Genomic DNA, 57,133 nt, shown 5'->3' with positions numbered 1-57,133 from the left:
AATTCTCCCTTTCAATGGCATTGTTGTCGAAGTTCCTCGTAATCAAAACTGGAAACAAATAGCATCTAAGTATAAAGTCCGTCCAGATACAGTATTTGAAATCAATGGTTGTCAGAAAACCCCTAAATTTGTCTTTTTACCGATACTTCCAGGGGTAATTACTGCTCCTGCTGCTACTTCTGGGACAATTGCTACCGCACCTAGTACCCCGGCTGGAAACATTACTGGTTATCCCTTGCCAAGTAGTACAGATGTTGCATTAGCTTATGGTTGGCAAATTCACCCGATTACAGGAGATGTTTTCTTTCATAGTGGCGTAGATTTGTTAGCACCAGTAAATACTCCTGTGACAGCGATCGCTCCTGGAATCATCGTCTTTGCCAAGGAACAAGGTAGTTATGGCAAGTTAGTCATTATTAACCACGCAGGTGGCTTACAAAGCCGTTACGCCCAACTTGACAGCATCAAAGTTACTCTCGGTCAAACAGTCAACAAAGGCGATATTTTGGGAGCAGTGGGAACTACCGGACAACCAACCTCCACTCAACCGCATCTTCATTTTGAAATGCGTTCTAACGGTTCCCTCGGTTGGGAAGCAAAAAATCCCAAAGAGTTTTTAAAGTGAGGAGTATGGCTAACGCCACGCTTCGCTATCAGGAGTATGGCTAACGCCACGCTTCGCTATCAGGAGTTCAGGAGGAAGAAAGAAGGAGTTCAGGAGTCAGAAGGAAGAATAAAATTACCCAATAACAACGGACAACGGACAACGGACAACGGACCAATCCGATTAAAACTTCGGGACGCAAAATAGAATGATTTTCTGTTAAGGGTGTGATGTTAGTTGCGGCTGGTATTGGGTGTTCTCCTTGGGAATTGACCCTTGTCTAATTTGTGATCATCTGGGAAATTGAGAACAGGTAAGCGATCGCCTCGTAATAATTCTTCACCTGCTTCACCTAGTCCGATTAATGCCTCGCCCGTAGCTTTTTGAGCCATGAGTAGCATCAGTATAGATACTGTACCAACTTGTAAAAGACAAGCAGGGGAAATAGTGAATGCAATGCAATTTAATCCAGATTGAGAAAATGACTGTTGGTTTACGGATGACATTGTAATTTTCAGTAATTAGTAGACGTTTATTTAGTCATCTGAAGATGACTTTTGCTATGAGACTGGGAATTTATTCCCAGGCGGGCTACGGTATATTACATCAATGTTAACAGTAGAAAAATATAGCAGGAAACGGAGAAAAAGGTTAAAACTATTTTGGTGTCTGATAGCACCGCATAATGTTGGTAATGTTTTATTTATCCCTTGCAGAAGGTATTGACTCCTTGGGCGCAGCGCCCCTACCTCCTGATTTCTAAATTCTTCTATAAGACTATCTTTGTCATTTGTCAATTTTGCAAGCTGCGAAGGTAACAAAATTGTTCAAAAAAACGGCAAAATGTGATAATTCTATGGTTCTATTTGACAAATACAACCGAAATTCCCCAATACAACCTTGCTGTTAAATTCCACCGCCCATGAAAACAGTATTACTTGATAATCGTCAAAATTCCTTAGTGCAATGGGTAAGCCAAGCAACAGGTATAAATACTTTCGGGGTAAAAGTCCGATTGCTAGGTAATGACCTACATATTCTCTGTGAAAGCGTTGAATGTCCACAACGTTGGCAAACCCTATCGGAGTTACTGCAAGCGCTACAGCAAACCGATGTAGATACCCTTACCAATGACGAACAACCGTCAATATACCAGATATTAATTTATGGTCGAAAAAAAGGGGAACACCGTCCCGAATGGTGCCATCGGGTGTACTTGAATCAACTAGAGCAACATTTAGAACAGGTAGAACAGTCACTATTATCACAAACAGAAACGCCTATAAGCCCCGGTGGCTCGTTAATTATCTCTAATGAGAGTCTGGCACGCCAAGGAGATGCCGATGCCATTGCTCGCTATTTGAGCGAACATCTCAGCCATTTAGGGATAGCAGTACAGGTAAAAATTCAACCCTCTCCGGCGAAAAATAACTCTCAGATAGTCGTTAATCGTCTGTGGGTATTTTGTCAGTCTAGCTATAGCCCCGATCCATCATTACTGGCAGAAACGGTAGCCCAAAAGCTCAGATATTTGCAGCTTGTTGGTTATCAGGATGGGATCATTGTAGCCCAAGTTCGCGGGGAAACCGAGCCAGATTGGCGGGTAAGAGTAGATTTAACACCTCCAGAGGTGATGTTAAAAGAATGGGCGCGGTGGGGAGATGTGCAAGCGATCGCTAAAATATTAACAGAGGAATTATTAGGCTTCAAAATAGCACTAGAAACTTCTCTCAGAGAATCTACCTTACACATATTTTGTACTCCAGCTTTTGACCCCTTAGAAACCGCCCCTGCACCAGATAAAGAAACCGCGCTACAGTCCATTGTCCCCCTGCTAGAAAATATTGCTCCTCAAGCTATTATCTCAGCCGCCATATACGGACAAAAAACAGCGGATAAAAAACCAATTTGGATAGACTGGGTATATTTACCAGCATCCCAGCATCCCACCCTAGTGGCATCTGCCTGGGAACTTGCCCGTACAGGTGATCAACCAGCAATTATTTTTTTACTAGAGCGGTTGCTTAATCCTGACCTAGATTGGCGATTGAAAACAGGTGGTATTCGGGTATTACTAGTTTGCAAAGAATATTTATTACACATCATGTGTGATGCTCCCGTTTGTCCCACACGCCATCAAGTTTCTCGGAAAGTAACTCAATTTATCCGCCAACTGAAAATTCATGGTATTACAGGTGTCCGTGTTTATGGTCGTCGTGCTGGTGATAAAGAACCCGTATGGCATCATGGAGTTGATCTAGAAGAACGTTCTCGATTAGTCCCCGAAGCAACACCAGAATTTGCTGCTACATCAGAATATGTAAATTCCCTGATGATCGGTGAAAACGGTGAAGAAATTTTGCGTCCCGACTTAACAAATACAGAAGTACAAAGTTTTATCAAAGAGAAAACAAAAAATTGGTTAACAAATACCAATAAAATCATCAGAAATTTACTTTTAAACAGTCAACTATTTACATCATCTAATCAAGAAATAGATGAAAATCCCGACAATCAAGGAATTAGCAGTGGAATGATTTGGCTGGCATTAGGATTACTTCTCGCATTACAAAGTGATTTCATGTTAGGCTATTTTGTCGCCCATACCATTAAGAATTCACCAAAAGCTACTAATAATACTATTTCGCCCTTATCCTCACAAGCCCAAGCATCTTTACCATTACCAAATAATCAGAAAACATCATTTTTAAATCAATCAAGAACAACCGAATTACCTAATAATAATCAAGCTGGTTTTAATGCTTCTGAATTTATCAATGAAAATGGTTCTCAATCAGGAAATTTACCAGCCGCACCATTAAAAGAAAAAGCTACAGCTACAGCGATTTTATTAGCAGCTAGATCACAAATGCCAAGTTTTAATGCTAGGCAATTAGATGAACAATTAGCCCTCTATAAACATCGTTTAAACACCAAAAAACGCCCACCAGATGTTTTGATTATTGGTTCTTCTCGCGCCCTGAGAGGAGTTGATCCTGTTGCCCTTTCTAAAGCTTTAGTCACCAAAAATTATAGCAATATTGATATATTTAACTTTGGTATTAATGGAGCAACAGCCCAAGTTGTTGATGTTCTTATCCGTCAGGTTTTAAAACCTAAAGAATTGCCAAAAGTGATTTTATGGGCAGATGGTTCTCGCGCCTTTAATAATGGCAGAGAAGATATTACTTTCAAGGCAATTGAAACCTCACCAGGATACAAGGAAATATTACAAAAAGCCAAAACAACAGTCAAAAATAATGAAGTTCCTCATAACCCAGAAGATGGAAAAGAAAAAATTAGTAGTAAACCTAAGATAGAAGATATTAGTATCTATCAAGTCGCTAACGATTCGTTAAATCAGTCTGTAGCTAATTTATCTGCTAGTTATAAAAACCGTGATCAAATTAAAATTCTTCTCCAAAAACAACTTCAATATCTACCTTTTAGCCATCAAAATCCCCCGATTAAATCAAAAATTAATCTCACCCATGATTCTGAAATAGACAATAATTTTTCTCTCCCCGGAGTTGATTTTGATGGATTCTTACCTTTATCTATTCGCTTTAATCCCAGCACATATTATCAAGAACACCCCAAAGTTTCTGGAGATTACGACAACGATTATAGATCTTTCCAATTAGCAGGTAAACAAGATCAGGCATTCCATTCTATGTTAGAGTTTACCAAAAATAATAAGATATCCCTTATCTTTGTCAATCTGCCCCTTACTTCAGATTATTTAGATCCTGTACGCACAAAATATGAACAACAGTTTCAAGAGTATTTATTAAGCTTTACCAATCATCCTCAATTTATATATCGTGATTTAAGTCAGCTATGGCCAAAAGCAAATGATTACTTTTCAGATCCTAGTCACCTCAATCGCTATGGTGCTTATGAAGTATCAAAAAAACTGGCTATAGATCCAATGATTAGCTGGCCAACAAAGTGATTAAATAGGGAAGAGAAAAAAATACTTATCTTCTTTCTTCCCAATCACAAATTCAAAATCATAAATTAATCAAAAATGAAATTTATATCAATTTTTTACGGGCTGTTTTTGTTGAGTGTTTTAGGAATCTACTGGACTGTTAATTTAGCAAATATAAGATTATGGATACTGCTAATAGCCAGCCTTGTTTTCTACGCATCTTTGCACATTCAATATTTACCATTACTTTTAGCACTAACTTTTATTAACTTCCGTCTAGGTTTAGAAATTGGCAGCAATACTTCACCAGGAAAGCATTCTCAAAACTGGAATTTATCTAACGAAGAACGGCAATTTACTCAAGCTGACTGGAATCAACGTCGTCTCAAAGTATTGTCGATTGGTATAGGTTTTAATGTTTTTATTCTTTTAGGTTCTAAATACATAAATTATTTCCTAAATTTAGTTTTTAATCAGCCGACAAATTCACCAGAATCATTAATTAAGTTAGTTGCACCTTTAGGAATTTCTTTCTTTACATTTGAATGTATTGCTTATTTAATAGATGTTTATCGTGGCGCTACTGCTACTACTAAATTTATCCAATTTGCCGCATATAAATTATTTTTTGCCAAACTAATTTCTGGGCCAATTACTCGTTACCATAATTTAGCAATTCAATTTGATACCCTAAGATTTCCCAGCATTGATAGAGTTGCTGAAGGACTGTGGTTAATTGCTAGAGGTGCGGTTAAAAAAGGTATTTTCGCTGATAATTTGGGTATATTTGTGGATTTATGCTTTGGTAACTTACAAAGAGCAGGTAGTACAGATTTGTGGTTAGCTACCTTTGCTTATGGCTTGCAACTATATTTAGATTTTAATGGTTATGTTGATATTGCTCGTGGTAGTGCTTTACTATTTGGTTTAGTTTTACCGGAAAATTTTGATTTTCCCTACTTCAGTACCAGTATTGCCGATTTTTGGCGACGCTGGCACATCACATTGGGTGATTGGTTGCGTAATTATCTTTATTTTCCTTTAGGTGGTTCTCGACGCGGATTAATGCGTACCTGCGGAAATTTATTAATAGTAATGCTAATAGCTGGTATCTGGCACGGTTCAGCTTGGGGTTTTATTATTTGGGGTGTATTGCATGGTGTCGCTTTATCTGGGCATCGTCTCATTAGTGTATTAAGCGATCGCTTTACAATTCTTAAATCTTTTTGGCAAAACCCGCTAGGAATAATTTTTGCTTGGTTTTTGACGCAAATCATGGTTTTTACATCTTGGATTTGGTTTCGTCTCCCCAACCTCCAAGACTCTGCTTTAGTTATTCAACATCTTTGGGGTCATGGGGGTGATCAACAATTTGCCGCAAAGGTCTATATAGAAGCTCTAAATATGAGTCAATATCAAATTTCTTATTTGCTGCTCGGCATAGCTTTGCTGATGAGTATTTCTTATGCTTTTAAACGAGAAATGAAATTAGAGTTTAGCTGGCCAATTAAAATTGTTTTTGTCCCCTTATGCTTTTATGCGGTTTGGCTACTAGCGCCTGAAGGCAGTTTACCTTATATATACTTTGATTTTTAGGAGTGAATTTGCGGCTGCAATTTCTGTAAACCTCATTACATTAGGAAAACATATAACTGATATAACTAATACTAATTCTAATTATCTTTACAAATTTAAACTTATCCTCTAATGTTGTATACAGGTAGGCAAAACCACCTACCAACATCATAAGAAAATAAAGCAATTATAAAATGACCACAACCTTACAACAGCGCTCAACCGCTAACGTATGGGATCGCTTCTGCGAGTGGATCACCAGCACAGACAACCGTTTATATGTCGGTTGGTTCGGTGTATTAATGATCCCTACCCTGTTAGCCGCTACTACCTGCTTCATCATCGCTTTCATCGCTGCGCCTCCCGTTGACATTGACGGTATCCGTGAGCCAGTTGCAGGTTCTTTGATCTACGGAAACAACATCATCTCTGGTGCAGTTGTTCCTTCCTCTAACGCTATCGGGTTGCACTTCTACCCAATCTGGGAAGCAGCTTCCTTAGATGAGTGGTTGTACAACGGTGGTCCTTACCAACTGGTAGTATTCCACTTCTTAATCGGTGCAGCTTGCTACTTAGGCCGTGAGTGGGAACTTTCTTACCGTTTGGGTATGCGTCCTTGGATCTGTGTAGCTTTCTCTGCACCTTTAGCAGCAGCTACCGCAGTATTCTTGATCTACCCAATTGGTCAAGGTTCATTCTCCGATGGTATGCCCTTGGGTATCTCTGGAACATTCAACTTCATGATCGTGTTCCAAGCTGAACACAACATCTTGATGCACCCCTTCCATATGTTGGGTGTAGCTGGTGTATTCGGTGGTTCTTTGTTCTCTGCAATGCACGGTTCTTTGGTAACTTCTTCCTTGGTTAAGGAAACAACTGAAACCGAATCTCAAAACTACGGTTACAAGTTCGGTCAAGAAGAAGAAACCTACAACATCGTTGCAGCCCACGGCTACTTCGGTCGTTTGATTTTCCAATACGCTTCTTTCAACAACAGCCGTCAATTACACTTCTTACTAGCTGCATGGCCAGTATTTGGTATTTGGTTCACCGCTTTGGGCGTCAGCACAATGGCGTTCAACTTGAACGGTTTCAACTTCAACCAATCCGTTATTGATTCTCAAGGTCGCGTTATCGCTACTTGGGCTGACGTAATCAACCGCGCTAACTTAGGTATGGAAGTAATGCACGAGCGTAACGCTCACAACTTCCCCCTAGACTTAGCTGCTATGGAAGTTGCTCCTGTTGCTTTAACCGCTCCTGCTATCAACGGTTAATAATTTAAGCTTTGTTAATAGCTTAATTACAGAATCACCCTCCAGAAATGGGGGGTGTTTTTGTTTTGGATATAAAGTCAGCAGCTACCAATCCTTAAATCAAGGGTTTGGTGTAACTAAGTAGAAATTATCAATAAATTTATCATCTGGCAGGTATTTTGGACAATTCTCTGCTGCTTTTGCATGAAATCGTTGTTTGAAAATATGACAATATATAGGTATATCTTTCCCTTTATCAACAAGTAGTCTATGATGGCAACAGAAAAAACAATTTTTATATAAGGATAGTAATAGAGAAGCATTATTCTCAATATTTTCATGAGAGTTTATTGTGTTTTTAAAACCATTAATACATATACCATGACAGAAATCTTTTTTTTGTTCCCTGTTAAAATTCCAGAAATCTATTTTCTCATTTTCTGACAAAAGCTTATTATTAATCGGCTTAATATCAAGTTCACTGTTGATGTTCAATTCAATAATACGCTGTTCTGATTGCCTTTTTTCTAGGGTAGACTTATGGGTTACTGCTATCTCTACAAAAATCTTTTGTCCGTTTTCATGACTAAGTAGCAAGTCAGGAATAAACGAACCATCTTTGGTTTCTAACTTAATGAGGTTAAAGTATTGAGTTAAATCAAATTTATGTTTACCCTTACTGAAAATGCAGGGAATTAGCAATTTTTCCTCGTGAAAGCTACAGTATTTAGTAAAGTTGATTTCTATCCAAAAAGGTTGATTTTCTTGCAAACAAGTATTATAAATTTCGTAAAATCTGAACTTTGCCAATTTGTGCAAGTAAGTTTCATGAGAACATTCAATATCTACTTTATGCCGAAAATGCTTTCTCCTTGTTTGTCCCAAGACAGGAAGTAGGAGATTATCGCATGATATACACTTGAATTGTTCACGTCTGACTTCTGAACCAGCAATTAAATTATCAATATTTATAGTTTTACCACTCGAATTGATAGCGTATTGGTATTGTACAGTTTCCATATCAACTAATAAGATTTATACCATTAATTCTAGTATACTAAAATTATGGTAATACATAGATCGAAGGTTTCTTAATGGATACTCGCAGTATCGAGAATCTGAGGCGTTGTATCAACGGTAGAATGGGGGGAATGTTCATAATTAAAACCTTATGCCTAGTACAGCTAATTTTCTGCAATACACTCAATGGTCTGGTATTGCAACAATAGTATTTGCAGTCCTGACAATCTTGGCTTTTATTGTCAAATGGGGCTTTCGTTTTCGGTTAGTAGGTACAACGGGCTTTATGCTGGTACTGACAGGGGGGTTATTTTCACTTTCCCTCGTACCTCTGAGTCGCACAATTATTCCCGGTGCTGCGAAGTACACTCTGGTTTATGACAACGGTTCTAACCAAACAGTAATTGCAATTACACCACAAATCACTCCTACAGAATTAGAAGCAACTTTACGTCAAGCAGCTAGTAACCTTTATTCCTATGGTCGCTTAGGTACTGGTGGTAGTAAGGAAATGATAGTCCGCGCTCGCACTATTATCCACCCAGAAATAGGGTTATCTGTACCGCTGTACTTGGGTCAAGTAAATCGCACTTTGGTCAGTCGTGAAGACCCAGAAATGGCGGTAGAAGTTTATTTAGATAAATTTGCTTCATTACCAAAACCCACTGCTTCATAGGTGACGGGGAATGGGTAATTGGTAATGGGTAATTGGGAAGAAAAATATTCTCCTCTTCCCCCCGCCCCCTGCTTCTTTCTTGTTTGCACATTTTTTGGTCATCTATCATACAATAAGGATTATTTTAAAATTTGATTAAGAAATATCAATAGTTCTGGCAAAATAACGATCATGCCTAATCAACATTCTACTGAAACTTTGTCCACTCAAACCTCTAGTTCATTTTTCAGCCTTTCTGTTTCCCCTGGGAAAGTAATTCGCGGTGCGGGTGTGTTGTCAACCGTTGCGAGTGAAGTCGCTAATTTGGGAACTCGTCCCTTAATTATTGCTGGAAATCAGACTCTCAATCTGAGTCAAGAGAGTTTACAATCTCTTTTCCAATCTCCAGAATTACATCCTTTGTCAGTTTCCTATGGTGCTGATTGTTGTGAAGCTAGTTTGGAAGCCTTACGCAAAGCCGCTAAAGAACATAAAGCTGATCTGATTATCGGTATTGGTGGTGGTAAAGCCCTGGATACGGCTAAATTAGTCGCCCACCAATTGACATTACCAATTGTGACAATTCCCACTTCTGGGGCTACCTGTGCGGCTTGGACTGCTCTTTCTAATGTCTATTCAGAAACTGGGGCGTTTTTATATGATGTGGCTTTATCTCGCTGTCCTGATTTGCTGATTTTGGATTATAATTTAGTTCAGACTGCACCTCCAAGCACATTAATAGCAGGAATTGGGGATGCGATCGCTAAATGGTATGAAGCATCAGTGAGTAGTGGGCATTTGCAACAAACTTTAATTATTGCTGCGGTTCAACAAGCGCGAGTTTTACGCGATATTTTATTGCAAAAGTCTGCTGCTGCGTTACAGTTTCCGGGTGGGGAAGTTTGGCAAGAAGTTGTGGACGCAACTGTACTCCTAGCTGGAGTAATTGGGGGACTTGGTGGGGCGCAATGTCGCACAGTCGCTGCCCATGCAGTTCATAATGGCTTAACTCATATTTCTGGACATGGGAGCATTCATGGGGAAAAGGTCGCTTATGGTATCCTGGTACAACTGCGGTTAGAAGAAATGATCCAAGGAAATCAATTAGCAGCGTCAGCAAGACAACAATTGTTGAAGTTCTATGCAGAGATTGGACTACCCCAAAAATTAGCAGATTTGGGATTAGGTAATATTACTCTGGGTGAGTTACAAACAGCAGCGGAAATTAGTTTAGAACCTAATTCTGATATCCACCGTCTACCGTTTAATGTAGCGTTGGAACAATTGATGGCCGCAATGGTTTCTACCACTGCACCAATAGATATTAATCGTGTTTCCACCAGGGGAATAAGTGACGAGGTGAAGGAATGAGTTTGAGTTGGATTTCTCCCGCAGAACGGATACAAAAATTGCCGCCTTATGTGTTTGCCCGTTTGGACGAATTAAAGGCTAAGGCTAGAGAACAAGGGTTAGATTTGATTGATTTGGGTATGGGTAATCCTGATGGACCTACTCCCCAACCTGTGATAGAAGCGGCTATGGCAGCTTTGCAAAATCCCGCTAATCACGGTTATCCTCCATTTGAAGGAACGGCTAGTTTCCGTAAGGCGATTACTCAATGGTATCATCGCCGTTATGGTGTTACCCTTGATCCTGATAGTGAGGCTTTACCTTTACTTGGTTCTAAGGAAGGTTTGGGGCATTTAGCGATCGCCTATATTAATCCTGGTGATACTGTATTAGTACCTTCACCATCTTACCCTGTGCATTTTCGTGGACCGATTATTGCTGGGGGAGTTATTCACAATTTAATTCTCAAGGAAGAAAATAATTGGTTAATTGATTTAGCAGCTATTCCTGACGAGGTAGCTAGAAAGGCTAAAATTCTCTATTTTAATTATCCCAGTAATCCTACCGCTGCTACCGCCCCCCGCGAGTTCTTTGAGGAAATTGTGGCGTTTGCGCGGAAGTATGAAATCCTTTTGGTCCATGATTTATGTTATGCAGAATTAGCTTTTGATGGTTATCAACCCACTAGCTTGTTAGAAATTCCTGGTGCTAAGGAGATTGGTGTCGAGTTTCACACACTCTCTAAAACCTATAATATGGCAGGTTGGCGCGTTGGTTTTGTGGTGGGAAATCGTCACGTTATCCAAGGTTTACGGACACTGAAAACCAATTTAGATTATGGCATTTTTTCAGCTTTGCAAACAGCAGCAGAAACTGCGCTGAGTCTCCCTGATTCTTATTTACATGAAGTTCAGCAACGTTACCGCACTCGTCGAGATTTTTTAATTGATGGTTTGGGTAAATTGGGGTGGAATATTCCCAAAACTGAAGCGACTATGTATTTGTGGATAAAATGTCCGGTGGGAATGAATTCTACAGATTTTGCTTTGAACGTTTTACAGCAAACTGGGGTGGTTTTGACTCCTGGTAATGCCTTTGGTGTGGGTGGTGAAGGCTATGTGAGAATTAGTTTAATTGCAGATTGCGATCGCTTGGGTGAAGCTTTACAAAGATTCAAGGAAGCGGGAATTTGCTATCAATCGGAAGTTTCTGTTTCTGCGTGATCATGCCTTAATTAGTCCATTATTCCCTACAAGAGGTCAAAATTGAGTTGGAACTAAAATTTGAATGGGATGAAGATAAAGGTAAATTAAATCAGAAAAAACATGGTGTTTCTTTTGAGGAAGCAGCTTCAATATTTAATGATACTTTATCTATCGATTTTGACGATCCTGAACATTCATTAGGAGAGAATCGCTATATTATAATAGGATTATCCAATCAAGGTAGATATTTGTTTGTTTCTCATACAGATCGTGATGATAAAATCCGTTTAATTAGTGCAAGATTAGTTACACCTAAAGAAAGGAGATATTATGAACGAGAAAATACAGTATGAATTAGAAGATGACTTAAAAGAAGAATATGATTTAAGTCAACTAAAAAACCCTATTCGGGGTAAATATTCTCAACGATATCAAGAAGGATATAGTGTTACTATTCATCATGAAGATGGGACAACAACAGTAGAACATTTCCCTAAACAAAATGATATAATTATTCTTGATCCTGATGTGAAACAATATGAGTAAACTAATCTTAGAAATTCCTGATCAAGTAACTGAGGGATTACGTCTACCTCCTGATGAACGTCTGCATCGCATCCGCACTGAATTAGCAATTAGACTTTATCAAAAAGGGATTCTTTCTTTTGGGAAAGCCCGTGAATTGTCGCAATTAAGCAAATGGGAATTTCATGAGTTATTGGGACAAGAAAATATTGATCGTAGTTATGATTTAGAAGAGTTAGAAACAGATTTAGAGACATTAGAAATATTATCATGAAAGCAGTTAGTAATTCATCGGTTTTAATTGCTTTAAGTAGTATTGGACAATTAGAGTTAATTAATCAACGGTTTCCCGATTCGGATGAACCAATTTCAGGTAAATCTGATAAAGTCAGTTTGTGTTCTTCCATTAAATACGCTAATACATCATTTCCGTGACAATTAGGAATAGGGTAATGTTCTATTTCATAAGCCTCAATTATTGTTCCTAATGTATCTAATAAATGATAAAGAGGATGTTGTTCATTAGTACCAATTTCATCAAGTAAATCATTTAATCTTGCAATTGCTTGTTCATATTCTTCTTCATGCAGAATATCTTTAAACACTATTTGCGTTTTGTTATCCATATAACCAACCAAACCAAAAGAGTCCATCCCAAGGTAGCAATTATGCTTAAAATTAATGAAGCTGAAAAGTAATTTTTTGGTAATAAAGGTGAGTTGATCTTATCTATGTGCGTAGTGATAATACCGGAAAATATAGCACCACCACCAAAACCGATTCCTAATATTTGTACTGTTGTTTCTAAAGAGCGATCGCTCTCAGATTGCTGTGTCTCTACTATACCACGAATTGTATCAACAAATTGCCCAAATAATTCTTGTCCTGGTGTGAGATAATTAATATAAGTTTGGATTTGTTCTTGCCATTTTTGACAATCTTTATCTAGGAAGTCTTGCCAGAATTGGGGACCTGTTTGATTATTTATGGCTGTAATTTTATTTAAGCAAATTCGGTAATTTTTAATATTTGTCTGAATTGATGTATTATGAATTTGTAAATCTTGTAAACATCGGGTATAGTCAAAGCTTTTTTGGGGAATTTCTGATAAGAGTTTCTTTAAATCAGATATCTGTGTTTTTGGATTAGATATCAAAGTTTGAAATTCTTGAATTTTCTTCTCTAAATAACTATAAATTGTTCTCGCGTTTTGGTGACTTTGACTTACTTCGTAATTAACAAAGAGAATTTTCTGATAACAGCATAATAAATTTAATAACCACTGATAAGCATCTCCAATAAATTGGACTGTGTTAGCTTTTTGATTATTTAAAAGGATCAAAATCTGACATTGTTTAACAGGATTATTCGGTTCATTGGGATCATTTGCTTGGTAGATAAAGAGTAAACTATTGAATAATTCTCCTGAGTGAGTAGAAACAGGATTTAAGTTTGTACCAGCAACTAAAGCATTAGCGATTTTTTTAGATAATAAATTACAGTCTTCATTTGCGTCAACTTCTCCATAAATCCATAAAGTTTGTCCTAAAGATGCTTGAATTTGGGAAGGTAAAAAACAACTAGGTTTAAAATGTTGGATTTGCAGTACATTAATATCAATATTTGCTGACTCTGGAAGCAAAGTTAAATCAACTGCATAAGTATCATTAAGTAACAATGGTTGTAAATTGATATTAATTTTAAATCCGTCTGTAGTTGAGAAACTTCCTAAATCTAATAAATCTCTGGAATTAGTTAACCATTCGTTTCTTATTCCTACTTCTTGTTGAGGTTCATATTTACCATTTTTATAACAAATTAATTGAGATTTTAAATCTTTTAAACTGGTAGCAGGAAATGAAGATACACCTAACTTAGAAAGATTATCCCACAAAAGATGGGCATTTTCTAAAACTTGATCAGGTGTATGTGCAAGAGTATGTCGCAAATGGAAAGCATGGAGGGTAATACTAAAATTTTTCACGGTTTTGGTTGGGATTTTTTATCATCAGATAAAGGTGAATTTAATTTTATAGCGTTTTGAATCAATTCTTTAGAAGATTCGCTAGGTTGGTTTGCTGGTGTTGGCCATTTAGCACCACCTAAACCTAATTTAGTCTCGGAGTTGGTTAAATCAGAAGGAATTTCTTGCCTTTTTTTGTCAAATGCTTGTTTAATTTGAGAACGTGATTCTAATTTTAACCAATTTCTAATTTCGCTAGATATTTCTTCTGAATCTTCTGGTAAATTACTAGCTAATTTATCTAAATTATCCCAGTCTTCTCTAGAAAATAAACTAGATTCAGATTCGATTAATTTAACAAAAGCTTGGATTGTTCTTTGATAAGCAGACATTATTTAAACTCCTTTACCAATTGCACAAAAAGCTGACCAATAAAAAGGTGATGCGAATATTTTGATGTTACTTCCTTGTTCTTGTTCCTCCTTTGAAAAGTAATCATTTAATTCATTTTGCCAATCTTCATCCAGATTTGATTGTCGTAGCCATTTCTTTAAACCTGAAATACTTGTATCTCTTAACCATCTTTGGGCGGTTTGTAAGGCTAAAACCACATTATTTTGACTTTGTAATTCCTCATAAAATTTGACCATTAATAAAGCTGTAGCCACTGCACTAACAGTCCATAAACTACCAACTACATTAGTGCTACCAGCTAACAGAAAACCACTAGGTAAACCAATATATTCATCACTATTATTTGTAAAATCTGTCATGCCAGTTTCACAAGCAGCAAGGGTAACTAAACGACAGTTTTCCAGTTTAATATGAGTAATGATATTTGCTAAAGTTAAAACTTTATCAGCTAGTTGTAAGCCGGAATCTAGAGGAGAATTAGAATTGAAATAACCATGACAGAAGAAAAAGAGATTATTGGCTTGAATCAGGTTTTGATTATTGGGAATAATTGCTGATTCTTTAGCTTTGTATTCTTTCAAAATGTCACTTTTACTAAACTGCTCTTTAATCGCTGCAACTGCACCTAAGTCTTTTCCATATAAATCTTCTGTGGGTGTTTGCATAGCAAATAAAGATGGCTCTACCGCTCCCTTTATGATATTTTCGGTAAAATGCTTATTAATTTAGATTAAACCCATGTACACCAATGGTTTTGGATATATTAAAAGGATGTTTGATCATAAGGGGAACGGTAGAACCATAAAGATTGAAAATCATCACGTTTACGACGTTGTGTTTGTTGTAATAATTGACAACTGGGAGCATAACCCACACCTTGAGGAAATAAATCCATTAAATAAGAATTTCTTACTGGTAAAGCATGGAGAGGTAATAAGTGTAAATAACGATGGGGAATCAAAATTAACTTTTGACACTGTGGTGGTATTTTTTGTAAAATTTCTTCAATGTGCAGGATTACTGCTAACTTCTTCAGACTTTGTTCTAACTGATTTTGCCATTGGTATTTTTGATTATAATAGTTAGCTAGATATTCACTAATCCAATCTATTAAAGCTTCTATATCTGCTGATGAAGATTGCCAAATTGTGATTTCTTTACCTCCTGGTTGAATCACAAAAGCGATAATTTTATCAAATGTAATATACCATTCAATAATTGCTGTATTATCATCAACTATTTTTTCTAATGACGCGAAATTAAAACTAGAACCAATAGGTAAATATGTATCTTGTAATTGTTGCCGTTGTTGTCGTAATTGCTGGAGATGTTGCCATAAAAATGTAGGATTTTCAGCTTTGCCTGTTTGCAGTAAATTCTGTCCACTAGCTATTTCATCTTGCAGTTCTTCTAGTTGGGTGACAACCTCACCAGGAAAAATAGTTTTTAAGTCACGGTTGAGAATTTGTTCTACTAAATTGCGGGTTTTACTGCGTTCAATATAACTGATAGCTTCCCTTTCTTTACCCAATGCTAAACAAACTTCCACCATGCGTACAAAAAGTTGATTCCATTCTTCTGCTTGTTTGCGTTTACTTTCTTCCCCAGAAATAATTTCCCCCCGCAAACCTTCAACTGTGGCAATGGCAGATTTAAAGGTATCGTAAGCTAAATCAAACTGTTGTGAATCTTGGTAATCAATACCCAAATTTAATAAAGTTTTAGCATTTTCTACAGGAAAATCGGTGCGGGTATAAACTTCTAAAGCTTGCTGATAAGCTGCGATGGCATTTTCCAGATTATCCGCTTTATCTCCCCTGATTCTATTACTGTAGGCAGTCCCCAGATTATTTTGCGTCATTGCCCATTGTACAGGAAAATCGGTGCGGGTACTCACTTTTAAAGCCGCATTATAAGCTGCGATCGCCTTTTCCAGATTATCCGCTTTATCTCCCCTGATTCTATTTTTGTAGGCAACCGCCAGATTATTTTGCGTCGTTGCCCATTGTACAGGAAAATCGGTGCGGGTATAAACTTCTAAAGCCGCATTATAAGCTGCGATGGACTTTTCCAGATTCTCCGCTTTATCTCCCCTGATGCTATCACTGTAGGCAGCCGCCAGATTATTTTGCGTCCTTGCCCAATCTTCAGGAAAATCGGTGCGGGTATAAACTTCTAAAGCTTGCTGATAAGCTGCGATGGCATTTTCCAGATTCTCCGCTTTATCTCCCCTGATTCTATTATTGTAGGCAGCCCCCAGATTATTTTTCGTCATTGCCCATTGTTCAGGAAAATCGGCGGGGGTATAAACTTCTAAAGCCTTATTATAAGCTGCAATGGCAATTTCCAGATTCTCCGCTTTATCTCCCCTGATTCTATTATTGTAGGCATTCCCCAGAGTATTTTTCGTCATTGCCCATTGTTCAGGAAAATCGGCGGGGGTATAAACTTCTAAAGCCTTATTATAAGCAGCGATGGACTTTTCCAGATTATCCGCTTTATCTCCCCTGATTCTATCACGGTAGGTAGCCCCCAGATTATTTTGCGTCGCTGCCCAATCTACAGGAAAATCGGTGCGGGTTCTCACTTCTAAAGCCGCATTATAAGCTGCGATCGCCTTTTCCAGATTCTCCGCTTTATCTCCCCTGATTCTATCACTGTAGGCATTCCCCAGATTATTTTGCGTCATTGCCCAATCTACAGGAAAATCGGTGCGGGTTCTCACTTTTAAAGCTTCATTATAAGCTGCGATGGCCTTTTCCAGATTATCCGCTTTATCTCCCCTGATGCTATCTTTGTAGGCATTCCCCAGATTATTTTGCGTCGTTGCCCAATCTACAGGAAAATCGGTGCGGGTACTCACTTCTAAAGCCTTATTATAAGCAGCGATCGCATTTTCCAGATTCTCCGCTTTATCTCCCCTGATTCTATTTGTGTAGGCATTCCCCAGATTATTTTGTACAGCCGCCCATAGTTCTGGAGAAGTATCACGGGTGAAAACTGTAAAAGCGATTTCATAACCAGTAATAGCAATTTCCATATTATCGGCTTTGTTACCTAAAGGAAATTGCTGTATCAAATCGCTAAAATTACCTATCACTACAGCGATGGATTTTGCTGTGTCTGGTTCTGCTTTTTCTAGTGTTTTTGTTGCCCAAACCTGTAATAATTCAACAAAAGTCAGATTAAGTTTATCCGTATTTGCAGCCAGTAAAGGGTAAACTACCTGGGGATTAACTTTACTTTCTGCGGTTGCTTGTAATACTTCTAATAAAAATTGTAAATAGGTATCAAAATTTGCTTGATTAAGCGGCGTTTCTGGTTCTGGGGTTAGGGGTATATCTAACTGTTCACTCAGTTGAGAAGCTAAAGCCAGCAACCGGTTAGCACGATTTTCTTGTCCTTCCTGGGTAGACATTTGTTCTACCCCTACCTTCAGCAATTCTAAAAAATCAACATCGAGTAATTCCCTGTTAGCTTGTAATATAGCCGCTTCTTCACCATTGGGACAACTAAGCAGTTGTTGAATTAGCTGATAATATGCCTGTAGACGCTGTTCATCCATAAGTTAGGGCTGGATAGAGTAGAACCTAGATCATGCTTCAATAATATCTTGACACATTGCGGACAATATTACCCTGCAAATCCCGAAAATCCTGATTCTGACAATTAATTATCCTGAAAATCCTCAAATCCTGGAAATCCTGATTCAGACAATTAATTATCCTGAAAATCCTTAAATCCTGAACATCCTGATTCAGACAATTAATTATCCTGAAAATCCTCAAATCCTGGAAATCCTGATTCAGACAAAAAATCATCAGCCGGTGCGTCAGATGCGATTATTTAGTGATCATGAACAGATTTTCAATATCTGACGCACCCTACAAAATCCCTATCCTGAAAATCCTCAAATCCTGGACATCCTGATTCAGACAATTAATTATCCAAGGTAAAATGATCCAAGGTGCGCGAATAGTAAGCACAAACTATGATTATTCAGGTAGATATTAATCCCAAAAACGAACCTTAAAGGAGAATTGCATCTTGGAAGTCAAAGCCGCAGTAGCATACACCGCAGGAAAACCTCTCACAATTGAAACTGTACAATTAGCACCACCACAAGCCGGAGAAGTCTTAATTGAGATTAAAGCCAGTGGGGTTTGTCATACTGATGCTTTTACCCTGTGTGGTGATGATCCTGAAGGTTTATTTCCGGCAATTTTAGGACATGAAGGCGCTGGTATAGTTGTCGAAGTAGGGGCTGATGTCAAAAGTCTAAAAAGAGGAGATCATGTAATTCCTTTATACACTCCCGAATGTCGGCAATGTGATTATTGTTTAAGCTTCAAAACCAATCTCTGTCAAGCAATTCGCGGCACACAAGGACGGGGATTAATGCCCGATGGTACGAGCCGTTTTAGTATCGGTGGCGACATGATTCACCATTATATGGGTACATCCACCTTCGCTAATTATACGGTATTGCCAGAAATCGCCGTTGCTAAAATTCGGGAAGATGCCCCTTTTGATAAAGTTTGTTATATCGGTTGTGGTGTGACAACAGGAATTGGTGCAGTTGTGAATACAGCTAAAGTAGAACCAGGCGCAAACGTGGTAGTTTTCGGTTTGGGCGGCATTGGCTTAAATGTGATCCAAGGGGCGCGAATGGTGGGCGCGAATAAGATTATTGGTGTAGATATTAATCCTAAAAAACGCGAATTAGCTGAAAAATTTGGCATGACACATTTTGTCAATCCCCAAGAAGTTGCAGGTGATTTAGTTCCTTATTTGGTAGATTTAACAAACGGTGGTGCTGACTATTCCTTTGAATGTATTGGTAATGTCAATATCATGCGTCAAGCTTTAGAATGTTGTCATAAAGGTTGGGGTGTAAGTGTGATTATTGGTGTAGCTGGTGCAGGTAAAGAAATCAGCACTCGTCCCTTTCAATTAGTAACTGGCAGGGTTTGGAAAGGTTCGGCTTTTGGTGGTGCAAGAGGGCGGACAGATGTACCGAAAATAGTAGATTGGTATATGGATGGTAAGATTAATATTGATGATTTAATTACTCATGTGATGCCGATTGAAAAGATTAATGATGCTTTTGATTTGATGCACAGGGGGGAATCTATTCGGAGTGTGGTGACTTTTTAGGTTTTTGTTTCGCGCAAAGACGCTAAGGAGCAAAGGCGCAAAGGAAGAAGGGAGTTATAATTAATTCAACGTTACTAGGTTTTAATTATGCAGACACAAGGGGCGAAAGAATCCGCTGTCCACCTGAATCTTTATGAAGCGGATTTTTATGCCTGGACTCAACAACAGGCTAATTTATTACGTTATCAGCTATGGAATCAAGTTGATTTAGTGAATTTAATTGAGGAAGTTGAATCTTTGGGGAGAAGGGAACGCCAAGAATTAAGAAATCGTCTGATTATTTTAATTGGACATTTACTCAAGTGGGAATATCAATCATCAAAACGTAGTCGCAGTTGGTTAGCAACTATTCGGATTCAACGCCGGGATATCATAAAATTACTGAATGAAAATCCTAGTTTACAGTCTTCTCTAGAAGTAGCACTTCAGGAAGCTTATGAAAATGCTAGGGATTTAGCATCAGCAGAAACCAATTTACCGTTATCAACCTTTCCTCCTCAATGCCTATATTTATGGGAAGATTTAATTAACTTAAACTTTTATCCTGGTGACGTTGCAAATGATGATTTGATGCAATAATCGGCATTGCTAAATTAAAATATGAAATTGGAAACTCACAAATTTCAAACTTTGCGCCTTTGCTTCTTTGCGTCTTTGCGCGAAACATAATTCATTATTCTCCCAACTTTTCAAACAACTTCGCTAACATCACATTAGAAAATATAAAACCATCGGGATCGCTAAAACGCAACCTATCCCCAACAATCTTCACCCAACCCTGAGCAAAGTATGGTTGCAAACAGCTTTGAATTCTCTCAACTTGATGATTACCAAAGTTTGTTGCTAAGGAATTTAAACTGATTCCTTCGGCTAACCGTAACCCTAACATGAGAGTTTCTAACAAAACATCTGCCTGTGGTGTGACTTCACAATCAATCACAGCACCATTTTTTAACCATTGGTAATATTCCTGGGTTTTGCGAGGACGGGTGAAGCGTTTACCTTGTATATAGCTGGCTGCACCCATACCAAAGCCATAATAGGGGCGATTTTGCCAATAAACTCGATTATGTTGGCATTGATGTCCTGGTTGGGCATAATTGGAAATTTCGTAATGTTCGTAACCAGCATCAGTTAAGGTTTTTTGCCCCATTTGATACATTTTGACGGTGGTTTCATCTGTGGGTAACGGATGATCTCCCGGTTTGTAATAACGATTGAAGGCTGTTCCGGGTTCAATGGTCAGGTCATAGATGGAAATGTGAGTTGGGGTGGCTGCTACTGCTTGGATTAAGGAATCTTGCCATTGTGCTAAAGATTGATACGGTAAGCCAGAAATCAAGTCTAAGCTAAATTCGGGAATCTCGACTTGGTGAATTAACTCTATAGCTGTAAATATATCTATAAGGGAATGCGATCGCCCAGCAGTTTTTAACAATTCTTCTTGGAAAGCTTGGACACCCAAACTCACGCGATTTACTCCTAAGCTACGATAACCAGCGATATGTACAAAATCAAACGTCCCTGGGTCAATTTCCATAGAAATTTCTACCCCAGAGGCAATGCCAAATCGCTGTTCTAAGGTTGTCAATATAGATTGCAACTGTGCTGTTGATAATAGTGAAGGAGTACCACCACCAAAAAAAATTGTTTCTAAAGGTTGACTATAAGTTGGTGCAATCCTGATTTCTTGACATAAAACTTCAACATATTCGCCAATTGTCCCAGAATTTTCGCCCCGTGAGTTATTCCCGACCACAAATACCGGAAAATCGCAATAAAAACATCGTCGCCGACAAAAGGGAATATGCACATAAGCAGAACTGGGAATCCCCCAACCAATATCTTTTTGACTCATTTTGAACAATAGTGAAGTTAATTTGATTTGACTGTTAAAAATAATGAAAATGAGGAGTTTGTTTACAACTTTTCATCCTTTTTCCCTAAAAATAAAAATAATATGCAGTAAAAACGCTTTAGTTATAATGTTGGCATATTCTGTCTGCCTGAGCAGCTAAGATGATTCCATCACTAAAAAGGACTCAAACAAGCATACTTTACTCTATCGAATAAATATCGTTGTAGGAACACAACATAACCATGCTGGATGTCATTATTATTCTCTCATTTATCTTGGCAGCGGCGGGAATAGGTTATTTCAGCACTGATCTACTCCCCCCTGGTACTCTTGATGGAGTTAGTGATTTAGATGCCTTACGCCTAGTTTTCGCTGTCTTTGCTGCCATTATCGGTGGTGCAGTTGGGCTGAGTTTCCAGACTACATACCGTCGGCTAGAGTCACAAGTCCGGGAAATGCCCCTAGAAGTCATTCTCACCCGTGCCATTGGCTTAGTAATTGGGCTATTACTCGCCAATCTGATGTTAGCCCCGCTATTTTTATTACCCATTCCCCCAGATTTTGGTTTTATCAAACCTCTTGTTGCGGTTGTTGGCAGTATTATCCTCTCTGTTACAGGAATGAACTTAGCAGATACTCACGGACGGGGTTTGTTAAGATTAATTAACCCCAATACTGTGGAAAGTATGGTGGTGGAAGGAACTCTTAAACCTGCTAATACTAAGGTTTTAGATACTAGCTGCATTATAGATGGCCGGATTGAAACATTACTAGAAACAGGATTTCTAGAAGGATTAATTCTTGTCCCCCAATTTGTTTTACAAGAATTACAACAAGTAGCCGACGCGAGTAAGGATCAAAAACGGGTGAGGGGAAGAAGAGGATTAGAAATTCTCAACCGCATTCGGGAAAATTATCCCGAACGCATTTTAATCAATCCTGTGGACTATGAAGATACTGCCACTGTTGATGCTAAATTGGTGCGTTTTGCTCAAGAAATCAATGGCACATTACTCACCAATGATTACAATTTATCGAAAGTTGCTAGTGTGCAAAAAGTTCCAGTTTTGAATGTTCATGATTTAGTCAATGCTGTTCGTCCAACTTATTTACCTGGTGATTATCTTGATTTGAAAATTCTCAAAGAAGGAAAAGAACCAACTCAAGGAATTGGCTATTTAGATGATGGCACAATGGTAGTAGTGGAAGAAGGTAGAGGTTATGTTGGTGGTGAATTGCGAGTAGTAGTTACCAGTGCTTTACAAACTTCTGCTGGAAGGATGATTTTTGCCAAACCCCAAGCTTCCGCATTAGCCTAAGGAATATGGCACGGAAAATTAGAGTTAAATTATGTAAATCGGTGTGGGGAACTGCACCGATTTTGTTGATTAAGCTGAATGCTTGTATTTGGCTGATCAATCTCAAACAGGGTATTGTTATCTAATTAATATTAGAATACGAATAGTAGTTGGTAAATAAATTTAAACATGAAGACCATCTTATCAAGTGAAAAAGCATTTATTATTCGGACTGAGCGAGGACTCACAATTGCGGGAACGCGCATCACCCTTTATGATGTAATAGATTTGATCAAGGCTCAGTATCCTCCGAAGTTAATTCGAGATAAATTCAATCTCACAGATGAACAAATTAGTGCAGCTTTATCTTACATTGAAACACATCATACTCAGGTAGAAGCTGAATATCAAGAAGTTCTACAAACTAGAGAAGAAATTTATCAATACTGGGAAGAACGTAACCGCGAACACTTTGCAAAAATGGCAGCAAAACCACAAAAGCCCGAAAAACAGGCTCTTTGGGCGAAACTTGAGGAGCAAAAAGCCCAACGTACCTCAATAAAGCCATGATATTTTTAGTGGATTACAATCTTGATGGATACGCTGTAGTTTTGCTGGGAATCTTGGCGAAAAACGGTTGGCTTGAGTTACTATCTATTCGTTTTGTCACATTTCGAGAAGCGGATTTATCAATGGATAGTAATGACCGCGCAGTTTGGTGTTATGCTCAAGCAAATCAAATGATGATCCTCACCGCTAATCGGAATATGAAAGGTGAGGATTCATTAGAACAAGTAATGCGTGAAGAAAATACACCAACTTCATTTCCTGTGATTACAATTGGGAATCTTGATCGCATTGACGAATATGATTATCGAGAACAATGTGTTGATCGTATAGTTGAGATTATCATAGATATTGATAATTATTTAGGAGTAGGTCGGCTTTTCATTCCATAAACATCATAAAACAGTTTCATAATTGGTTCAGTGTCAGATATTTGATATTCTCTGATTATCATTATGGTGTTTTTACAGGTTTGATATTTTTGGCTTTATAAAATGTTTCTAAACTATCAGTATCGCCGACAAAACGCCAATGCCAAGGTTCATAACTCACACCTTGAAGATTATTTTTCGGAAAGGAAATTTCAAAACTAAACTTAGCCGCATTAGCCTGTAACCACTGATAAGCTTTGGTATTATCAAAATTGGCTTGGAGATTAGTTGCTGGGACTGTGCCATCGCCAACATCCACCGCATAACCTGTATGATGTTCACTATGATTTGGTGGTGCGCTGAGGGCTGCTCTTTCGGCTGGGGTTTGATTCCGCTGTGCGCCTACACCGAAAAATAACTGCTTTTGCTCTTGTACAGAACGAAAGCCAGAAATTGGAACTAAAATTACACCCGCACTTCTAGCGGTTTGTACCATGGCTTGAAACTTGACAGCGGCAGATTTTCGCATTCTGATTCTACTGTCACCGGTAATTGGGGCTAATTCTGATTCTGGTGCTTCTGAATAGGGAAAATGTCCCAACACTGTATCATTATTATTTGGGGTATTAGCGGCTATGGGTGTAGAACTAATTGGTGCAGCTACAGAATTAGCATTTGGCTTAGGTGTTGTCAGCGAAAACAAAAAACCACTGGTGATAGCCAGTAGCAAAAATCCTGTTAATCCACCTGTAATCAAAACCACAGGTTGGACTTTGATCTTACTTCCTGCATCATTTGTATCGCGTAAAGCCACTGGGATATCATCACCAGAGAGAGGGTAGGAATTGTGCGGTTTTTTAGGAAACCCAGCTTTATTCAAGTTTTTGCTCCTGTTTGTGTTTAATAGTTAGTTAAAGAAGAAATGAGTTTTTTTAATTCTTAATGTTGAATTATGGTGTAATTTTGATAAATCTTTTAGAACTATATATCAAGTTAGTGGGATTAATCCTAGTGGGATTTATACTGGGACGTAAATTGCCTAACAATACTTCCACCTACGTAGGTCAATTTCTCTATTGGGTGGGAGTACCTATAAGCATCATCGGTTTTTTACTACAAACAGATTTATCAGGACAGATTTGGATTGCACCGATAATAGCTCACTTGGCAATCTTTCTGGGGGCATTATTAGCTTGGTTAAGAATCAAAGCCCAAGCCCATTTCATTGATTCAGTTCCCCCCGCGACAACTCAAGGTAGTTTGATTCTAGCAGCAATGGTAGGTAATACAGGTAATTTGGGTTTTCCCATTACTTTAGCAATGGTAGGTAAAGAATATTTTGCCTGGGCTTTATTTTACGATATGTTGGGTTCGCTGTTTGGTGCTTATGGTTTAGGTGTGTTTCTTGCTGCTAAGTTTGGTAATAATACCCAAAATCAGATGCAAATAGCAAAGGTAATTTTGATTAATCCGGCTCTATGGAGTTTTGGATTTGGCTTATTATTACATCAAGTTGCGCTTCCCTCTCCAGTGGTATTTTGTTTGGAAAAATTGGCTTGGGGTGCAGTTGCTTTATCTTTGATGTTAATTGGAATGCGACTTTCCCAACTAAAATCTTGGCGAAAATTACCACAAGCGGGGAGTAGTGTGTTCATTAAAATGCTATTAGTGCCGATGATTTTAGGTAGCACTCTCTCATTTTTTGGTGTTACTGGTAATGCAGCACAGGTGATAGTTTTGCAAATGGGTATGCCTCCAGCTTTGGCTACATTGGTAATAGCAGAAACCTTTGATTTAGATAGAGATTTGGCTGTTACTGCTTTAGCTATGGGGATGATAGTTTTGTTGTTTACTCTTCCTGTTTGGTTATGGTTATTTTAACAAAAAGTGAAAAAGTAGAGACGTTACATGAAATGTCTCTACAAAAATTCTGGATAATATTTGGATTATGTGACTACTAAATTCAGCTTTTTTGCCAATTCCGCAGGATTAATAGATTCGTAATGTTCAAAAGGTTGATGAATCCAAGGATTATCAGCTAGATAATCAACGTGGTAGTCAGGAACAACAACTGAACAAGCTTTATACCAAATTACAGCAGTGCGAATTTCTTGAATGGGAAAATCATGATGTTTCTGTAGCCAGGGAACTGTTTCTTGAATAGTGATACCAGAGTCTACTAAATCATCTACTAGCAAAATCCGTGAACCTAAATTTTCGCTAGTCATGGTTAATCGATGAGAAATAATTAAATTACTTCTTTCATGTGTACCCGCGCCGCTGTAAGATGAAGTAGATAAAATTGCTAATGGTTGATTGTATATGCGGGAGAGAATATCTCCTACTCGCAGTCCCCCTCTAGCTAAACAGACGATTTGGTTAAATTCCCAACCCGATTGATAAATCTTTACAGCCAGTTGTTCAATTTTGTGGTGATAATCTGACCAAGAAATGTAAAGGTCTGACATAAGAGTAAAATAAGTGTGTTAATAATTGTTAGTTATCTATTGTCAATTGTCAATTCATAAGGGTGTAATTTATGCTTAAAGATAATTCTCATAATAACGATTTTCACCAATCTCTGTCCAGTGAAAAATTAGATTTTAAAACTAAATTAGCTTATGGTGCGGGAGATTTGGGTCCTGCGATTACTGCAAATATTGCTGTATTTTACATGATGGTTTTCTTTACCAATGTGGCAGGAATTCCAGCGGGTTTGGCAGGTAGTATTTTGATGATTGGCAAAATTTGGGATGGTATCAATGATCCTATGGTGGGAATGTTGACTGATAAAACCCAATCCCGGCGCTGGGGTCGTCGTCTACCTTGGCTTTTATATGGGGCAATTCCTTTTGGATTTTTCTTTTTCTTGCAGTGGATTGTCCCCCAATTTACTGCTGACAAAAGTAGTAATATTTGGTGTTTATTTTGGTATTATGTAGTAATTGGGATTGTATCTCAGGCATTTTATACTGTTGTGAATTTGCCTTATACAGCCATGACTCCTGAGTTAACTCAAGATTACGATGAACGGACTAGTTTGAATAGTTTTCGGTTTACGTTTTCCATTGGTGGCAGTATTTTATCGTTGATTTTATCAAAAATTATTTTCTCACAAATTAGCGATCGCCAACAACAATATTTAGTTTTAGCGGCTGTGTGTACCGTAATTTCGGTTTTATCTTTGTATTGGTGCGTTTATGGGGTGCGCGATCGCATTTTAGCTTTTGAAGCTAAACGGATTTCTTTGCCACAAGAAGCCGAAATTCCCTTTTTTGAACAGCTAAAAATTGTCTTTAGTAATAAACCTTTTCTGTTTGTAATTGCGATATATCTTTTTTCTTGGTTAGGTGTGCAAATCACAGCCAGTATTATTCCCTATTTTGTCGTTAACTGTATGAAACTTAAAGAGGGAGATGTCCCCACAGTCATGATTGCAGTGCAGGGAACGGCTTTATTTATGTTATTTATTTGGAGTTATTTAAGTAAAAAGATTGGCAAAAAAATCGTTTATTTCTTAGGAATGAGTTCCTGGATTATTGCGGCTGCTGGATTATTTTTCTTACAGCCAAATCAAGTTGGTTTAATGTATGTTATGGCTGTAATGGCAGGTATGGGAGTTTCTACAGCTTATCTAATTCCTTGGTCAATGATCCCTGATGTGATTGAATTAGACGAATTGCAAACTGGACAACGACGGGAAGGTATTTTCTATGGTTTCATGGTTTTATTACAAAAATTTGGTTTAGCTTTTGGGCTATTTTTGGTCGGTAATACCTTACAAGCTTATGGTTTTAAAGAAGCGGTTGCTGGACAAAGTTCTTTACCTGTACAACCTGAATCTGCACTTTTAGCCATTCGTATCGCTGTTGGACCAATACCAACCGTTTGTTTAATTGCCGGGTTAGTTTTAGTCTACTTCTATCCCATTACCCGCGAAATGCACGCGGAAATCATGTTAAAACTGCAAGCACAACGGCAGAGAACATAAACCCGAATTTCTCACCAATAAATATTATGGCTTTTTATGTAATGTTAATTAAAGTTAATGAAGATGATCAAGGTGTTACTTATAACTTCGGTAGTGATCCTGAACATTTAGGTAAAATTCGTCTTGATAAATATGATGGAAAAATTCAAGAAGTTGAAGCTGTTAATAGTGAAAATTATCACCATATTTTAACAAGAGCAATGGTTAAGTTACGTCAACATTGGAAAGCGGGTACTTTTCCTGATCATACTTGTTGGGCTTCTTAGCTGTGATGGTATCACAAAAAAGCGATCACTTGAACTCCTTTCATCAAATAAGCGATCGCTTTCTCAACGCATAACCAAAAAGCGATCACTCTCCACAAAACCACACCCAAACAGCGATATTGAGTCACCTTAGAAGGTGAAAATTTTTCAGTTTATCACTAGTCTTCTTCGGCTTGGAGGTCGCGGAAAGAATACCTTTTTTCTGACGATCTATCAAGTCTTTCAACAACATCTACAACGACTTGACGATTCACCATAGATCCAATTACATCGTCAATTTCCTCTTTAACATCATAAATTTTCTTATTTTCACCATTTACCTTAACTTCAATCCAATCATTATCTAGTTGTAAGCCACGTAATGTACCACGCAATTGAATAATCTGCTGCTCAGAAAAAATTGGAGAGATTGAGTCCGTCTTTTTCAACACGCTAGTAATAACTTTGCGAGTATCAGGAATAATAACTACGGGAGGTTCTACAAGATTATTCGCTGACTTTATCTCAATTTGACTAAACGATTTTCCTGTTGCTGGTGGTGCGAGTTTTCTAGTTAATTTCAAAAATGTATCTCGATATTCTTTGTCAGGTACTATCTCCACTAGTTTACCTTCTGGATCTTGTGTAGCCCCTCCAACAACTTCCAAGAATTTTTTAGTTATTTGTTCTACCTGCAATTCCATATCCTTCATAAAAGGAAAGCTTAATTGCTCTTGAGGTTTACGAACACGTACAGCAAATTGATAACTCCCCGGAGGAGCTTGCAAAAGCCAAGGGTTACATAAATTTTTAACTTCTGGAGATGGAGCGCCACCCTTACGAAATTCCTTCTCCAAAAGCCATTCTGTTGTTCGATAAAAAATATTACTAATATCTTTTACTTTATCTAAAATAAGATCCAGAGGCGCACCACCATAAATAACTTCACCACCACTTACTGAAACTAGCACCTCACCTTCAAGAAATTCAATACCCGATTTTGCAAGAGATTCCTCAAAACGGATGACCTGAATAAGCTCTTCTAGTTGTTCTACTGCAAAAGGTGGTAACAGTTCAGTAGCCAAATATCTATGAGCAATTCGTTTTGCTTGCTTAAATTCACGAGCCTTGAAGTAGAGAGATGCACTACTAACCGCTGTAATACCAATTGTTCTGGTCTTATTATGAGCAAGATCCTCTAATGCACACACCTCTGCATCAGCCGCAAGACAGTATAATTCAGCAGCACGGTTAAATTCTCCCCGTCTACCTAAATCTTCTGCTTGACTTGCGTACTTTTCACTACGAGTGTGATGCTCTAACCAACTCATGATGATTCATCTACCGTTTGAAGTAAAATTAATTGTGCGCGAAATCCAACCACGGCTGCTATGGCGGGTATATTACTGTTCCCTTGTTTTGTTTGCTCAACCTTTTGTTTAAGGCGATTTTTTACTATAGATTTATCAAGACTTGTCCCTGATACCTCAAGTCTGAACCAATTTTCCAAATCTTCCATATCTTCACCAATCGGAGCGATATAATAATCAGCACCAGTGAGTCTGTCTGCACGCTTTATAGCAAACATACCTCTTAATAATTCTGTAGCTGCAAGTGCTAAGGCATAAGCTCCGAAGCAAGTTGCATCATCAGTATTCGCCCATGTTGCCTTAACTCTGTCATCTGCCGAATCCCATTCCACCTTTGCCATAGATTCTACTTTATCGTTCTCCAAAGTAAATTCCTTGGGCGAAATGTGGTGTTTATCAAGGGAAACTCTTGCAGCTTCTAGATAACTACCGGCAACTGGGGGCGTAAGTGCGTAATGTCGATTAGCCATGTCTTGCAGAGGTAGCAAGGGTAGATTGTTGTCAGTCAATGTTTCCCCCATATAAATGAAGTATTTTTGTAATAGAGTAGTCTATTACACTTATTTAATAGTATAAGGTAGGCAATGTGCAAGAGGTGATCACATTTTTTTTCCTGTGAATTTACCCCTCCAATATCTCTAACAACTGTTGGTAAAGCGATACCTTCATTAGTCTGCGCTAATACGCTATGAATCTATACCCAAACAGCGATAGGGAAATCACTTACTCAGAAATCATCAAAACGTCTCTAAGCAACAGCAAACTCCGTCAATTTACGAGTTTCTGGATCATGAAAAGCCAAAACAATATCCTCTTTGGGTACACCTTCCTTCAATAACTCCGTTGCAATTCCTTCCTCAGTCCAATCTTCTTCAATGTAAATCTTCTCATTCTTAATGCGAATATGGACAGAAATTCCCTTAATTCTTTCCTCAGTTGTCCAACCAACTTGAAACCATAAATATTGATCTCTTTGCTCATCAAAAGCTAAGAGCATTTCTATATTATCAGGAGATGCAGAGGAAAAAAGTTGATGATATTCTGTTAAGATTTTTTTGATTAAAAATCGGTAATTTTCTAACTTATCCATTTGGTAATAACCTCCTTATCTGTATCTACAATGATTAATTTAAGTTGGTTTTCATCAACAACAACTTGGATAGTTTCATCAAAATTAGCTTTATAAACAAGTTGACCAAGTGCTAAGTAAATCTGATGGTCTGGTGCGGTTCTTTTAAGATAATTACGGTAAATGATATACTGACCTACAGCCCTTTCTAAATCATAAATAAATGATGGATTTAGAAAACTTTTAACTTCTATCACTATTTTCTCATCACCTTTTTGAGCAGATAATGGACGTTCAGCACCTAGATCAGCAACAAGTCTTAATTTTCTATAAATTATATAATAAGGATCAGCCGTAATTGTCCAACCATCCTTAATTAAAGCATTTTTGACCTGCTTTTTCTAATAATTTAATTAATTCCTTGGGTCTTAAAGAAGGTATATTTTTAGGCATAAACCTTCCTTAATTCATAGATTTCTGATTGTTTTTCTTTTTCTTTTTCCTCAACTAATAAAAATTCATGTAATTCATCTATAGAAATAGGAGATTTATAAATATTATCTTCTGATTCATAAACATCTTCAAAAGATTCTATTGCTTCCTTTAATTTATTAACTGCATCTTCTTGAGTATCTCCCTGTCCAACAATACCATTTTCTAAACACAAACCCACCCAATAACCGGAACTTTGTCTGAGAACAACTGTGTAAAAGTTCATTTTTGTTTACCTATGGATTATGTATAAGCATTTTCTTAACATCAGCTAAAGATACGGAAAGACTATCTTTCTCTTCTTCCTTAGCATCCCGTAAATCTCTTAAATCTTCCAAATCTTCTAACAATTCCGTAATCTTCAAAAATTCCTCATAAGGTAAAACTGCAAATTGTTTTTGACCATTTTTTGTTAAAAACTCAGGATGTAATTCAATCATTTTTACACCTCTTTATATTCATAAGATTTTCTCCATTAATCATCTGCTAAAGTTTCCAACTCATCGGAAATTAAATTTTGCCAATCTTCATCACAATGGGAATGCAAATGAATAGAAGCTACCAGCAATTCTGAGAGAATTTTACCCTTTTGGCGATCGCTTAACTCAGAAAGTTGTAATTGATTAACCAGAGAAATCACATTTTGGCATTCTTCCTGTAATTCCATTAGTAACTGATTAAGCGTTGAGTTTTCACTGGTAATTTTTAGTTTTGCGAGTGTCATTAGTTTTTCCCCAATCTTTTTAACGCTTGTTTTATCCCTTGTTCAAAAGCTATGATTTCCTTTTCCCAATGATTAATCAAACCCGGATCTGGAAAATCCTTCTCTAATTCTAGCCTGATTTTTTCTTTGTGTTCAGCAATACGAGATTCCAAAGATGATATTGCTTTCTTAAAATGACTCTTCCCCATAAAATATAAATTATAACATTCAGGTGAGCCATCAAGACTCACCCTAATCTACATTATACCAACAAAGCCTGTTCCTCCTTACTAATCACCCTCCCTTCATTCTCAAAACCAGCAATTTGATCAAAGTTCAAATAGCGATACAAATCATCAGCAAAAGGATGAATTCTTTCAGCCACAATATCCAAATATTCCTGCACATTAGGAAGCCTTCCCAACAACGCACAAACGGCTGCTAATTCCGCCGAACCTAAATACACTTGAGCGCCTTTACCCATGCGATTATTGAAATTACGAGTTGAGGTAGAAAACACAGTTGTATTATCATCAACTCGCGCCTGATTTCCCATACATAAACTGCATCCGGGTATCTCAGTTCTCGCCTTTGCAGCTACGAAAACATCATAAACACCTTCCGCCTTTAATTGGTGTTCATCCATTCTTGTAGGAGGTGCAATCCACAACCGCGCTTTTACATCTCCTGCACCTTCTAAAACCTTCGCAGTTGCTCGATAATGTCCGATATTTGTCATACAAGAACCCACAAAAACTTCTTGTACAGGATCATTGGCAACTGCCGATAATAACTTAACATTATCTGGGTCATTGGGAGCAGCTACAATTGGTTCTGTGATTTGGCTTAAATCAATTTCAATTATTTCTGCATATTCGGCATCAGCGTCAGCAGATAATAATACTGGATGATCTAACCATTCTTGCATTTTTGCCACCCGGCGCATGATAGTTCTGGCATCACTATAACCCCGTGCTACCATATTAGTTAAAAGGGCAATATTGGAACGTAAATATTCCGCAATTGTTTCTTCGCTTAATTTAATTGTACAACCAGCACAAGAACGTTCTGCGGAAGCGTCAGTTAATTCAAAGGCTTGTTCAACTTTCAAATTTGGTAAACCTTCAATTTCCAAAATCTTGCCAGAGAAAACATTTTTCTTGTTCTGCTTCTCGACAGTTAACAAACCTTTTTGCATAGCCACATAAGGAATGGCATTGACAACATCCCTCAGCGTTATTCCTGGTTGTAATTCCCCTGTAAATTTGACCAAAACTGATTCTGGCATATCCAAAGGCATGACACCCAAAGCACCAGCAAACGCTACTAAACCCGAACCCGCAGGAAAGGATATACCCAAGGGGAAGCGAGTATGGGAATCTCCACCTGTACCCACGGTGTCGGGTAATAACATCCGGTTTAGCCAAGAATGAATGATACCATCACCAGGACGCAACGCCACACCACCACGGGAGGAAATGAAGTCGGGTAATTCTTGGTGGGTTTTAATATCCACAGGTTTGGGATATGCGGCTGTATGACAGAAACTTTGCATTACCAAGTCTGCACTGAAACCTAAACAAGCGAGTTCTTTCAATTCGTCTCTGGTCATTGGGCCTGTAGTGTCCTGAGAACCCACTGTAGTCATGATTGGTTCGCAAGATGTCCCCGGACGTACTCCAGGCAAACCAGCGGCTTTCCCGACCATTTTCTGCGCCAATGTGTAGCCTTTTCCGCTGTCCACTGGGGCTTGAGGACGGATAAATAATGTGCTGGGCGCTAAACCCAATGCTAGACGGGTTTTATCGGTGAGGGTACGCCCAATTAGGAGGGGAATGCGTCCACCTGCGCGAACTTCGTCTAAAATGGTGTCAGGCTTGAGGCTGAAGGTGGAAATTACTTCTCCTACGGCGTTGAGAACAGTTCCTTTGTAGGGATAAATGGTGATTATGTCACCGGTTGCCATTTTGCTGACATCGCATTGAATGGGTAATGCACCGGCATCTTCGGCTGTGTTAAAAAAGATGGGAGCGATCGCACTTCCTAAAATATAACCTCCCGCCCGTTTGTTTGGCACAAAGGGAATATCATTGCCCAAATGCCATAATACAGAATTGATTGCAGATTTACGAGAAGAACCTGTACCCACGACATCACCAACGTAAGCAACAGGATGACCTTTTTGCTTCAACTCTGCAATGGTTTCTAAACTTCCTGGTTGACGAGTTTCTAACATCGCCAAAGCGTGTAAAGGAATATCTGGTCTGGTTGTAGCGTGGGTTGCTGGTGATAAGTCGTCAGTGTTGGTTTCTCCGGGAACTTTGAAAACGGTAACGGTGATAAATTCTGGTAATGTGGGACGCAACGTAAACCATTCTGCTTCTGCCCAAGAGTTTACCACTTGTTTAGCGTAGGGGTTGGTTTTGGACAATTCCAAAACATCATGGAAAGCATCATACACCAACATAATTTTGCTGAGAGCGTTGGCTGCATAAGCGGCGATTTGTTCTCTTCCTTCTCCTCCCATTACCAAGGGTGTTTCTGAAGAAGTTGATACAGAGGTGCTGGAAACTTGGAGTAAATCAATTAAGGATTGAACGTTGTAACCACCAATCATCGTTCCCAGTAATTCTACTGCGTCAACTGGTGAAACTAAAGGACTGGTAATTTCTCCTTTAGCAATCGCAGTCAGAAATCCAGCTTTTACATAAGCAGCTTGATCTACTCCAGGGGGAATGCGATCGCGTAATAAATTTAATAATAACTCTTCTTCGCCTGTAGGTGGATTTTTCAGTAATTCACACAATGCTGATGTTTGTTGTGCGTCTAAGGGTAAAGGAGGAATACCCAGTTGGGCGCGTTCAGCAACCTGTTGACGATATTCTTGTAGCATGGTTTAGATTGTGATCCTGTAATGTCTTGCTTTCTTTATTTTATTGTAAAGGGAATGTTACAAGAGTTACTGATAAACGGAATTTGTAATCCAAGAGCAATTATAATTTCGGAAGAATATTATCTATGGAGTTGCTACTATCCCAAAAATATGTTCTAATTACAACTTACTACTGAAATACATAAACAAATATAAAAAAGGAGTAAATTAAATTCATGTTAATTGAATTTCAAGTCGGAAATTTTCTATCTTTTAAAGACACAGTGACTTTTAGTATGGTTGCTTCTGATATTAATAGTCAAGATCCAGAATTAGATGAAAATAATGTATTTTCAGTTAATGAAGAATTGAAGTTACTAAAAACAACAGCTATTTATGGTGCTAATGCAAGTGGAAAGAGTAATCTTGCCAAAGCATTTAGTTTTATGAGAAACTTTGTTATTAATTCTTCTAAAGAAATGCAATTCACAGATAAGATTCCAGTTGAAACTTTCCGACTTAGTACAGAAACAGAAGATAAGCCATCATTTTTTCAAACAACTTTTTATCTAAACAAAAAAACTTACAAATATGGTTTTAAAGTATCTCAAGATAAAGTAGTCGAAGAATGGCTATTTTTTCAGAATAATATTAAAGAATATCAACTATTTCAAAGAAATGGCAACAAATTTAAAATAAGTAAAAAATCTTTTCAAGAAGGATTTAATTTAGAAGAAAAGACTAAGCATAATTCTCTTTTTATTTCTGTTGTAGCACAATTTAATGGCAAAATTTCTGCTGAAATAATCAAATGGTTTGCTAATTATCAAGTTGTATCTGGTTCAGGAACACAGGATGATTTGTATAGAAAATTTACTTTAAAATTGTTTGAATCTCCTTTAATTAAAAAAGATAGTATTAAATTAATTAAAGATTTAGATTTATCAATTCAAGATATCAATATTAGTAAAGAAGAACTATCTTTAGAAAATTTATTTAGTATTCAAAATTTATTTAGTATTCAAACATCTCACGAAAAATATAATGAAAATGGTGAAATAATTGGATTTGAAAAATTTGACTTAGAAAAAAATGAATCTGAAGGAACAAAAAAACTATTTTATTTCTCCGCATTACTTTTAAACGCTTTAAGATATAGCCAAGTTTTAATTATAGATGAATTGGATGCAAGATTACATCCTATCATTACTCATAAAATTATTGAGCTATTTAATTCAAAACAATATAATCCAAAATCAGCACAGCTTGTTTTTATGACTCATGATACTAATTTGCTTAATCCTAATCTGTTTGGTAGTAGATTATTAAGACGAGATCAAATCTGGTTTACAGAAAAAAATCAACAAGGAGCAACTGATTTATATTCTTTAGCTGAATATGATGATATCGCAGAAGATGATCCATTGGAAGCAGATTATATTCGCGGAAGATATGGAGCAATTCCCTTTATTGGTAATTTTAAAAATTTATTATCTAATGATTAAAAATGGCAAGACAAAATTCAAGAAATAATTCAATGTATTCTCAAAGAAAAGTAAGTGGTAGATCAAAAGGAAAAACATTTTTGATTCTTTGTGAAGGGGAAAAAACTGAAAAAAATTATTTTGAAGGGTTTCAAAAAATAGCACGCGCTAATAAAACTGCATATATTACTATTAAAGGATTGGGTGCGGTAGGAATAACAGTTGTTACAATAGCTAAACAGTTAAAGGAACAAGGTAATTATGGAGATGATGAGGTTTGGTGTGTATTTGATAGAGACTTAAAATATGAAAATAATAATCAGCAAAATTTTAACGCAGCGATTAGATTAGCTATAGAAAATCAATTAAATTTAGCTGTTTCTAATGATGCTTTTGAATTATGGTTTTTATTGCATTATGAATATTATCAAAGTGAAACTCATCGAAGTGAGTATGAAAAAATGCTAAGTATAAGATTAGGTGAAAAATATGAAAAAAATTCCGAAACTATGTATGAAAAACTAAAGGATAAAGAATCTAATGCTATTAATTTTGCTAAAAAACTTTGGTTAAACCATTGTAATTTACATGGAATAGATGATCCTAATCCTGATAAATTAACCGTAAAACAAAGAATAATAATACACAATATTAATCCATCAACAACAGTTTATCAATTAGTGGAAAAACTTAATGAAGTCATTTTTACAAAACCACAATAAGAACTCAAATCTGGAAATCCTTAAATCCTGATTCTGACAATATGCTATAATCTACCTAATGATTTAGGAATTAATTCAATGCTACAAATCAATAAGAATTATGTTTTAGATCAAAATCAAAAACCAATTGCTGTACAAATCCCTATGACTGAATTTGAACAAATAGAAGAAATTTTAGAAAATTATTAGCAAAACTGATGAAATTTTATCTGGTTCTACCGTTCCCCTTATGATCAAACATCCTTTTAATATATCCAAAACCATTGGTGTTTTTGAAAATATTAAAACCTCAAATCCAATCGGTGTAGGGGTTTCAGGGATATTTTACCGAAAATATCATAAAGGGAGCGGTAGAGCCTTTTATCTAAACATGAAGCTTTAAAATATTTAGAATTACTGAAAAATAACCATGTGGAAAGTTAAATCAACAAAAGCGGAAGATCCCCGACTTCTCCTTTAATGATGTCAATAAGTGATGAATCAATCGTAGAAATCGGGGAGATAATACTTACACTAAAAGTTATTTATGCCTTGTTTGATGCCATTGCCAAGCGTGAGAAACGATATCCTTAATACCTGGATATTGAGGTTGCCAATTCAAGATTTTTCTGGCTTTTTCACTTGTACCAATTAAAGCTGGAGGATCTCCAATCCGGCGATCGCATTCCTGCACTGATATTACCATACCTGTGACATCTTCCGCCGCAGCAATCACTTCTCGAACTGAAAAACCGTTACCATTTCCTAAGTTAAAAACTTCGCTTTCACCACCATTTAATAAATATTCTAACCCCAAAACATGGGCATCTGCTAAATCATTTACATGAATATAATCCCGAATACAAGTACCATCAGGAGTAGGATAATCAGTTCCGAAAATACTAATAGCTTCTCGTTGACCTAATGCTGTTTGTAATACTAAAGGGATTAAATGGGTTTCGGGATGATGATCTTCTCCTAATAATCCTTGGGGGTTAGCACCAGCAGCATTAAAATAGCGGAAACGCACTGATTTAAAATTGTATGCCACATCAAAATCAGTTAATATCCTTTCTACCATTAATTTAGTTGCCCCATAGGGATTAATGGGATTTTGGGGATGATCTTCTGTAATCGGAATAAAATTCGGTACACCATAGGTGGCACAGGTAGAAGAAAAGACAAAATTCTTAATAGAAGCTGCTAACATTGATTCTAATAGTGTCAGCGTTCCTAAAACATTGTTGCGGTAATATTTAGCCGGATCTGTTACAGATTCACCTACATAAGCATAGGCGGAAAAGTGCATAACTGCGGCAAAATTACGACTCTGAAAAAGATTATCTAATAAAAGGCGATCGCTTGTATCCCCTTCGATCAATTCTACCCGCAAAACCTGTTCTACCAAATCCCGATGTCCATACACCAAGTTATCAAGAATTACCACCTCATAACCGGCTTGCTTGAGGGCTAACACCGTATGAGAACCAATATATCCTGCTCCCCCCGTTACCAAAATACTAGGCTTTCCCGCTGACATAGTTTCTCCTTGATGGTTCTTTTATTAATCTAATTTAGCCTAATATTATTTCCTTTTGAACATGAAATTTATTCTTTGTTGTCCAGAAGTTGCATGAGTAGAGATTCTCCACGCTATAAAATTTATTTAGCACACCTTTACATAAAATTGGTATAACTTTAATGATTATAGAAAATAGCCAATTGACAATTTCATCATTTAATATTAAAATGTGGGAAAATAAATAAATTATTAAATAGATATAAAAAATGCAAAATACATCAGAGTTTTATTGTGCTTATTGTGGAGAAGTAAACGTAACTTTTATTGATTTCAGTGCCGGAATGCAACAAAACTATATAGAAGATTGTCAAGTTTGTTGCCGTCCTAATATTTTGTATATCAGGATTGACGAAGACACACTAGATATTGAAATAGATACCGAATATGATGGTTAAATAATTGGGAACAGCCTCACAAAAAATGGCTCAAAAAAGAGAAATATTAGTTAAAACTTTACCCGACTGTAAAAAATGCCTTTAACAATTTCCGCAGCCGTGACATAGAGGGCAACTATTGCCATTAAAATGAGGACAAAACTAAAAGGTAAGGCTTGAAATCCCAACACAGATGCTAAGGGAGTATAGGGAATAATCAACGTAATTAAAGCGATCGCTATTGTTGCACCAAACAGGTATGGACTGGGTTTACTGTGGAAAATAGATTGACGAGTCCGAATTACTAAGACAATCATAGATGCAGAAATAACCGATTCCATAAACCAACCCGTCCTGAATTGTGCTGAGTCGGCGTGTAACAAAAACAGCAACGCCCCAAAAGTAAGATAGTCAAATACAGAACTTAGTAACCCAAACACCAACATAAATTTACTGATAAAATGAATGTCCCATCTTCGCGGTTTGCTAACTAATTCCTGGTCTACTCTGTCAGCAGCAATGGTCATTTCTGGAAAATCGGTGAGGAGATTAGTTAGTAAGATTTGCTTAGGCAATAGAGGCAAAAAAGGCAACATTAGAGACACACCTGCCATGCTGAACATATTTCCAAAATTGGCACTAGTAGCCATAAATACGTATTTTAAGGTATTGGCAAAAGTGGTTCTTCCCGCTTTGATTCCCCCCAATAACACATCCAAATCCTTCTGCATCAAGACAATATCCGCAGCTTCCTTAGCCACATCTACAGCCGTATCAACAGAAATACCCACATCGGCGGCGTAAAGCGCAGAAGCATCATTAATTCCATCCCCCATGTAGCCGACAACATTACCAGCTTTTTTCAAAGCTACAATAATTCGCTCTTTTTGATTTGGTTCTATTTCTGCAAAGATGTTGACCTGATTTACCTGATGTATCAAAGCTGCATCACTGAGTTTTTGGATTTGAGATCCTGTCAACAGCTTAGTTTGTATTAGTCCTACCTGCTGACTAATACTAGCAGCAACTGCGTGACTATCACCGGTGATCATTTTCAAAGTAACGCCCAAATTTGCTAGATCAATAATTGTATTTTTGATGTCAGATTTTGGCGGATCATATAAAGCCAAATAGCCCAAAAAAGTAAAATTAATTTCATCTTTAAGAGTGATATGATTAGTATTTATAATCCGATAGGCAACGCCCAAAGTCCGAAAACCTTGACTACCTAAATCTTCATATTTTTGCTGGATTTGCTGCCGGATTGGTTCAATATCAATTATTTTATCTTCTGCCATTTCTACCGTATTACAGATATCTAAAATATTAGAAATTGCTCCTTTTGTCATCACCAGACAATCATGATCTTTACTCAATAAAATACTCAGACGTTTGCGGTTAAAATCATAGGGAATCTCATCCAATTTTTTATATTTAGAAATATCAAAGGATTTATGATTACGAATTGCTTCATCAATAGGATTAACATAACCTGATTCAGAAATAGCATTTAAATAGGCATAAAACAAAACTCTCTCACTTTCTTTACCATCTACATCCAAAGCCGAACGGATTCGCACCACACCATCAGTTAAAGTCCCTGTTTTATCGGCACATAAAACATTCATACTGCCAAAATTTTCTATTGCAGGTAATCGTTTGACAATCACCTGTTTTTTGACCATTAACTTGGCACCATGAGCTAAATTAATACTAATAATTGCCGGCAATAATTGGGGAGTAAGTCCTACAGCCAAAGCCAAGGAAAACATAAAAGAATCTAACACCGGACGATGGAGATAAATATTCGCGGCAAAAATTAGGATTACTAAAGTTAAAGTTACTTCCAAAAGAAAATAACCAAACTTGCGAATTCCATTCTCAAACTCAGTTTCTGGTGGTCTAAATTTCAATCGTTCCGATACTTTGCCAAATTCCGTTGCTTTGCCCGTATTCACCACCACAGCCTTAGCAGTACCACTTACTACATGAGTCCCCATAAATAGGCTATTTGTGCGTTGTCCTAGTCCAGTTTCCGCAGGTAAAATCGCTGTTTCTTTAGCCACTGGATAAGTTTCCCCAGTCAAAGTAGCTTCATCTACCGATAGGGTTTGTGACTCTAAAACCAAACAATCTCCAGGAATACTATTACCAGCCGACAATAAGACAATATCTCCCGGCATAACCTCATCTACTGGGACATCTTGGGGTTTACCATCTCGGAGGATACTCGCTTTGATTTCCACCAGTTCTAGGAGTTTCTGGACAGCATCAGCAGCACCCCGTTCTTGCCAAAAACCCAGAAATCCACTTGCGAGAACAATTACGAGAATAATGACTGCATCAATAGCATCTTGGAGAAAAATGGAAAGAATTGCTGCTAAAATCAAAATCAGAATAATCGGACTATTAAACTGATTTAATAACAAAGTGAGAGTATGGGATTGCTGTTTTTGCTTGAGGCTATTTGCACCGTACTTACTCAGGCGTTGTTTAGCCTCTTCACTGCTTAAACCTTGTGGGGTTGATTGTACCTGCACAAATATCTGATCGGCAGATAAATTCCAAAAAGTGGATAATTGTGAATTCATTAATTAATATTAGAAATAATTGTAGTTCTGGTTAAACTACAGCCACCAAATTCTAAAAATGTTGGGTAACATGAGCGTCAACCCAACCTACAAATTTTAATTAATGACTACTTAAAAGTATTGCGAACCTCTTCTTTCATTTTATTTGCTGGGTTACGAGATTCACTTTTTATGTCATCAGTTTTTCCACTAGGTAGATAATTAGGGTTGACAATACTATTGTCTATGGCTTTTTCAGTTTTAGCTTCAATCTTTTTGGTTGCTCTTGAGTTGGGTTGCCACTTCGTATCTTTTATATCTTCGACTGCATTACGAACTTTACTTTCAGCTTGCTTGGCTTTACCGATGAATTGGTCTTTTTTATTTCCTGTCACATTACCTAAAGTTTCTTGAACTTTACCTTCAATATTTTTAGTTGTGGCTTCGACTCGATTCATAGTTGTGGCAATTTGAGTCTGAGCGAGACTAACCTCAGATGTAAAAGCTGTGAAAATTCCCAGAAATAGAACTAAACTAATGACGAAAAAAAACTTGCGAAATTGTGAAAATAGATTCATGAAATTTTCCTCATTTATAGGTTGTTAATTAATAAATGTCATCGGTTATAGTTTTGGATTTGGTACGGCTGGAACAATTTTGACTACAACTTTGACGCTTCTTACACCCTTGATTTCTTTAGCAAGAGAATTAATTTTATTTAGTTGTTCTTGATTCTGGACATTTCCAACTACGACAATTGCTCCATCTTTAGCCGCCACAGTTAATTGACTAGAGGGAATATTCGCCTCCAACTTAGAACGAACCTCACTGGCAAGATCACTATTAGCGCGAGTTGCATTCCCTCCAGTGACATTATTGCGTTGTTCACGGGCGCGAATATCTGCGTTGAGTTGATCTCGACGAAGTTGGCTAGTTGCGTCTTTTTGATTGGCTAAAATGGTTTTATCTGTGGGAACTTCACCAGTTTTCTCAGCAGAATCGGGCGCACTGCTGCTGGTTTTGGCTTTATTGTCACAAGCAACTGTTCCCAGAACCAAAATGCTACTGAGGACTAAAAGCGTAATTTTTTTCATATTTCCAATCCCTTTTACACACGCGAGACAACAGGATTAGCAGAACGGCTAATGGTTGGACTATTGTAAACTTCCCATTCCCGCATTCCCTTGTGCTTGAAAATTGTTTCTGCTCTCAGGATTTCCGCCTCTGTGCCATCTACAATTACTAGATAATCCCCATCAACTACATAATCGTGGTAGATTTGCGCCCGATGTTCAGGAATTCCTAAACCTACTAAACTACCAATTAAACCACCAACTGCTGCTCCGATAGCTCCACCTGCTAGAGTTGTAGCGATCGCTGTAGCTGCTGCTCCTGCTAACATAACTGGACCAATCCCCGGAATTGCTAGAGTTCCCAACCCAATTAGTAACCCTGTCAACCCCCCAACCGCTCCTCCTGCCTCGACTCCAGTTTTCGCACCTTCCTCTACACGAGTGGTTTCATGAGTGGTTTCATGGCCGATTTCACGGGTTTCTGTTGGTTCTTGAACTCGTGTTTCACCAATTTGGTATCGCTGATTGAGATCTTCATCATGTTTAGCAATCACAGATACCTGATTCATGTCAAATCCGTTATCTCGCAGTTCATTTAGAGCATCTTCTACTTCTTCGTGACTAGAAAATACTCCCACTGCTCGTTTATTATTAATCAAGGTCATTTTTTTATCCTTTCACAAGGGAAAAAGTGGCAGGCAACAAGGTAATTAAGAATTAGTTTGTAAGATCAAAAGTCTTATTTCCCTGCCCCTGCCTGGTTAATCTATTCGACAATTTCTCTGGCTTGATCCTTCACATCTTCAACTGCGTGGCGAACTTTGGCTTCTGCTTGTTTTGCCTTGCCTTCTGCTTGAGTTTTTGGATCTCCTGTTAAATCGCCTACGGCTTCTTGAACCTTACCTTCAATGTTTTTGGCGGTTGCCTTAGCTTTATCTTTCATACTCATAATCTGCTCCTAATGGAAAATTTACTAACGCGAAATCTGGGTTTTATCTTCTTTCCACATTCGGATGTTCTTGGGTGTTAACATCCAATTCTTCTCGACGCAGAGTTTCTTCTGCTTCAATGGTTTCGTGATCTACAACTTTATTAACTCTGACTTCTTCTCGTAAGAAAGCTTCTTTATGAATGTCCGCAGTTTCTTCATAAAGTTCTATTCGACTCACTTCTGTCGTCCCAAAGCTATCGCTACCTAAAGCCACCGTTTCTCCCGCAGTTGTAGGAGTGACTCGTTCAATGACAATTCTTTCTTTATCTATGGGAACTGAAACCCGCGCTTTTTCTGTTTCTGTATGTTTCCCAACAATCACTTCTCCCGTTTTGGCGCGGACTTTGTTGGCAATTAATCGTTCTTGATATAGTTTGAAAGTTTGATGATCCTGATCATTCAAAGCATATAGAGCCGGATCTGCTTTATAGTCATAGGCAGCACTGCCGTTACCGGACTTTCTCGGTGGGGCTATGGGAGGGGCTACCATAGTAGCTCCCGCAGGTCGAGAACTGGCTGTATCTACAGAACCGGAACTTTCTAAGAATGCTTCGGAACGATACACTCCTCTGACTTGTTCTTCATAGTTATAATCAATTTCTTTGTGTTCGTTAAATTCGGGTAAATTCTCTGCTTGTTGTTTGGTCATTCCCACTGTATAAATCCGTTCGGATGTATGATCAATGCGCGAACGACCAACTGGCAATAAAACTTTTTTCCCAAAAATCCACAAACCTAAATCAACAACAAAATAGCGAAAATGTCCTTGGTCATCTACTAAAATATCGCTGACTGTGCCAATTTTTTCATCTGCGGTTGCATAGACACCCATACCTTTGATGTCTTTGCCTTCAAAACTTTCTCGATAATTCGGATCAAATTCTTTAATTTTCAAAAGAGGCATACTATTTCCATCTCCACTTTTTACGCATGTGGAACAGGTTGATAATTTTGCTCCTGTTCCAGTTTCACCATCAGTTGATGTCATCAAATACCAATTATTCTCAACATTAGAACCTGGTACAATTGGGTTATTAGTTTTTCTGCTCTGTTAGTTCTAATATGTATACATTAGTTATTTTTATGATTAAGACCGTCCATCAAAGGGTTGATTATGCTTGTATGTCAATAGACAGAGATTCTCAACCAAGTAAATGTGCAGGAAAGTTCAGATCCCCGACTTCTTGGAGAAGTCGGGGATCTAGGTGGGTTTAAAAGTGTATAAATTCGTTTATAGCCAAATAATCTAAAAATTTCTCTTGGGGAAAATCGCAAATAATACACTCGGTGTCAAAAAATTGCACTAAAATCACTACGGCGGTAATCTTTGGGTGTGAGGTTTGAGGTATTTTTAAGTCAGCTTGACGATAAAATCAATCCACTTCCTGCGGTCTTTAGGCTTACTGCGCTAAAAAATTAGAGAGTTAATTTATGTTTCAGTTGTTAAGCCGGGTTTTGCTATGGCTCTTAATTGGTGTTGTAGCCTTTTCTTTGTTTCAAAGATTCTATCCATCAGTAACTTTTGTCGGCAGATTTGTTTTAGGGTTAGTCATTGTTGTTTTAGCTTTAGCATTTCTCAATCCCAATGAACCAGCATTGGCTTCATTGTGGCGATTTATCTCCTTCCCGCTCAAGCCTTTGGGCGCTTCGGTTTTAATGTTGTTTCTAGCTGCTCAAAAAATCAAAGGCGGTGGCATTGATAAACCGGGCGGTTTTTTATTAGGATGGGCTTTGACGGTTTTGCTTTTGTCCAGCACGCCAGCGATCGCTTACTTCCTCGTCAGATCACCAGTTGCCACAGTTGAGGGGACGAACATAAATCACCAAACTTCCCCATCCGCCCTAGTCGCCTTTGGTTCAGCAAATCCTAATTTCACAATCTCAGATATTCAGCAAAATATCATCCCACCAATGGTAGAGATAAATTCTCCAACTATAGCCTTCAATAGTCTGACTGCGAATATCCCTTCCTATCTCCTCCAAAATCCTCAAGCAATCAGCACCCGTGGGTTACGGGTAGAAGACTTTGTTCCTAATGCAGAAACACTGCAACTTACTACCCAAGTATGGGAAAGTTATCTCAATCAGATTTATGTTTTCTTACGTGGCCGGACGTAGAAGAGGCAGGGGACAGGGAAGAGGGAGCAGGGGGATAAATTTTCGTTCTTCTTCCTGACTCCTGACTCAATGACTGCTCCTGTAATCTCAAAAAGTTAGATAATTGTTGGCATGGCCAAATCACACAGACTTGATAAAATCGCTGCTTATTTACGCCCCCATTGGCGCGAAACCGTTTTCGGTATTATTGCTTTATTAGTTGTCAATGGGCTGGGTGTATATATTCCTTTGTTAATTCGTTCAGGGGTAGATACTCTATCTAAGAGTTTTAGTTTTCGCCAAATCATCCATTATGTAGTCCTTATCGCCCTACTTAGTTCCGCTATGTGGATGATGCGAATGGCTTCTCGGATTTGGATCTTTGGTGTGGGAAGACAGGTAGAATTTGACCTCAAACAGCGGATTTTTCAACATTTACTGCAATTAGAACCTGCTTATTTTACAGTTAATACTCCTGGGGATTTAATTAGTCGCGCTACCAGTGATGTAGATAATATTCGACGGTTGGTAGGTTTTGCTGTATTAAGTTTGGCAAATACTTTTTTTGCCTATACTCTGACATTACCAGTGATGTTGTCTCTGAGTGCGGAACTGACATTGGCATCATTAGCAGTGTACCCGTTCATGTTCCTGATGGTGCATTTTTTTAGCGATCGCTTGCGTAATGAACAAACCGCCGTCCAAGAACAACTTGCAGAAATCAGTGAACTGGTACGGGAAGATATGAGCGGTATGGCACTGATTAAAATCTACGCCCAAGAAGACAATGAGCGTCAAGCATTTAGTCAGAAAAATGAACAGCTATTAACCGCTAACCTCAAACTAGCTAAAACGCGCAACACCCTATTTCCGCTCATTGGTGGGTTAGCAAGTCTCAGTTCTTTGATTATTATTTGGTTAGGTACAGCCAGAATATCCTCTGGAACTCTTGCCATTGGTGATTTTCTGGCTTTGCTAATTTATGTGGAGCGATTAATTTTCCCTACCGCTTTATTAGGATTCACCATTACTGCTTACCAACGGGGTGAAGTCAGTATTGATCGTTTAGAAACTATTCTCAGTGTGACTCCCAAAATTCAAGACACACCAGATAGTATTCATCTGGAGGTTAACAAACTCAAAGGGGAACTGACAGCAGTAAACTTTAGTTACAGCTACCCTGGCGTAAATACCCCAGTTCTAGAACATCTTAATTTTAGGATTGCTCCTGGGGAAGTAGTCGCTATTGTCGGTCCGGTTGGTTCAGGAAAATCAACCTTAGCGAATGCTTTCCCCAGATTATTGGATATTCAGCCAGGACAGTTGTTTTTAGATGGGTTGGATGTGACAAAACTAGCTGTGAGTGATTTACGTGGTGCGATCGCCTACGTACCACAAGATAGCTTTTTATTCAGTACCACCGTCAAAAATAATATCCGTTATGGTGATCCCGTCTCCGCCGCAGAAGACGTAGTTTACGCCGCCAAAATGGCGCAAATTGACGCAGAAATTCAGAATTTCCCCCAACAGTATGAAACCCTAGTGGGTGAGCGAGGAATTACCCTTTCTGGTGGACAAAGACAACGCACAGCTTTAGCAAGAGCAATGTTAATTGATGCCCCCATCTTGCTGTTGGATGATGCCCTATCCAGTGTAGACAATCAAACTGCTACACAAATCCTCACCAATCTGGCTACAGGGACAAAAAGAAAAACCGTAATTTTCATTACCCACCAACTTTCTGCTGCTGCCACATCTGACCGAATTTTGGTCATGGAACAGGGGAAAATCGTCCAGACTGGTCATCACTCAGAACTGGTAGAACAGCCTGGACTTTATCAAAATTTGTGGCATCAACACCAAGTAAAAGAACTATTACATTGAACCAAAATGGATTAATTTTTTTCAGAGGGAACAGGGAACGGGCAACTTTCTAACAGGAAAAACTCATGTTTAAAAACATGAGATTGAAATAATGACACTGTTTTTTCGGGCTACGCATCTTTTAAAAACATCTTTTTTTGACAGAAGCTTTAAACTGGTGCAACTAAAGTTTCTTATCTGTTCCCTGTTCCCTGTTCCCTTCTTTTGTAATTTAACGTAGGAACTAGGGAATAGGGATTAGCACCGCTTGGCGGAAGTCAAAAGTCAAAAGTCAAAACTAAGAGGAATGATGACAAATTACTTTATTTATTAATAATGCTGATTATGAAACTATGGAATGAATATTTAGGAATATTACTGTGATGATTTCTTCTCAAAATTGGAGCAGGCCAGAAATGATTGCAACTGGAATAGAAACAAGAATCAGTCGTCTAGAATCTATTGTTGAACAGATTGGAGACGCTGTACTCTCGACAACTGAGACAATTGAACGTCTTGCTCACAGAGTAGATGCTCTGAGTATACAAATAGAGGCTCAAGGAAAACAAGTACAGCAGCAAGGATATCAGATTTTTGCTTTATGTGACGCTGTTCAAAGTTTGGCTGATTCTCAGAAGGATTCTATGGAACAAATCACTCAATTGTCACAAACCTTAGATAGGCTTGTATCCTTGTTGCAAGATGAATAATTATAGGAGGAGTCAGAAGTATTACCATCACATCTAAATGACGACAAACTAGGAAGAGAATTAGACAAGAATTAGCTAAATTCGATGATGGTATTAGAAATCAAGTCAATAAAATCACAAATAAACCGACAATGAGGTGGGTATTTCGGATGTTTCCGGCTGTACATTTGGTAATCATAAATGGACAAAAACAAATAGTCCTTAATCCTTCTTCAGGAATGTTTAATCCATATTCTTCTATAAAAAACCCATAAAAAAAGGTGGGTTAACAATAAAGTCACCCACCAAATAAATTACCGATATTGTAGAAATCCCTAATTAACCAACATTAGTTAATAACAACTCACGGGTTTCCGATTTTCTGACCTTTACCTGGCCATCATCATCTACATCCACAATAGCCTTATCTCCATCTGCAATTTCCCCAGATAAGATCGCTTCAACCAGAGAATCTTCCAACAGACGCACAATAGCGCGGCGTAATGGTCTAGCACCGTAGCTAGGATCATAGCCTTCTTGGACAACCTTCTCTTTAAAAGCTTCCGTCACTTCTAAAGTCATGTCCTTATCTTTGAGACGACTACCAACATCACGCAGCATGATTTCAGCAATTTGCTTGACTTCATCTTTGTTGAGTTGAGTGAAGACGATAATATCATCAACACGGTTGAGAAATTCGGGACGGAAATATGCTTTGAGTTCTTCGTTAACCAAGTTACGAATCCGATGATAACTAGCTTCTGCTGCATTATCAAACTCAAACCCTAAGCTACTACCACCTTTTTCAATTACCTTAGAACCAATATTAGAAGTCAAGATAATTAATGTATTCTTGAAGTCTACTTTCCGACCTTTCGCATCCGTGAGATGACCGTCATCCAAGATTTGCAGCAGCATATTGAATACATCGGGATGCGCTTTTTCGATTTCGTCGAATAGCAATACTGTGTAAGGTTTGCGCCGTACAGCTTCCGTTAATTGTCCGCCTTCATCGTATCCTACATAACCAGGAGGTGAACCAATCAACTTGGAAACGTTGTGGCTTTCCATGTATTCGGACATATCTAAACGTACCATTGCTTCTTCATCCCCGAAGAAGTAAGAAGCTAAAGCTTTAGCTAATTCGGTTTTCCCGACACCAGTCGGACCAGAAAAGATAAAACTAGCAATGGGACGATTAGGACTCTTTAAGCCGACACGGGCGCGACGAATAGCGCGAGAAACCGATGTAACTGCTTGTTCTTGTCCGATCAATCTTGTATGTAAAGTGTCTTCAAGATGTAAAAGTAATTCAGACTCAGATTCAGTCAGTTTATTAACGGGAACACCAGTCCAAGAAGCGACAATTTGAGCAATGTCTTCTTCGTTGACAAGGGGAGCGTTGACAGTTTCCTGATTTTCTTCTAAATCAAGTCTGGTTTGTAGTTCTAATTCTTGTATCCGCAAATTACCAGCTTTGCTAAAATCTTGAACTCTAATGGCTTCCGATTTGGCTTTGGTAGCGGTGGTTAATTCCCGTTTAAGTTCTTTGTTATTCGCAATGTGCGAGTGACGTAAACGCACGCGAGAACCAGCTTCATCAATCAAGTCAATGGCTTTGTCGGGTAGAAAGCGATCGCTAATATAACGATCTGCCAATTCAGCCGCCGCAACTACTGCTTCATCAGTAATATTGACTCTATGATGCTGTTCATAAGCACCGCGTAAACCATAGAGAATATCAATAGTTTCGGCTACCGATGGTTCTCCCACCAAAATTGGCTGGAAACGCCGCTCTAGAGCCGCATCACGCTCGATGTGCTGACGATATTCATCTAAGGTAGTAGCACCAATGCACTGGAGTTCACCCCGTGCTAAAGCCGGTTTCAGGATATTAGCTGCATCCAAACCGCCTTCTGTGCCACCTGCACCCACTAAGGTATGAATTTCATCAATCACTAAGATGATGTTCCCGGCGGTGCGGACTTCCTCCATGATTTTCTTGAGGCGTTCCTCAAAATCACCCCGGAAACGAGTTCCCGCTACCACAGACCCCATATCCAAACTAATTACTTGTTTATCAAGTAAAATTTCGGGGACATCTTGATTGATAATACGTTGCGCTAAACCTTCAGCGATCGCTGTTTTACCAACCCCTGGTTCTCCAATTAAAACCGGGTTATTTTTGGTTCTCCGACCGAGAATTTGCACAGTTCTTTCAATTTCCTTCTGGCGACCAACTACCGGGTCTAGCCTGCCATCCTGAGCCAGTTTGGTGAGATTTCTGCCAAACGCCTCTATGGATAAATTTTGATTGCGCTGAGAATTACTTCTACCACCAGTGACAACCGCCGTATCTTCACCCAATCGGCTCATAACGGCGGAACGGATAACTGGTAAATCCACTCCTAGATTTTGTAATACTTTGGCGGCGACTCCTTCACCAGCCTCAGTTAAACCTAATAATAAGTGTTCAGTGTTTATGTAATTATGTCCAAGACCGTGAGCTTCTCGGAAAGATTGCTCAAACAGGCTTTTTACTTTCGGGGTAAAAGGAATTTCCGGTGGGACAAACCCAGAACCCCGGCCAATTATTTTTTCTACTTCCCGACGGGCTTCTTTCAGGGTAACACCCAACTCAGCCAGCACCTTAGCAGCAACACCTGTTCCTTCTCCCATTAGACCCAGGAGAATTTGTTCTGTTCCTACAAAGTTGTGTCCCAGTCGTCGTGCTTCCTCCTGGGCTAACATAATTACCCTAATGGCTTCGGAAGTGAAGTGTTCAAACATAGCGGGTTCTTTCCCTCGTGCTGCTTGGACTTTGGGTGAGATATTATTTCACCCTCATCTAAAGTTTCTTGTATTTTCTTAAAGATAATGTATCTTTATTTTAAGCTGAATGGCAGTAGTGAGAGCCGTAAGTGACAAGGCGTAGTTGCCGTCATTCACTAGATAATGGTAGATAATTAGCAATGGTCGAGATTTTTCATCTTGAGTTGTTGATGGATTGCTAACTTCGTACAGGTATTAATTGTGACAGAAATTTCCGGCGGTAAAGACCAACAACATCCACTCTACAACCGCGATCGCCCCCTTATTGATATTTTACTCGCTCAAGACGCAACCGATTACAATTTATCAGAATTGGCTAGACTAAAAATTCGCTATCAAGGTTTTCCGGGAGCGCGGGACATCCAAAGCAACTTAGATAAAGTTTTGCAACGCTGGGGTTTAACGGAAACTGAACTATTTGCAAAAACCCGTCAAATCCATGATATCGGCGGAATTTACAAAAGTCAGGGCAAAAAAGACGAGCAGGATTGGAATTAGGGAATAGGAGTTCAGGAGTCAGGAGTCAGGAGTCAGGAGGAAAAAAGAATAAAGAAGGAAGTTTCTCCCCCACTTCCCCCACTTCCCCCACTTCCCCCACTTCCCCCACTTCCCCCACTTCCCCTACTCCCTGTCCCCTGTCCCCTGTTCTCGATAATCTCGGAGTTGTTGGAGGAGTTGTTCTTGGGATGAATTGAGTGGTTCGGAGATAGGTTGGGTGGTTATTTCTACTTTCTCCAGGGTTTTGGGTGGGGGAGTAATTACTAAGTTTCGACTTTGCTCAACTACCGATACTTGTTTTTCGGGAACGGGTGCGGTAATTACTACCTTTGGGCGATTAGCATCAGCTTTGAGAGAATCTAGAGTTACAGCTACCTTGGTTTTTTCCTGGATGTCTTTGCTAGAAGAAACTAATTTACTCAGACCATTTACCAATCGCAGCATATTTTGACGGAACTTAGGATCGCCTGTTAATTCATCTAAATCAGCGGTAATTTTTTGGGTATTTTCAAATGTTGCTCTAGCTGCATCTAAAGTTTGTTGCAGTAAAACAATGTTTTTTGGATCATTTAAAGTTTTAGAAGCATCTTTTAAATTCGCAGAAGCTTCGGCTGCATTTGCAGATAGGGTTTCTAGGTTATTTAATAATTTTCCTTGGGTTAAGCGGTTAATCGCCGGTGATAAACTGGTAATTGTTTGCCTAAGTTGGTTACTGGTTTCCGTCATACTATTCAAAGTACCAACTAAAGAAGAACGATTAGTAGTGATGAGATTATCTAAATTTGTTAGTAAGCGACTTGCTTGTTTGGCTGTTGTACTAAAGTCTTTAGATGTTTCGCCTAATTGATTCGCTGTTTTGGTTGTGGTTGCAGTTAATTGGACTGTCGAACGTTGTAATGTAGCTGCTGTATCTGAAAATACACCTATTTGTCCTTTGAAGGTTTTGCTCAAACCTTGCAAATCCTTGGTCAAATCAGCGATATTAGCAGCAGCATTAGCCGAGGTTTCTAACGTACGATTCACATTTTTATAGAACTTTTCACTACTGTACTGAGCCGCAAAAATAGTTGATTGTCGCATCAGTTCATCAACACTGATGCCAATTTCACCTTTTAAGCGAGAACCATTACAAATAATTAGGCTGGAATTACAGTCTTTATCTAGGGGTTTAGCGGTTACCTTCCCAGGTAAATCTCCTTTTGGTGTAATGTCAATAATATTTTCGCTTATTAATCCACTTTGATTGGCTTCAATGATCGAATTACTGGGAATTATTAAATCAGGGGAGTTAATTTGAATTTCGACATCAATCGCATTTGAGCCGGGTTTAACATTGGTGATAGTCCCCACTTTCACACCCCGAAAACGCACTGCTGAACCCTTTTGCATTCCCCCCGCGTTAGCAAATTCGATGGTTGCTTGATAAGAAGTTTGGCCGGGGGAGATTCTATTCAACCACAGTAAAATTACTCCAAATGCGCCTAACCCTAGCAGGAGCAACAATCCTACAGAACCTTCTCTCCATGTACGTGCAGATGTGAAGCTGCTAATTAGACCTCGCATTTATTCCTCCACTGATAGCGTTAAACTCAGCAATTTTATTTGATTTGGTACTTAACCAGCTACTTGAATGGGTCCATGTACACTTCCACTCATAAATTGTCTAATTAAGGGATTTTCTGTGTGATCTAAGGCAACTACTGTACCTTGCCATTGCACTTTTCCTTGATAAAGAAAGACTATTTGATCCGATGTCCGCCGAATTGTACTATCTTGGTGAGTCACAATGGAGTAGGTACTACAGACTCCTTGTGTATGTTGTAAGTCACGGATTAAGTCCTCAATTACCGTTGAGGCAATGGGATCTAATCCGGCTGTAGGTTCATCGTATAATAAAACCTCTGGACTATCTGTAGGACGTTGAGGATTGGACATAATAGCACGGGCAAAACTGACTCTTTTTCGCATTCCTCCAGAAAGTTCTGACGGGTAAAGGTGACTAATATCTGCTAGTCCTACCAATTCTAGTTTTTGATTGACTAATTCCCGAATATGCGATCGCTTTAATCGAGAATGTTGATAAAGTAGAAATCCAATGTTCTCTTCGACTGTCAAGGAGTCGAATAAGGCCGCTTGCTGAAATACCATCCCAATCCCCACAGGGTCAGCAGCATCTTCTATTAAACCTTTTCGTTGTACTCCTTGAATATAAATTTCTCCCTCATCGGGTTTTAATAATCCGGCTATAATCCGCAAAACAGTTGATTTACCAGTACCAGAAGGGCCAATAATCCCTAGTGCTTGTCCTCGGTATATCTTTAAATCAACATTATCTAAAACTTTGTTATTGCCAAAAGTCTTAGAAATACCTCTTAATTCAATTAATGGTTCTAATGTTTCTATCATTGCTGGTTGGTAATTGATTAAATTCTCACCTGTCACTTAATCACCTGTCACCTATAATATTTTGTAAATAAAGCCAATTTTCAATTTTACTCAAGCTTATGTCTCCTTATCCTAGTTTAGTAACTGTTTCCGCACTTATATTATATTTTGTAGTCACAATTAATGTTGGTATAGCTAGAGCTAAATATCAAGTCCCCGTACCGCAAACTACAGGAAACCTCGATTTTGAAAGAGTGCTAAGGGTACAACAAAATACCTTGGAACAACTAGCTTTATTTATTCCGGCTTTATGGTTGTTTTCTATTTACGTTAGTCCTATTTGGGGTTCTGCTCTCGGTGCAGCTTGGATAGTAGGAAGAATTGCTTATGCTTGGGGATATTATCAAGCTGCTGAAAAACGCGGTCCTGGTTTTGCAATTAGTTCTCTCAGCGGTATGGTGCTAATTCTTGGTTCGCTGGTGGGGATTATTTTATCTATGGTGAAATAATTTTTGTTTCGCGCAAAGATACAAAGGAGCAAAGACGCAAAGGAAGAGGGCGGATTGACTTCCGCCCATATTGGTTATATATATGTACTTGATTTACTCAACTAAATCGGGGAAGACTTCTTGTACCGCAGGATGTACAAGCCGATGATTTTGGACGTTTAAACCTTTTGCTAAGGCTGGGTTAATGTCTAAGGCTTTAAGTCCCAGGTTTGCTAACTGGACAGTATAAGGTAAGGTGCTGTTGTTGAGGGCTTGTGTGGATGTCCAAGGAACTGCTCCTGGCATATTAGGAACGCCATAATGCACTACTCCCTCATCAATGTATACTGGTTTGGTGTGAGATGTGGGGTGTAATGTTTCCACGCAACCACCTTGGTCTACAGCGACATCTACAATCACTGAACCAGGACGCATTTGTTTAACTAATTCACGAGATACTAGAATGGGGGCTTTTTTACCAGGAATTAAAACTGCACCAATCAGTAAATCTGCATCTTTAACTGCGGCTTCAATATGGGCGGAATTGCTGTAAAGTAGTTCTACTCTCGAACCAAAGAGGGTTTCTAGGTAAGATAGGCGTTCCACGTTGACATCTAATATTTGCACCATTGCACCCATACCAACGGCGATTTTTGCGGCTTCTGTACCGACTACACCACCACCTAAAATCACGACTTTACCGGCTTTGACTCCGGGGATACCTCCTAAAAGTACGCCTCTTCCTCCTTGTTGACTTTCTAGGAATCTTGCGCCAAATTGTACGGCTAACCGACCAGCAACAATACTCATGGGGGTGAGTAAGGGGAGTTTATTTGCTCCTGGTTGTTCTACGGTTTCATAAGCGATCGCACAAGTGCCACAATCAATTAAATGTTCTGTTAGTTGACGATTTGCAGCTAAATGTAAATAAGTAAATAACAATTGTCCTTTCTGCAAAAATTTATACTCGCTTACTAAAGGCTCTTTTACCTTAACAACTAACTCCCGATTCCAAGCAGCATCGGCTTTATCTACAATTTCTGCTCCAGCATTACGGTAGTCTTCATCAGTAAATCCCGCAGCCGTACCAGCTTTACTTTCTACAAAAATATTATTACCATTTTCTCGTAATACCCGAACACTGGAAGGACTTAAACCTACCCGAAATTCTTGATCTTTAGTTTCCTTGGGAACACCAATTTCCATTGATAACCTCTTATATTTTATTGTTTCACTTTAGCGTGCCAGTACCTAGCTGATTATTTCCGTATTCAGTAATTCAAAATCCAAAATTTTTTAGTCTCCCTCACGCTACACCTTGACTAATTCGCCAGGTTTCTTACAATAGATAAAGAATAATTAAAAATTGTTAAGTACCGACGACCATCCCCGACAATTTACTTGAAAAATCCCTGTAAATTTTTGTTTGCCAATTATCAAGAAAGGAATCACTGATTATGACACAACAACAACCAACTATTACCCCTAAATTAGAACAACCTAAGTTTGGTTTTAATGAATATGCCGAGCGTTTAAATGGCAGAGCGGCTATGATTGGCTTTGTTTTAATGGTGATAATCGAATATGCTACCAATCAAGGTGTAATTGCATGGCTCGGTTTGAAGTAGACTTCTAATCTGGCGTTACTGATAACTTGCGTGGCATAGTTTAATAAAGCATGAATTTAGGTGTAGAGATGTTCCATGGAATGTCTCTACATTAGTTTTCAGTTGATTTTTGTCCTCACAGTCTGTTTCGCTAAATTAATTTCGTGCGTCAGTCCTAGTAGTCTGTCAATCCAAAAATGACGGGTAAAGGCAAGCAGGGGGAGAAGAGGGGCAGGGGAGTAGGGGAGGGAAAAACAGAAGTTTTTTCCGATCATTACCCGTCAAAATAAATTTGACGAACTACTAGTACAATGGAAATAATTGTGATGATCCTCAAAGCAATTACTTCTAGGGTGTTAATTACCGTACTCCCTTTTTCGGCAAAGGAAATTACAATTATTTGTGCTATTATTTGCCTCTAATCAAATAGACAAATTGTAGTTAGGATATTCTGAGTAAGTTTATACAAAAACTCTAAGTGGAACTAAGTAAGCTGTGATGAATGCTGTATTACCTCGTTTTTTAAAGTCAGCCTACCGCAAAGAACCTATCATTAGCGCATTGATAACAGCGGGAACAATAGATGCTCTCATTGGTGGTTTGGATGATAGTTGGTCACTTTTCATCTTTGGTTTAGGAACAGTTGGAATAGCTCTCGTCTTTAAATTATGGCGAATGCAGCAACGTCCGGCTTTACCAGAAGAGCCTGTTGCTCAATATTATTTACCTCCTCAGTCTTCGGCTGATGCTTTACCTGTATTAAAGGTTTCCAAGAAGAAATCCCGTCAGTAATTACCGAAGCTGTCAGCGGTAAAACGCTTGAGGTGCAAAGCTTTATGATGAAAATTTGTACCTCATTTGCCCAAAATATGCTATATTTGGAAACTTTGGAAAGATTCAGGACTACTGGTTATATGTGGTCTTTGTCAGAAATTTACACTATTCAAAATCAAGTAAAATTCAATTAGTAACTATTACTAAATAGAACGATGAAACTACAAACTACTACCCAAGAAATCAAAGTAGTTACAGCTTACTATACTCCAGAAGAATATTTAGAATTAGAGGAAAAAGCTGATTATAAGAATGAATATCGAGATGGAGAAATTATATCTATGACTGGTGGAACAACAAATCATAATAAACTGGCGTTAAATTTAGCAACTGGCTTGAATGTGGCGTTAAATGATTTAGACTATGAAATTTATATTGGTGATGTGAAATTGTGGATACCACGCTATCGGGAATTTACTTATCCTGATGTGATGGTAATTGAAGGTCAACCTGTTTATTACAGCACAAATACCACAATAGTTACAAGATAGCCCGGAAAGTTTGAAAGCCCCTGAGAAACAGGAACGAAGTTCCGTCTTTCGTGCTTTAGACAGGGGATGAAAAACGGCAC

57 protein-coding genes and 3 pseudogenes (1 of these 60 cut by a window edge) are annotated in these 57,133 nt (G+C 38.3%); 30 read left to right on the top strand and 30 right to left on the bottom strand.

The window, feature by feature from the left end:
• Together AN490_RS20060 and AN490_RS20055 are read left to right on the top strand one after the other, a co-directional pair.
• Positions 1-625: the 3' portion of a M23 family metallopeptidase gene (locus AN490_RS20060; RefSeq protein WP_148761248.1), read on the top strand. 263 nt of this gene lie to the left of the window's left edge; only the last 625 of its 888 coding nucleotides appear in the window; its start codon lies off the left edge, out of view; the stop codon is at positions 623-625.
• Between the two features lie 36 nt (positions 626-661).
• Positions 662-811, top strand: coding sequence for a hypothetical protein (locus tag AN490_RS20055; RefSeq protein WP_271822066.1), 150 nt, complete (start codon positions 662-664; stop codon positions 809-811).
• A gap of 26 nt (positions 812-837) precedes the next feature.
• Here the strand turns inward: AN490_RS20055 and AN490_RS20050 are convergent, their stop codons facing one another.
• Complete coding sequence (locus tag AN490_RS20050) at positions 838-1,110, bottom strand: hypothetical protein (protein ID WP_300006606.1); 273 nt, start codon at positions 1,108-1,110, stop codon at positions 838-840.
• 416 nt (positions 1,111-1,526) lie between these two features.
• Here AN490_RS20050 and AN490_RS20045 point away from each other — a divergent pair, with 416 nt between their 5' ends.
• From AN490_RS20045 to psbA, 3 genes are all read left to right on the top strand, one after another.
• Positions 1,527-4,559, top strand: a complete 3,033-nt coding sequence (locus tag AN490_RS20045; RefSeq protein ID WP_300006605.1) for a DUF1574 family protein — start codon at positions 1,527-1,529, stop codon at positions 4,557-4,559.
• 75 nt (positions 4,560-4,634) lie between these two features.
• Positions 4,635-6,134, top strand: a complete 1,500-nt coding sequence (locus tag AN490_RS20040; RefSeq protein WP_300006604.1) for an MBOAT family protein — start codon at positions 4,635-4,637, stop codon at positions 6,132-6,134.
• 173 nt (positions 6,135-6,307) lie between these two features.
• Entirely contained in the window at positions 6,308-7,390 is a 1,083-nt protein-coding gene (psbA, locus tag AN490_RS20035; protein WP_300006603.1) for a photosystem II q(b) protein, read from the top strand.
• A 99-nt stretch (positions 7,391-7,489) separates the two neighbouring features.
• On the opposite strand, the gene AN490_RS20030 is transcribed toward psbA, so the two are convergent.
• Complete coding sequence (locus AN490_RS20030; RefSeq protein ID WP_300006602.1) at positions 7,490-8,389, bottom strand: competence protein CoiA family protein; 900 nt, start codon at positions 8,387-8,389, stop codon at positions 7,490-7,492.
• 151 nt (positions 8,390-8,540) lie between these two features.
• Between AN490_RS20030 and AN490_RS20025 the strand changes: the two genes are divergently transcribed.
• The 6 genes from AN490_RS20025 (at position 8,541) to AN490_RS20000 (ending at position 12,398) form a co-directional block, all read left to right on the top strand.
• A complete protein-coding gene (locus AN490_RS20025) occupies positions 8,541-9,065 on the top strand; it encodes a Ycf51 family protein (protein WP_300006601.1) in 525 nt (174 codons plus the stop codon).
• A 171-nt stretch (positions 9,066-9,236) separates the two neighbouring features.
• Positions 9,237-10,415 carry an iron-containing alcohol dehydrogenase family protein gene (locus AN490_RS20020; protein WP_300006600.1) on the top strand — a complete coding sequence of 393 codons (1,179 nt, stop codon included), beginning with the start codon at positions 9,237-9,239 and terminating at the stop codon, positions 10,413-10,415.
• Positions 10,412-11,617 carry an aspartate aminotransferase gene (locus tag AN490_RS20015; protein WP_300006599.1) on the top strand — a complete coding sequence of 402 codons (1,206 nt, stop codon included), beginning with the start codon at positions 10,412-10,414 and terminating at the stop codon, positions 11,615-11,617. Before AN490_RS20020 ends, AN490_RS20015 begins: the two co-directional genes overlap by 4 nt.
• Before the next feature lie 47 nt (positions 11,618-11,664).
• Complete coding sequence (locus AN490_RS20010; RefSeq protein WP_300006598.1) at positions 11,665-11,952, top strand: BrnT family toxin; 288 nt, start codon at positions 11,665-11,667, stop codon at positions 11,950-11,952.
• Complete coding sequence (locus tag AN490_RS20005) at positions 11,930-12,145, top strand: hypothetical protein (protein WP_193964072.1); 216 nt, start codon at positions 11,930-11,932, stop codon at positions 12,143-12,145. The genes AN490_RS20010 and AN490_RS20005 overlap by 23 nt, the downstream gene beginning before the upstream one ends.
• Complete coding sequence (locus tag AN490_RS20000) at positions 12,138-12,398, top strand: UPF0175 family protein (RefSeq protein WP_039202188.1); 261 nt, start codon at positions 12,138-12,140, stop codon at positions 12,396-12,398. The genes AN490_RS20005 and AN490_RS20000 overlap by 8 nt, the downstream gene beginning before the upstream one ends.
• A gap of 64 nt (positions 12,399-12,462) precedes the next feature.
• Here the strand turns inward: AN490_RS20000 and AN490_RS19995 are convergent, their stop codons facing one another.
• The 5 genes from AN490_RS19995 to AN490_RS19975 all read right to left on the bottom strand — a co-directional run bounded on the left by AN490_RS19995 (position 12,463) and on the right by AN490_RS19975 (position 18,066).
• Entirely contained in the window at positions 12,463-12,750 is a 288-nt protein-coding gene (locus AN490_RS19995; protein ID WP_242032290.1) for a hypothetical protein, read from the bottom strand.
• Positions 12,729-14,108: a hypothetical protein gene (locus AN490_RS19990; RefSeq protein WP_300006597.1), complete on the bottom strand. Its 1,380-nt coding sequence runs from the start codon at positions 14,106-14,108 to the stop codon at positions 12,729-12,731. Before AN490_RS19990 ends, AN490_RS19995 begins: the two co-directional genes overlap by 22 nt.
• On the bottom strand, positions 14,105-14,479 hold the full coding sequence (locus tag AN490_RS19985) for a hypothetical protein (protein ID WP_300006596.1): 375 nt from the start codon (positions 14,477-14,479) through the stop codon (positions 14,105-14,107). The genes AN490_RS19990 and AN490_RS19985 overlap by 4 nt, the downstream gene beginning before the upstream one ends.
• Before the next feature lie 3 nt (positions 14,480-14,482).
• Positions 14,483-15,166 carry a CHAT domain-containing protein gene (locus tag AN490_RS19980; protein ID WP_300006595.1) on the bottom strand — a complete coding sequence of 228 codons (684 nt, stop codon included), beginning with the start codon at positions 15,164-15,166 and terminating at the stop codon, positions 14,483-14,485.
• 98 nt (positions 15,167-15,264) lie between these two features.
• The gene (locus AN490_RS19975; protein WP_300006594.1) at positions 15,265-18,066 is read right to left on the bottom strand and encodes a tetratricopeptide repeat protein; all 2,802 of its coding nucleotides are present in this window, start codon (positions 18,064-18,066) and stop codon (positions 15,265-15,267) included.
• Positions 18,067-18,548: 482 nt separating this feature from the next.
• On the opposite strand from AN490_RS19975, the gene AN490_RS19970 reads away from it, so the two are divergent.
• Both AN490_RS19970 and AN490_RS19965 read left to right on the top strand, forming a co-directional pair.
• The gene (locus AN490_RS19970; protein ID WP_300006593.1) at positions 18,549-19,658 is read left to right on the top strand and encodes an S-(hydroxymethyl)glutathione dehydrogenase/class III alcohol dehydrogenase; all 1,110 of its coding nucleotides are present in this window, start codon (positions 18,549-18,551) and stop codon (positions 19,656-19,658) included.
• An 87-nt stretch (positions 19,659-19,745) separates the two neighbouring features.
• Positions 19,746-20,237 carry a DUF29 domain-containing protein gene (locus AN490_RS19965; protein WP_300006592.1) on the top strand — a complete coding sequence of 164 codons (492 nt, stop codon included), beginning with the start codon at positions 19,746-19,748 and terminating at the stop codon, positions 20,235-20,237.
• A 94-nt stretch (positions 20,238-20,331) separates the two neighbouring features.
• Here AN490_RS19965 and hemW read toward each other — a convergent pair whose 3' ends face one another.
• Positions 20,332-21,516, bottom strand: a complete 1,185-nt coding sequence (gene hemW / locus AN490_RS19960; RefSeq protein WP_300006591.1) for a radical SAM family heme chaperone HemW — start codon at positions 21,514-21,516, stop codon at positions 20,332-20,334.
• 242 nt (positions 21,517-21,758) lie between these two features.
• On the opposite strand from hemW, the gene AN490_RS19955 reads away from it, so the two are divergent.
• The 3 genes from AN490_RS19955 to AN490_RS19945 all read left to right on the top strand — a co-directional run bounded on the left by AN490_RS19955 (position 21,759) and on the right by AN490_RS19945 (position 23,773).
• Positions 21,759-22,835 (top strand): PIN/TRAM domain-containing protein, encoded by a 1,077-nt coding sequence (locus AN490_RS19955; RefSeq protein ID WP_168651991.1) that lies wholly within the window; start codon positions 21,759-21,761, stop codon positions 22,833-22,835.
• Between the two features lie 168 nt (positions 22,836-23,003).
• On the top strand, positions 23,004-23,384 hold the full coding sequence (locus AN490_RS19950) for a DUF433 domain-containing protein (protein ID WP_168696014.1): 381 nt from the start codon (positions 23,004-23,006) through the stop codon (positions 23,382-23,384).
• Entirely contained in the window at positions 23,381-23,773 is a 393-nt protein-coding gene (locus AN490_RS19945) for a DUF5615 family PIN-like protein (RefSeq protein ID WP_039201951.1), read from the top strand. The genes AN490_RS19950 and AN490_RS19945 overlap by 4 nt, the downstream gene beginning before the upstream one ends.
• Positions 23,774-23,834: 61 nt before the next feature.
• Here AN490_RS19945 and AN490_RS19940 read toward each other — a convergent pair whose 3' ends face one another.
• A complete protein-coding gene (locus AN490_RS19940; protein WP_300006590.1) occupies positions 23,835-24,632 on the bottom strand; it encodes a M15 family metallopeptidase in 798 nt (265 codons plus the stop codon).
• An 83-nt stretch (positions 24,633-24,715) separates the two neighbouring features.
• Between AN490_RS19940 and AN490_RS19935 the strand changes: the two genes are divergently transcribed.
• Entirely contained in the window at positions 24,716-25,633 is a 918-nt protein-coding gene (locus AN490_RS19935) for an AEC family transporter (RefSeq protein ID WP_300006615.1), read from the top strand.
• A 65-nt stretch (positions 25,634-25,698) separates the two neighbouring features.
• Here AN490_RS19935 and AN490_RS19930 read toward each other — a convergent pair whose 3' ends face one another.
• Entirely contained in the window at positions 25,699-26,220 is a 522-nt protein-coding gene (locus AN490_RS19930; protein ID WP_300006589.1) for a phosphoribosyltransferase, read from the bottom strand.
• Between the two features lie 71 nt (positions 26,221-26,291).
• Here AN490_RS19930 and AN490_RS19925 point away from each other — a divergent pair, with 71 nt between their 5' ends.
• Together AN490_RS19925 and AN490_RS19920 are read left to right on the top strand one after the other, a co-directional pair.
• Positions 26,292-27,743 carry an MFS transporter gene (locus AN490_RS19925; RefSeq protein ID WP_300006588.1) on the top strand — a complete coding sequence of 484 codons (1,452 nt, stop codon included), beginning with the start codon at positions 26,292-26,294 and terminating at the stop codon, positions 27,741-27,743.
• A 26-nt stretch (positions 27,744-27,769) separates the two neighbouring features.
• Entirely contained in the window at positions 27,770-28,009 is a 240-nt protein-coding gene (locus tag AN490_RS19920; protein WP_300006587.1) for a hypothetical protein, read from the top strand.
• 158 nt (positions 28,010-28,167) lie between these two features.
• Here the strand turns inward: AN490_RS19920 and AN490_RS19915 are convergent, their stop codons facing one another.
• From AN490_RS19915 to acnB, 9 genes and pseudogenes are all read right to left on the bottom strand, one after another.
• On the bottom strand, positions 28,168-29,319 hold the full coding sequence (locus tag AN490_RS19915; protein ID WP_271792309.1) for a hypothetical protein: 1,152 nt from the start codon (positions 29,317-29,319) through the stop codon (positions 28,168-28,170).
• Positions 29,316-29,828 (bottom strand): hypothetical protein, encoded by a 513-nt coding sequence (locus AN490_RS19910; protein ID WP_300006586.1) that lies wholly within the window; start codon positions 29,826-29,828, stop codon positions 29,316-29,318. Before AN490_RS19910 ends, AN490_RS19915 begins: the two co-directional genes overlap by 4 nt.
• Before the next feature lie 278 nt (positions 29,829-30,106).
• Positions 30,107-30,448, bottom strand: coding sequence for a XisI protein (locus AN490_RS19905; RefSeq protein ID WP_168651985.1), 342 nt, complete (start codon positions 30,446-30,448; stop codon positions 30,107-30,109).
• Positions 30,436-30,813, bottom strand: a pseudogene (locus AN490_RS19900) (element excision factor XisH family protein); the annotation flags it as partial. The pseudogene AN490_RS19900 and the gene AN490_RS19905, both read right to left, overlap by 13 nt.
• Positions 30,814-30,872: 59 nt before the next feature.
• Entirely contained in the window at positions 30,873-31,145 is a 273-nt protein-coding gene (locus AN490_RS19895; protein ID WP_300006585.1) for a type II toxin-antitoxin system HicB family antitoxin, read from the bottom strand.
• Positions 31,146-31,155: 10 nt separating this feature from the next.
• Positions 31,156-31,359, bottom strand: a complete 204-nt coding sequence (locus AN490_RS19890; RefSeq protein WP_053538042.1) for a hypothetical protein — start codon at positions 31,357-31,359, stop codon at positions 31,156-31,158.
• A gap of 35 nt (positions 31,360-31,394) precedes the next feature.
• Positions 31,395-31,643 carry a hypothetical protein gene (locus AN490_RS19885; protein WP_053538041.1) on the bottom strand — a complete coding sequence of 83 codons (249 nt, stop codon included), beginning with the start codon at positions 31,641-31,643 and terminating at the stop codon, positions 31,395-31,397.
• Positions 31,643-31,831 carry a hypothetical protein gene (locus tag AN490_RS19880; RefSeq protein ID WP_053541180.1) on the bottom strand — a complete coding sequence of 63 codons (189 nt, stop codon included), beginning with the start codon at positions 31,829-31,831 and terminating at the stop codon, positions 31,643-31,645. The genes AN490_RS19885 and AN490_RS19880 overlap by 1 nt, the downstream gene beginning before the upstream one ends.
• Positions 31,832-31,884: 53 nt before the next feature.
• Positions 31,885-34,515, bottom strand: a complete 2,631-nt coding sequence (acnB, locus tag AN490_RS19875) for a bifunctional aconitate hydratase 2/2-methylisocitrate dehydratase (RefSeq protein WP_300006584.1) — start codon at positions 34,513-34,515, stop codon at positions 31,885-31,887.
• Between the two features lie 215 nt (positions 34,516-34,730).
• Here acnB and AN490_RS19870 point away from each other — a divergent pair, with 215 nt between their 5' ends.
• Complete coding sequence (locus AN490_RS19870; RefSeq protein WP_300006583.1) at positions 34,731-35,999, top strand: ATP/GTP-binding protein; 1,269 nt, start codon at positions 34,731-34,733, stop codon at positions 35,997-35,999.
• Positions 36,000-36,001: 2 nt separating this feature from the next.
• Positions 36,002-36,700, top strand: coding sequence for an RloB family protein (locus AN490_RS19865; protein ID WP_300006582.1), 699 nt, complete (start codon positions 36,002-36,004; stop codon positions 36,698-36,700).
• Positions 36,701-37,220: 520 nt separating this feature from the next.
• On the opposite strand, the gene galE is transcribed toward AN490_RS19865, so the two are convergent.
• Positions 37,221-38,219 (bottom strand): UDP-glucose 4-epimerase GalE, encoded by a 999-nt coding sequence (galE, locus tag AN490_RS19860; protein ID WP_213719536.1) that lies wholly within the window; start codon positions 38,217-38,219, stop codon positions 37,221-37,223.
• Between the two features lie 248 nt (positions 38,220-38,467).
• Between galE and AN490_RS19855 the strand changes: the two genes are divergently transcribed.
• Complete coding sequence (locus AN490_RS19855) at positions 38,468-38,656, top strand: CPXCG motif-containing cysteine-rich protein (protein ID WP_148761195.1); 189 nt, start codon at positions 38,468-38,470, stop codon at positions 38,654-38,656.
• Between the two features lie 50 nt (positions 38,657-38,706).
• On the opposite strand, the gene mgtA is transcribed toward AN490_RS19855, so the two are convergent.
• The 6 genes and pseudogenes from mgtA to AN490_RS19825 form a co-directional block, all read right to left on the bottom strand.
• Positions 38,707-41,226: a magnesium-translocating P-type ATPase gene (gene mgtA / locus AN490_RS19850; RefSeq protein WP_300006581.1), complete on the bottom strand. Its 2,520-nt coding sequence runs from the start codon at positions 41,224-41,226 to the stop codon at positions 38,707-38,709.
• 287 nt (positions 41,227-41,513) lie between these two features.
• Positions 41,514-41,663: pseudogene (locus tag AN490_RS19845) on the bottom strand (CsbD family protein); the annotation flags it as partial.
• 165 nt (positions 41,664-41,828) lie between these two features.
• Positions 41,829-42,299, bottom strand: a complete 471-nt coding sequence (locus tag AN490_RS19840) for a BON domain-containing protein (protein ID WP_300006580.1) — start codon at positions 42,297-42,299, stop codon at positions 41,829-41,831.
• A gap of 14 nt (positions 42,300-42,313) precedes the next feature.
• On the bottom strand, positions 42,314-42,943 hold the full coding sequence (locus tag AN490_RS19835) for a general stress protein (protein WP_213713213.1): 630 nt from the start codon (positions 42,941-42,943) through the stop codon (positions 42,314-42,316).
• A 101-nt stretch (positions 42,944-43,044) separates the two neighbouring features.
• Positions 43,045-43,227 carry a CsbD family protein gene (locus AN490_RS19830; RefSeq protein ID WP_015083422.1) on the bottom strand — a complete coding sequence of 61 codons (183 nt, stop codon included), beginning with the start codon at positions 43,225-43,227 and terminating at the stop codon, positions 43,045-43,047.
• A gap of 43 nt (positions 43,228-43,270) precedes the next feature.
• Positions 43,271-44,173: a DUF2382 domain-containing protein gene (locus tag AN490_RS19825; RefSeq protein ID WP_300006614.1), complete on the bottom strand. Its 903-nt coding sequence runs from the start codon at positions 44,171-44,173 to the stop codon at positions 43,271-43,273.
• A 527-nt stretch (positions 44,174-44,700) separates the two neighbouring features.
• Between AN490_RS19825 and AN490_RS19820 the strand changes: the two genes are divergently transcribed.
• The 3 genes from AN490_RS19820 to AN490_RS19810 all read left to right on the top strand — a co-directional run bounded on the left by AN490_RS19820 (position 44,701) and on the right by AN490_RS19810 (position 47,939).
• Positions 44,701-45,387: a hypothetical protein gene (locus tag AN490_RS19820; RefSeq protein ID WP_015083424.1), complete on the top strand. Its 687-nt coding sequence runs from the start codon at positions 44,701-44,703 to the stop codon at positions 45,385-45,387.
• 111 nt (positions 45,388-45,498) lie between these two features.
• Positions 45,499-47,250: an ABC transporter ATP-binding protein gene (locus AN490_RS19815; RefSeq protein WP_300006579.1), complete on the top strand. Its 1,752-nt coding sequence runs from the start codon at positions 45,499-45,501 to the stop codon at positions 47,248-47,250.
• 395 nt (positions 47,251-47,645) lie between these two features.
• The gene (locus AN490_RS19810; RefSeq protein WP_300006578.1) at positions 47,646-47,939 is read left to right on the top strand and encodes a hypothetical protein; all 294 of its coding nucleotides are present in this window, start codon (positions 47,646-47,648) and stop codon (positions 47,937-47,939) included.
• Positions 47,940-48,257: 318 nt separating this feature from the next.
• Here the strand turns inward: AN490_RS19810 and AN490_RS19805 are convergent, their stop codons facing one another.
• On the bottom strand, positions 48,258-50,708 hold the full coding sequence (locus AN490_RS19805) for an ATP-dependent Clp protease ATP-binding subunit (protein WP_300006577.1): 2,451 nt from the start codon (positions 50,706-50,708) through the stop codon (positions 48,258-48,260).
• A gap of 243 nt (positions 50,709-50,951) precedes the next feature.
• Between AN490_RS19805 and AN490_RS19800 the strand changes: the two genes are divergently transcribed.
• Positions 50,952-51,248, top strand: coding sequence for a DUF3288 family protein (locus tag AN490_RS19800; protein ID WP_015083492.1), 297 nt, complete (start codon positions 50,952-50,954; stop codon positions 51,246-51,248).
• Positions 51,249-51,371: 123 nt separating this feature from the next.
• Here AN490_RS19800 and AN490_RS19795 read toward each other — a convergent pair whose 3' ends face one another.
• Entirely contained in the window at positions 51,372-52,811 is a 1,440-nt protein-coding gene (locus tag AN490_RS19795; protein WP_300006576.1) for an MlaD family protein, read from the bottom strand.
• A gap of 51 nt (positions 52,812-52,862) precedes the next feature.
• Positions 52,863-53,654 carry an ABC transporter ATP-binding protein gene (locus AN490_RS19790; protein WP_148761179.1) on the bottom strand — a complete coding sequence of 264 codons (792 nt, stop codon included), beginning with the start codon at positions 53,652-53,654 and terminating at the stop codon, positions 52,863-52,865.
• A gap of 98 nt (positions 53,655-53,752) precedes the next feature.
• Between AN490_RS19790 and AN490_RS19785 the strand changes: the two genes are divergently transcribed.
• On the top strand, positions 53,753-54,142 hold the full coding sequence (locus AN490_RS19785) for an MAPEG family protein (protein WP_168696209.1): 390 nt from the start codon (positions 53,753-53,755) through the stop codon (positions 54,140-54,142).
• A 93-nt stretch (positions 54,143-54,235) separates the two neighbouring features.
• On the opposite strand, the gene ald is transcribed toward AN490_RS19785, so the two are convergent.
• Complete coding sequence (ald, locus tag AN490_RS19780; protein ID WP_300006575.1) at positions 54,236-55,327, bottom strand: alanine dehydrogenase; 1,092 nt, start codon at positions 55,325-55,327, stop codon at positions 54,236-54,238.
• 251 nt (positions 55,328-55,578) lie between these two features.
• Here ald and AN490_RS19775 point away from each other — a divergent pair, with 251 nt between their 5' ends.
• The 3 genes and pseudogenes from AN490_RS19775 to AN490_RS19765 form a co-directional block, all read left to right on the top strand.
• Positions 55,579-55,749: a chlorophyll a/b-binding protein gene (locus tag AN490_RS19775; protein WP_015083487.1), complete on the top strand. Its 171-nt coding sequence runs from the start codon at positions 55,579-55,581 to the stop codon at positions 55,747-55,749.
• A 477-nt stretch (positions 55,750-56,226) separates the two neighbouring features.
• Complete coding sequence (locus tag AN490_RS19770; RefSeq protein WP_148761176.1) at positions 56,227-56,520, top strand: hypothetical protein; 294 nt, start codon at positions 56,227-56,229, stop codon at positions 56,518-56,520.
• A 197-nt stretch (positions 56,521-56,717) separates the two neighbouring features.
• A pseudogene (locus AN490_RS19765) lies at positions 56,718-57,047 on the top strand (Uma2 family endonuclease); the annotation flags it as partial.
• Positions 57,048-57,133 lie beyond the last annotated feature (86 nt).

Origin of the sequence: Anabaena sp. AL09 (genome assembly GCF_001672255.1) — a bacterium.
Classification (GTDB): Bacteria; Cyanobacteriota; Cyanobacteriia; order Cyanobacteriales; family Nostocaceae; genus Dolichospermum; species Dolichospermum lemmermannii.
Note: the sequence above shows the minus strand (reverse complement) of the source record. Positions and strands in the feature narration are given on the sequence as shown.

What these genes read in the sequence shown, in the direction of transcription:
- AN490_RS20055 (WP_271822066.1), top strand. Translation starts at nt 662, where the DNA reads ATGGCTAACGCCACGCTTCGCTATCAGGAGTTCAGGAGGAAGAAAGAA.
- AN490_RS20050 (WP_300006606.1), bottom strand. Translation starts at nt 1,110, where the DNA reads ATGTCATCCGTAAACCAACAGTCATTTTCTCAATCTGGATTAAATTGC.
- AN490_RS20045 (WP_300006605.1), top strand. Translation starts at nt 1,527, where the DNA reads ATGAAAACAGTATTACTTGATAATCGTCAAAATTCCTTAGTGCAATGG.
- AN490_RS20040 (WP_300006604.1), top strand. Translation starts at nt 4,635, where the DNA reads ATGAAATTTATATCAATTTTTTACGGGCTGTTTTTGTTGAGTGTTTTA.
- psbA (WP_300006603.1), top strand. Translation starts at nt 6,308, where the DNA reads ATGACCACAACCTTACAACAGCGCTCAACCGCTAACGTATGGGATCGC.
- AN490_RS20030 (WP_300006602.1), bottom strand. Translation starts at nt 8,389, where the DNA reads ATGGAAACTGTACAATACCAATACGCTATCAATTCGAGTGGTAAAACT.
- AN490_RS20025 (WP_300006601.1), top strand. Translation starts at nt 8,541, where the DNA reads ATGCCTAGTACAGCTAATTTTCTGCAATACACTCAATGGTCTGGTATT.
- AN490_RS20020 (WP_300006600.1), top strand. Translation starts at nt 9,237, where the DNA reads ATGCCTAATCAACATTCTACTGAAACTTTGTCCACTCAAACCTCTAGT.
- AN490_RS20015 (WP_300006599.1), top strand. Translation starts at nt 10,412, where the DNA reads ATGAGTTTGAGTTGGATTTCTCCCGCAGAACGGATACAAAAATTGCCG.
- AN490_RS20005 (WP_193964072.1), top strand. Translation starts at nt 11,930, where the DNA reads ATGAACGAGAAAATACAGTATGAATTAGAAGATGACTTAAAAGAAGAA.
- AN490_RS20000 (WP_039202188.1), top strand. Translation starts at nt 12,138, where the DNA reads ATGAGTAAACTAATCTTAGAAATTCCTGATCAAGTAACTGAGGGATTA.
- AN490_RS19995 (WP_242032290.1), bottom strand. Translation starts at nt 12,750, where the DNA reads ATGGATAACAAAACGCAAATAGTGTTTAAAGATATTCTGCATGAAGAA.
- AN490_RS19985 (WP_300006596.1), bottom strand. Translation starts at nt 14,479, where the DNA reads ATGTCTGCTTATCAAAGAACAATCCAAGCTTTTGTTAAATTAATCGAA.
- AN490_RS19980 (WP_300006595.1), bottom strand. Translation starts at nt 15,166, where the DNA reads ATGCAAACACCCACAGAAGATTTATATGGAAAAGACTTAGGTGCAGTT.
- AN490_RS19975 (WP_300006594.1), bottom strand. Translation starts at nt 18,066, where the DNA reads ATGGATGAACAGCGTCTACAGGCATATTATCAGCTAATTCAACAACTG.
- AN490_RS19965 (WP_300006592.1), top strand. Translation starts at nt 19,746, where the DNA reads ATGCAGACACAAGGGGCGAAAGAATCCGCTGTCCACCTGAATCTTTAT.
- hemW (WP_300006591.1), bottom strand. Translation starts at nt 21,516, where the DNA reads ATGAGTCAAAAAGATATTGGTTGGGGGATTCCCAGTTCTGCTTATGTG.
- AN490_RS19955 (WP_168651991.1), top strand. Translation starts at nt 21,759, where the DNA reads ATGCTGGATGTCATTATTATTCTCTCATTTATCTTGGCAGCGGCGGGA.
- AN490_RS19950 (WP_168696014.1), top strand. Translation starts at nt 23,004, where the DNA reads ATGAAGACCATCTTATCAAGTGAAAAAGCATTTATTATTCGGACTGAG.
- AN490_RS19945 (WP_039201951.1), top strand. Translation starts at nt 23,381, where the DNA reads ATGATATTTTTAGTGGATTACAATCTTGATGGATACGCTGTAGTTTTG.
- AN490_RS19930 (WP_300006589.1), bottom strand. Translation starts at nt 26,220, where the DNA reads ATGTCAGACCTTTACATTTCTTGGTCAGATTATCACCACAAAATTGAA.
- AN490_RS19925 (WP_300006588.1), top strand. Translation starts at nt 26,292, where the DNA reads ATGCTTAAAGATAATTCTCATAATAACGATTTTCACCAATCTCTGTCC.
- AN490_RS19920 (WP_300006587.1), top strand. Translation starts at nt 27,770, where the DNA reads ATGGCTTTTTATGTAATGTTAATTAAAGTTAATGAAGATGATCAAGGT.
- AN490_RS19915 (WP_271792309.1), bottom strand. Translation starts at nt 29,319, where the DNA reads ATGAGTTGGTTAGAGCATCACACTCGTAGTGAAAAGTACGCAAGTCAA.
- AN490_RS19910 (WP_300006586.1), bottom strand. Translation starts at nt 29,828, where the DNA reads ATGGCTAATCGACATTACGCACTTACGCCCCCAGTTGCCGGTAGTTAT.
- AN490_RS19905 (WP_168651985.1), bottom strand. Translation starts at nt 30,448, where the DNA reads ATGGATAAGTTAGAAAATTACCGATTTTTAATCAAAAAAATCTTAACA.
- AN490_RS19895 (WP_300006585.1), bottom strand. Translation starts at nt 31,145, where the DNA reads ATGAACTTTTACACAGTTGTTCTCAGACAAAGTTCCGGTTATTGGGTG.
- AN490_RS19890 (WP_053538042.1), bottom strand. Translation starts at nt 31,359, where the DNA reads ATGATTGAATTACATCCTGAGTTTTTAACAAAAAATGGTCAAAAACAA.
- AN490_RS19885 (WP_053538041.1), bottom strand. Translation starts at nt 31,643, where the DNA reads ATGACACTCGCAAAACTAAAAATTACCAGTGAAAACTCAACGCTTAAT.
- AN490_RS19880 (WP_053541180.1), bottom strand. Translation starts at nt 31,831, where the DNA reads ATGGGGAAGAGTCATTTTAAGAAAGCAATATCATCTTTGGAATCTCGT.
- acnB (WP_300006584.1), bottom strand. Translation starts at nt 34,515, where the DNA reads ATGCTACAAGAATATCGTCAACAGGTTGCTGAACGCGCCCAACTGGGT.
- AN490_RS19870 (WP_300006583.1), top strand. Translation starts at nt 34,731, where the DNA reads ATGTTAATTGAATTTCAAGTCGGAAATTTTCTATCTTTTAAAGACACA.
- AN490_RS19865 (WP_300006582.1), top strand. Translation starts at nt 36,002, where the DNA reads ATGGCAAGACAAAATTCAAGAAATAATTCAATGTATTCTCAAAGAAAA.
- galE (WP_213719536.1), bottom strand. Translation starts at nt 38,219, where the DNA reads ATGTCAGCGGGAAAGCCTAGTATTTTGGTAACGGGGGGAGCAGGATAT.
- AN490_RS19855 (WP_148761195.1), top strand. Translation starts at nt 38,468, where the DNA reads ATGCAAAATACATCAGAGTTTTATTGTGCTTATTGTGGAGAAGTAAAC.
- mgtA (WP_300006581.1), bottom strand. Translation starts at nt 41,226, where the DNA reads ATGAATTCACAATTATCCACTTTTTGGAATTTATCTGCCGATCAGATA.
- AN490_RS19840 (WP_300006580.1), bottom strand. Translation starts at nt 42,299, where the DNA reads ATGAAAAAAATTACGCTTTTAGTCCTCAGTAGCATTTTGGTTCTGGGA.
- AN490_RS19835 (WP_213713213.1), bottom strand. Translation starts at nt 42,943, where the DNA reads ATGACCTTGATTAATAATAAACGAGCAGTGGGAGTATTTTCTAGTCAC.
- AN490_RS19830 (WP_015083422.1), bottom strand. Translation starts at nt 43,227, where the DNA reads ATGAGTATGAAAGATAAAGCTAAGGCAACCGCCAAAAACATTGAAGGT.
- AN490_RS19825 (WP_300006614.1), bottom strand. Translation starts at nt 44,173, where the DNA reads ATGCCTCTTTTGAAAATTAAAGAATTTGATCCGAATTATCGAGAAAGT.
- AN490_RS19820 (WP_015083424.1), top strand. Translation starts at nt 44,701, where the DNA reads ATGTTTCAGTTGTTAAGCCGGGTTTTGCTATGGCTCTTAATTGGTGTT.
- AN490_RS19815 (WP_300006579.1), top strand. Translation starts at nt 45,499, where the DNA reads ATGGCCAAATCACACAGACTTGATAAAATCGCTGCTTATTTACGCCCC.
- AN490_RS19810 (WP_300006578.1), top strand. Translation starts at nt 47,646, where the DNA reads ATGATTGCAACTGGAATAGAAACAAGAATCAGTCGTCTAGAATCTATT.
- AN490_RS19805 (WP_300006577.1), bottom strand. Translation starts at nt 50,708, where the DNA reads ATGTTTGAACACTTCACTTCCGAAGCCATTAGGGTAATTATGTTAGCC.
- AN490_RS19795 (WP_300006576.1), bottom strand. Translation starts at nt 52,811, where the DNA reads ATGCGAGGTCTAATTAGCAGCTTCACATCTGCACGTACATGGAGAGAA.
- AN490_RS19790 (WP_148761179.1), bottom strand. Translation starts at nt 53,654, where the DNA reads ATGATAGAAACATTAGAACCATTAATTGAATTAAGAGGTATTTCTAAG.
- AN490_RS19785 (WP_168696209.1), top strand. Translation starts at nt 53,753, where the DNA reads ATGTCTCCTTATCCTAGTTTAGTAACTGTTTCCGCACTTATATTATAT.
- ald (WP_300006575.1), bottom strand. Translation starts at nt 55,327, where the DNA reads ATGGAAATTGGTGTTCCCAAGGAAACTAAAGATCAAGAATTTCGGGTA.
- AN490_RS19775 (WP_015083487.1), top strand. Translation starts at nt 55,579, where the DNA reads ATGACACAACAACAACCAACTATTACCCCTAAATTAGAACAACCTAAG.
- AN490_RS19770 (WP_148761176.1), top strand. Translation starts at nt 56,227, where the DNA reads ATGAATGCTGTATTACCTCGTTTTTTAAAGTCAGCCTACCGCAAAGAA.